The sequence below is a fragment of the Mycobacterium sp. 852002-50816_SCH5313054-b genome (assembly GCF_001667185.1).
GTDB lineage: Bacteria > Actinomycetota > Actinomycetes > Mycobacteriales > Mycobacteriaceae > Mycobacterium.
The window spans coordinates 57,408-110,511 of the sequence record NZ_LZIC01000038.1; the positions used below are offsets into that span (position 1 = coordinate 57,408).

General features: G+C 69.6%; 56 protein-coding genes and 1 riboswitch (1 of these 57 running past the window's edge). Of the genes, 32 read left to right on the forward strand and 24 right to left on the reverse strand.

What is annotated here, in order from left to right:
• The 4 genes from A5787_RS07365 to A5787_RS07380 all read right to left on the reverse strand — a co-directional run.
• Positions 1 to 219 carry the start of an alpha/beta fold hydrolase gene (locus A5787_RS07365; RefSeq protein ID WP_231993880.1) on the reverse strand. It extends 669 nt beyond the left edge of the window, so 219 of the gene's 888 nt are visible here — the first part of the coding sequence; the start codon lies at positions 217 to 219; the stop codon falls past the left edge of the window.
• Between the two features lie 135 nt (positions 220 to 354).
• Positions 355 to 1,164, reverse strand: a complete 810-nt coding sequence (locus A5787_RS07370) for an alpha/beta hydrolase (RefSeq protein WP_066963855.1) — start codon at positions 1,162 to 1,164, stop codon at positions 355 to 357.
• A 334-nt stretch (positions 1,165 to 1,498) separates the two neighbouring features.
• Positions 1,499 to 3,616 (reverse strand): molybdopterin cofactor-binding domain-containing protein, encoded by a 2,118-nt coding sequence (locus tag A5787_RS07375; RefSeq protein ID WP_066963858.1) that lies wholly within the window; start codon positions 3,614 to 3,616, stop codon positions 1,499 to 1,501.
• Complete coding sequence (locus A5787_RS07380; protein WP_066964031.1) at positions 3,609 to 4,082, reverse strand: (2Fe-2S)-binding protein; 474 nt, start codon at positions 4,080 to 4,082, stop codon at positions 3,609 to 3,611. Before A5787_RS07380 ends, A5787_RS07375 begins: the two co-directional genes overlap by 8 nt.
• A 151-nt stretch (positions 4,083 to 4,233) precedes the next feature.
• Here A5787_RS07380 and A5787_RS07385 point away from each other — a divergent pair, with 151 nt between their 5' ends.
• Both A5787_RS07385 and A5787_RS07390 read left to right on the forward strand, forming a co-directional pair.
• Entirely contained in the window at positions 4,234 to 5,355 is a 1,122-nt protein-coding gene (locus tag A5787_RS07385) for a glycoside hydrolase family 76 protein (RefSeq protein ID WP_066963861.1), read from the forward strand.
• On the forward strand, positions 5,352 to 7,304 hold the full coding sequence (locus A5787_RS07390) for an acetoacetate--CoA ligase (RefSeq protein WP_066963864.1): 1,953 nt from the start codon (positions 5,352 to 5,354) through the stop codon (positions 7,302 to 7,304). Before A5787_RS07385 ends, A5787_RS07390 begins: the two co-directional genes overlap by 4 nt.
• Here A5787_RS07390 and A5787_RS07395 read toward each other — a convergent pair.
• Complete coding sequence (locus A5787_RS07395; protein WP_066963867.1) at positions 7,263 to 7,967, reverse strand: DedA family protein; 705 nt, start codon at positions 7,965 to 7,967, stop codon at positions 7,263 to 7,265. The genes A5787_RS07390 and A5787_RS07395 overlap by 42 nt on opposite strands.
• Before the next feature lie 58 nt (positions 7,968 to 8,025).
• On the opposite strand from A5787_RS07395, the gene fbaA reads away from it, so the two are divergent.
• Positions 8,026 to 9,060, forward strand: coding sequence for a class II fructose-bisphosphate aldolase (fbaA, locus tag A5787_RS07400; protein WP_066963870.1), 1,035 nt, complete (start codon positions 8,026 to 8,028; stop codon positions 9,058 to 9,060).
• A gap of 20 nt (positions 9,061 to 9,080) precedes the next feature.
• Here fbaA and A5787_RS07405 read toward each other — a convergent pair whose 3' ends face one another.
• Entirely contained in the window at positions 9,081 to 9,902 is an 822-nt protein-coding gene (locus A5787_RS07405) for a hypothetical protein (RefSeq protein ID WP_066963873.1), read from the reverse strand.
• Between the two features lie 47 nt (positions 9,903 to 9,949).
• Between A5787_RS07405 and A5787_RS07410 the strand changes: the two genes are divergently transcribed.
• A complete protein-coding gene (locus A5787_RS07410; protein WP_066963876.1) occupies positions 9,950 to 10,366 on the forward strand; it encodes a DUF3151 domain-containing protein in 417 nt (138 codons plus the stop codon).
• Here A5787_RS07410 and A5787_RS07415 read toward each other — a convergent pair.
• The 3 genes from A5787_RS07415 to A5787_RS07425 are packed head-to-tail and all read right to left on the reverse strand — an operon-like array spanning position 10,360 to position 12,713.
• Complete coding sequence (locus A5787_RS07415) at positions 10,360 to 11,259, reverse strand: cation diffusion facilitator family transporter (protein WP_066963878.1); 900 nt, start codon at positions 11,257 to 11,259, stop codon at positions 10,360 to 10,362. The genes A5787_RS07410 and A5787_RS07415 overlap by 7 nt on opposite strands.
• Positions 11,260 to 11,300: 41 nt before the next feature.
• Positions 11,301 to 12,077 (reverse strand): site-2 protease family protein, encoded by a 777-nt coding sequence (locus A5787_RS07420; RefSeq protein ID WP_066963880.1) that lies wholly within the window; start codon positions 12,075 to 12,077, stop codon positions 11,301 to 11,303.
• Between the two features lie 9 nt (positions 12,078 to 12,086).
• Positions 12,087 to 12,713, reverse strand: a complete 627-nt coding sequence (locus A5787_RS07425) for a peptidase M50 (RefSeq protein ID WP_066963883.1) — start codon at positions 12,711 to 12,713, stop codon at positions 12,087 to 12,089.
• Between the two features lie 90 nt (positions 12,714 to 12,803).
• On the opposite strand from A5787_RS07425, the gene A5787_RS07430 reads away from it, so the two are divergent.
• From A5787_RS07430 to A5787_RS07450, 5 genes are read left to right on the forward strand one after another with little or no spacing between them, the layout of a single operon-like run.
• The gene (locus tag A5787_RS07430) at positions 12,804 to 14,102 is read left to right on the forward strand and encodes an adenylosuccinate synthase (protein WP_066963886.1); all 1,299 of its coding nucleotides are present in this window, start codon (positions 12,804 to 12,806) and stop codon (positions 14,100 to 14,102) included.
• Positions 14,099 to 14,770 carry a PaaI family thioesterase gene (locus A5787_RS07435; RefSeq protein ID WP_066963889.1) on the forward strand — a complete coding sequence of 224 codons (672 nt, stop codon included), beginning with the start codon at positions 14,099 to 14,101 and terminating at the stop codon, positions 14,768 to 14,770. The genes A5787_RS07430 and A5787_RS07435 overlap by 4 nt, the downstream gene beginning before the upstream one ends.
• Positions 14,767 to 15,942, forward strand: coding sequence for a formate-dependent phosphoribosylglycinamide formyltransferase (gene purT / locus A5787_RS07440; protein WP_066963891.1), 1,176 nt, complete (start codon positions 14,767 to 14,769; stop codon positions 15,940 to 15,942). The genes A5787_RS07435 and purT overlap by 4 nt, the downstream gene beginning before the upstream one ends.
• A complete protein-coding gene (locus A5787_RS07445; RefSeq protein WP_066963894.1) occupies positions 15,939 to 16,355 on the forward strand; it encodes a rhodanese-like domain-containing protein in 417 nt (138 codons plus the stop codon). Before purT ends, A5787_RS07445 begins: the two co-directional genes overlap by 4 nt.
• A gap of 5 nt (positions 16,356 to 16,360) precedes the next feature.
• A complete protein-coding gene (locus A5787_RS07450) occupies positions 16,361 to 17,581 on the forward strand; it encodes an O-succinylhomoserine sulfhydrylase (protein ID WP_066963897.1) in 1,221 nt (406 codons plus the stop codon).
• On the opposite strand, the gene A5787_RS07455 is transcribed toward A5787_RS07450, so the two are convergent.
• Both A5787_RS07455 and A5787_RS07460 read right to left on the reverse strand, forming a co-directional pair.
• Complete coding sequence (locus A5787_RS07455; RefSeq protein WP_066963899.1) at positions 17,578 to 18,957, reverse strand: NAD(P)/FAD-dependent oxidoreductase; 1,380 nt, start codon at positions 18,955 to 18,957, stop codon at positions 17,578 to 17,580. The genes A5787_RS07450 and A5787_RS07455 overlap by 4 nt on opposite strands.
• An 83-nt stretch (positions 18,958 to 19,040) precedes the next feature.
• Positions 19,041 to 19,289 carry a hypothetical protein gene (locus A5787_RS07460; protein ID WP_066963902.1) on the reverse strand — a complete coding sequence of 83 codons (249 nt, stop codon included), beginning with the start codon at positions 19,287 to 19,289 and terminating at the stop codon, positions 19,041 to 19,043.
• A gap of 110 nt (positions 19,290 to 19,399) precedes the next feature.
• Between A5787_RS07460 and A5787_RS07465 the strand changes: the two genes are divergently transcribed.
• Positions 19,400 to 19,690 carry a hypothetical protein gene (locus A5787_RS07465; protein WP_066963906.1) on the forward strand — a complete coding sequence of 97 codons (291 nt, stop codon included), beginning with the start codon at positions 19,400 to 19,402 and terminating at the stop codon, positions 19,688 to 19,690.
• Between the two features lie 94 nt (positions 19,691 to 19,784).
• Positions 19,785 to 20,189 (forward strand): DUF4190 domain-containing protein, encoded by a 405-nt coding sequence (locus A5787_RS07470; protein ID WP_066963909.1) that lies wholly within the window; start codon positions 19,785 to 19,787, stop codon positions 20,187 to 20,189.
• Here the strand turns inward: A5787_RS07470 and A5787_RS07475 are convergent.
• Positions 20,186 to 20,797, reverse strand: coding sequence for a hypothetical protein (locus A5787_RS07475; RefSeq protein ID WP_066963912.1), 612 nt, complete (start codon positions 20,795 to 20,797; stop codon positions 20,186 to 20,188). The genes A5787_RS07470 and A5787_RS07475 overlap by 4 nt on opposite strands.
• A 14-nt stretch (positions 20,798 to 20,811) precedes the next feature.
• Complete coding sequence (locus A5787_RS07480) at positions 20,812 to 21,996, reverse strand: acyl-CoA dehydrogenase (protein ID WP_066963915.1); 1,185 nt, start codon at positions 21,994 to 21,996, stop codon at positions 20,812 to 20,814.
• Between the two features lie 33 nt (positions 21,997 to 22,029).
• Here A5787_RS07480 and A5787_RS07485 point away from each other — a divergent pair, with 33 nt between their 5' ends.
• From A5787_RS07485 to A5787_RS07515, 7 genes are all read left to right on the forward strand, one after another.
• A complete protein-coding gene (locus A5787_RS07485; protein ID WP_066963918.1) occupies positions 22,030 to 22,401 on the forward strand; it encodes a DUF3054 domain-containing protein in 372 nt (123 codons plus the stop codon).
• A gap of 8 nt (positions 22,402 to 22,409) precedes the next feature.
• Positions 22,410 to 23,306, forward strand: a complete 897-nt coding sequence (locus tag A5787_RS07490; RefSeq protein ID WP_066963921.1) for an SAM-dependent methyltransferase — start codon at positions 22,410 to 22,412, stop codon at positions 23,304 to 23,306.
• Positions 23,307 to 23,453: 147 nt separating this feature from the next.
• Positions 23,454 to 24,047, forward strand: coding sequence for a fasciclin domain-containing protein (locus tag A5787_RS07495; protein ID WP_066963924.1), 594 nt, complete (start codon positions 23,454 to 23,456; stop codon positions 24,045 to 24,047).
• A 54-nt stretch (positions 24,048 to 24,101) separates the two neighbouring features.
• Entirely contained in the window at positions 24,102 to 24,593 is a 492-nt protein-coding gene (locus A5787_RS07500) for a GNAT family N-acetyltransferase (RefSeq protein ID WP_066963928.1), read from the forward strand.
• Complete coding sequence (locus A5787_RS07505) at positions 24,590 to 25,687, forward strand: LLM class flavin-dependent oxidoreductase (RefSeq protein ID WP_066963931.1); 1,098 nt, start codon at positions 24,590 to 24,592, stop codon at positions 25,685 to 25,687. The genes A5787_RS07500 and A5787_RS07505 overlap by 4 nt, the downstream gene beginning before the upstream one ends.
• Positions 25,684 to 26,805 (forward strand): LLM class flavin-dependent oxidoreductase, encoded by a 1,122-nt coding sequence (locus A5787_RS07510; protein WP_066963934.1) that lies wholly within the window; start codon positions 25,684 to 25,686, stop codon positions 26,803 to 26,805. Before A5787_RS07505 ends, A5787_RS07510 begins: the two co-directional genes overlap by 4 nt.
• Positions 26,802 to 28,166: an NtaA/DmoA family FMN-dependent monooxygenase gene (locus A5787_RS07515; RefSeq protein WP_066963937.1), complete on the forward strand. Its 1,365-nt coding sequence runs from the start codon at positions 26,802 to 26,804 to the stop codon at positions 28,164 to 28,166. The genes A5787_RS07510 and A5787_RS07515 overlap by 4 nt, the downstream gene beginning before the upstream one ends.
• On the opposite strand, the gene A5787_RS07520 is transcribed toward A5787_RS07515, so the two are convergent.
• Positions 28,163 to 28,624, reverse strand: a complete 462-nt coding sequence (locus tag A5787_RS07520; protein WP_066963940.1) for an STAS/SEC14 domain-containing protein — start codon at positions 28,622 to 28,624, stop codon at positions 28,163 to 28,165. The genes A5787_RS07515 and A5787_RS07520 overlap by 4 nt on opposite strands.
• Positions 28,625 to 28,713: 89 nt before the next feature.
• Between A5787_RS07520 and A5787_RS07525 the strand changes: the two genes are divergently transcribed.
• The gene (locus A5787_RS07525; protein WP_066963943.1) at positions 28,714 to 29,904 is read left to right on the forward strand and encodes an FAD-binding domain; all 1,191 of its coding nucleotides are present in this window, start codon (positions 28,714 to 28,716) and stop codon (positions 29,902 to 29,904) included.
• Here the strand turns inward: A5787_RS07525 and A5787_RS07530 are convergent.
• On the reverse strand, positions 29,901 to 30,374 hold the full coding sequence (locus tag A5787_RS07530; protein ID WP_066963945.1) for an SRPBCC domain-containing protein: 474 nt from the start codon (positions 30,372 to 30,374) through the stop codon (positions 29,901 to 29,903). The genes A5787_RS07525 and A5787_RS07530 overlap by 4 nt on opposite strands.
• Complete coding sequence (locus tag A5787_RS07535; protein ID WP_231993881.1) at positions 30,371 to 31,117, reverse strand: MBL fold metallo-hydrolase; 747 nt, start codon at positions 31,115 to 31,117, stop codon at positions 30,371 to 30,373. Before A5787_RS07535 ends, A5787_RS07530 begins: the two co-directional genes overlap by 4 nt.
• 29 nt (positions 31,118 to 31,146) lie before the next feature.
• On the opposite strand from A5787_RS07535, the gene fgd reads away from it, so the two are divergent.
• The 3 genes from fgd to A5787_RS07550 are packed head-to-tail and all read left to right on the forward strand — an operon-like array spanning position 31,147 to position 35,390.
• On the forward strand, positions 31,147 to 32,157 hold the full coding sequence (fgd, locus tag A5787_RS07540) for a glucose-6-phosphate dehydrogenase (coenzyme-F420) (RefSeq protein WP_066963949.1): 1,011 nt from the start codon (positions 31,147 to 31,149) through the stop codon (positions 32,155 to 32,157).
• Positions 32,150 to 34,246: a phosphate acetyltransferase gene (gene pta, locus A5787_RS07545; RefSeq protein ID WP_066963952.1), complete on the forward strand. Its 2,097-nt coding sequence runs from the start codon at positions 32,150 to 32,152 to the stop codon at positions 34,244 to 34,246. Before fgd ends, pta begins: the two co-directional genes overlap by 8 nt.
• Entirely contained in the window at positions 34,236 to 35,390 is a 1,155-nt protein-coding gene (locus A5787_RS07550) for an acetate kinase (RefSeq protein WP_066963955.1), read from the forward strand. The genes pta and A5787_RS07550 overlap by 11 nt, the downstream gene beginning before the upstream one ends.
• On the opposite strand, the gene A5787_RS07555 is transcribed toward A5787_RS07550, so the two are convergent.
• Together A5787_RS07555 and A5787_RS07560 are read right to left on the reverse strand one after the other, a co-directional pair.
• Positions 35,379 to 36,560: a DUF1501 domain-containing protein gene (locus A5787_RS07555; protein WP_066963957.1), complete on the reverse strand. Its 1,182-nt coding sequence runs from the start codon at positions 36,558 to 36,560 to the stop codon at positions 35,379 to 35,381. The two genes, A5787_RS07550 and A5787_RS07555, sit on opposite strands and share 12 nt — an antisense overlap.
• Before the next feature lie 11 nt (positions 36,561 to 36,571).
• The gene (locus tag A5787_RS07560) at positions 36,572 to 37,897 is read right to left on the reverse strand and encodes a DUF1800 domain-containing protein (RefSeq protein ID WP_066963960.1); all 1,326 of its coding nucleotides are present in this window, start codon (positions 37,895 to 37,897) and stop codon (positions 36,572 to 36,574) included.
• A gap of 186 nt (positions 37,898 to 38,083) precedes the next feature.
• On the opposite strand from A5787_RS07560, the gene A5787_RS07565 reads away from it, so the two are divergent.
• Positions 38,084 to 38,929: an endonuclease domain-containing protein gene (locus A5787_RS07565; protein ID WP_156763811.1), complete on the forward strand. Its 846-nt coding sequence runs from the start codon at positions 38,084 to 38,086 to the stop codon at positions 38,927 to 38,929.
• A 77-nt stretch (positions 38,930 to 39,006) separates the two neighbouring features.
• Here A5787_RS07565 and A5787_RS07570 read toward each other — a convergent pair whose 3' ends face one another.
• From A5787_RS07570 to glnX, 3 genes are read right to left on the reverse strand one after another with little or no spacing between them, the layout of a single operon-like run.
• On the reverse strand, positions 39,007 to 41,262 hold the full coding sequence (locus tag A5787_RS07570) for a serine/threonine-protein kinase PknG (RefSeq protein WP_066963966.1): 2,256 nt from the start codon (positions 41,260 to 41,262) through the stop codon (positions 39,007 to 39,009).
• Positions 41,262 to 42,221, reverse strand: coding sequence for a glutamate ABC transporter substrate-binding protein (locus A5787_RS07575; RefSeq protein WP_066963969.1), 960 nt, complete (start codon positions 42,219 to 42,221; stop codon positions 41,262 to 41,264). The genes A5787_RS07570 and A5787_RS07575 overlap by 1 nt, the downstream gene beginning before the upstream one ends.
• The gene (glnX, locus tag A5787_RS07580; RefSeq protein ID WP_066963973.1) at positions 42,221 to 43,540 is read right to left on the reverse strand and encodes a protein kinase G-activating protein GlnX; all 1,320 of its coding nucleotides are present in this window, start codon (positions 43,538 to 43,540) and stop codon (positions 42,221 to 42,223) included. The genes A5787_RS07575 and glnX overlap by 1 nt, the downstream gene beginning before the upstream one ends.
• A gap of 134 nt (positions 43,541 to 43,674) precedes the next feature.
• Here glnX and A5787_RS07585 point away from each other — a divergent pair, with 134 nt between their 5' ends.
• Positions 43,675 to 44,307 carry an NUDIX hydrolase gene (locus tag A5787_RS07585; RefSeq protein ID WP_066963976.1) on the forward strand — a complete coding sequence of 211 codons (633 nt, stop codon included), beginning with the start codon at positions 43,675 to 43,677 and terminating at the stop codon, positions 44,305 to 44,307.
• On the opposite strand, the gene thiE is transcribed toward A5787_RS07585, so the two are convergent.
• A complete protein-coding gene (thiE, locus tag A5787_RS07590) occupies positions 44,279 to 44,950 on the reverse strand; it encodes a thiamine phosphate synthase (protein ID WP_066963979.1) in 672 nt (223 codons plus the stop codon). The genes A5787_RS07585 and thiE overlap by 29 nt on opposite strands.
• Positions 44,951 to 44,978: 28 nt before the next feature.
• Positions 44,979 to 45,108, forward strand: a riboswitch (TPP riboswitch).
• Between thiE and thiO the strand changes: the two genes are divergently transcribed.
• The 4 genes from thiO (at position 45,099) to A5787_RS07610 (ending at position 47,815) form a co-directional block, all read left to right on the forward strand.
• Positions 45,099 to 46,106: a glycine oxidase ThiO gene (thiO, locus tag A5787_RS07595; protein WP_066964034.1), complete on the forward strand. Its 1,008-nt coding sequence runs from the start codon at positions 45,099 to 45,101 to the stop codon at positions 46,104 to 46,106. It overlaps the preceding riboswitch by 10 nt.
• Positions 46,103 to 46,300, forward strand: a complete 198-nt coding sequence (gene thiS, locus A5787_RS07600) for a sulfur carrier protein ThiS (RefSeq protein WP_066963982.1) — start codon at positions 46,103 to 46,105, stop codon at positions 46,298 to 46,300. The genes thiO and thiS overlap by 4 nt, the downstream gene beginning before the upstream one ends.
• Positions 46,293 to 47,051, forward strand: a complete 759-nt coding sequence (locus A5787_RS07605) for a thiazole synthase (protein WP_066963985.1) — start codon at positions 46,293 to 46,295, stop codon at positions 47,049 to 47,051. Before thiS ends, A5787_RS07605 begins: the two co-directional genes overlap by 8 nt.
• Complete coding sequence (locus tag A5787_RS07610) at positions 47,048 to 47,815, forward strand: SGNH/GDSL hydrolase family protein (RefSeq protein WP_066963988.1); 768 nt, start codon at positions 47,048 to 47,050, stop codon at positions 47,813 to 47,815. The genes A5787_RS07605 and A5787_RS07610 overlap by 4 nt, the downstream gene beginning before the upstream one ends.
• Before the next feature lie 4 nt (positions 47,816 to 47,819).
• Here A5787_RS07610 and A5787_RS07615 read toward each other — a convergent pair whose 3' ends face one another.
• On the reverse strand, positions 47,820 to 48,344 hold the full coding sequence (locus A5787_RS07615) for a serine/threonine protein kinase (RefSeq protein ID WP_066964037.1): 525 nt from the start codon (positions 48,342 to 48,344) through the stop codon (positions 47,820 to 47,822).
• A 90-nt stretch (positions 48,345 to 48,434) separates the two neighbouring features.
• Positions 48,435 to 48,962, reverse strand: coding sequence for a serine/threonine protein kinase (locus A5787_RS07620; RefSeq protein WP_066963991.1), 528 nt, complete (start codon positions 48,960 to 48,962; stop codon positions 48,435 to 48,437).
• A gap of 313 nt (positions 48,963 to 49,275) precedes the next feature.
• Here A5787_RS07620 and A5787_RS07625 point away from each other — a divergent pair, with 313 nt between their 5' ends.
• The 4 genes from A5787_RS07625 to A5787_RS07640 are packed head-to-tail and all read left to right on the forward strand — an operon-like array spanning position 49,276 to position 53,017.
• Complete coding sequence (locus tag A5787_RS07625; RefSeq protein WP_066963996.1) at positions 49,276 to 49,605, forward strand: CD225/dispanin family protein; 330 nt, start codon at positions 49,276 to 49,278, stop codon at positions 49,603 to 49,605.
• Positions 49,606 to 49,617: 12 nt separating this feature from the next.
• A complete protein-coding gene (locus A5787_RS07630) occupies positions 49,618 to 50,043 on the forward strand; it encodes a DUF2752 domain-containing protein (RefSeq protein ID WP_066963999.1) in 426 nt (141 codons plus the stop codon).
• Positions 50,044 to 50,054: 11 nt separating this feature from the next.
• Positions 50,055 to 51,554 carry a M28 family metallopeptidase gene (locus A5787_RS07635; RefSeq protein WP_066964040.1) on the forward strand — a complete coding sequence of 500 codons (1,500 nt, stop codon included), beginning with the start codon at positions 50,055 to 50,057 and terminating at the stop codon, positions 51,552 to 51,554.
• Positions 51,551 to 53,017: a M28 family peptidase gene (locus A5787_RS07640; RefSeq protein ID WP_156763812.1), complete on the forward strand. Its 1,467-nt coding sequence runs from the start codon at positions 51,551 to 51,553 to the stop codon at positions 53,015 to 53,017. Before A5787_RS07635 ends, A5787_RS07640 begins: the two co-directional genes overlap by 4 nt.
• Positions 53,018 to 53,104 lie beyond the last annotated feature (87 nt).

Here is a 53,104-nt window from a genome sequence, read left to right on the forward strand (position 1 = left end):
CGACGCGTCGGCGAAGGCACCGTGGACCAGAATGATGGTGGGCTTCGCACCACTCGGTGTAGGCGCGGCGGGTGCAGGAGCGCCGGATGGAGACGCGGCCGGTGGAGACGCGGCCGGTGCGCAGGCGGCGACGGCTAATGGGACTGTCACGGCACACGCCACCGCAGCGGTACTCGTGAGTGCACCCATGCGCACCATGCGCCAGGAACGTTGAAACATCTGTATTTCCAATCTGTTTTGGGCCGCGTTACAAAGCCGCGGCGGAGAAATATTTGTCGCCGAATTCTTCGGCATCATTGGCGGTTGCGGACGGTAGCCGGCGTGGGTCCTACCACCGTGCCGTGCCGCGTGCGATCAAAAGCCGTTGGCTGCCAACCACTCGAGCACCACGACGGCGACGTCCTTCCAGCCAGCGTCGATGGTGAGGGAGTGACCGCGTCCTTCGAACACATGGAAGTCGGTCTGCGCCGGGCCCTTTGAATACATGGCCACTACCTCCTTGGTGACCTTGAAGGGAACGACGTGGTCTTCGGTGCCTGACGTCAACAGCAGCGGGCCGCGGTCGGCCAGGTGGGTGTCGACTTTGGCCGCCGAGTGACGCGAGAAGTTTGCTCCCGCATCCTCGAACAGTGGCTTACCGGGTCCGGGGATGGTCAACTCCTCGTGGAGGGCGTCGGACTCCGATTCGGTGAGATTGTTGCCAAAGGCATAGTGGAACTCCTTGGCCGTCAGAGACACCGCCCGGTGCCGGTTGGCAGGGTTGCCGAGGACGGGGAATGCCGACTTGATCTGCGCAAACGGGAGTGCCTTGACTCCCTTGATCGGCGCGGGGTCGATGGCAACGGCGGCTGCGATCAGACCTTCGGCGAGCAACTCCTGGGCAAAGAGCCCACCGAAGGAGTGCCCCACCACGATGGGCTTGACGCCACCCTGCGCCTCGATCAGTTGCGCGTAATGGTCGACGACTTGCTGGATACCGACATCGTTCATACCGTCCGGGTTCGCGCGTGTCTCTGCGACCGTCGCGAGGTCCCCGGGCCAACCTGGCGCGGCAACCGCATAGCCGTTGTCCTCGAAGAGCTCGAGCCACGGTTGCCAAGCAGTCGAATGGATCCACAGGCCGTGAATGAAGATGACTGGGTGCGGTTTTGCTGGCGATGTCATAATTCGTGTCCTCGTGTGTGCTGGGAATGCTATTCAATCGGCGCGAGCCATCGGCAAAGCGCTTGGGACAGAACCTACGTCGGCTAGCGCACGCTGTAACTCTCCCCCGCCCGGTCGTGCACGCGGTGCACATGTGTTGGCACTCGGTGAGGCAAGTCGGCACAACATGCCCTGGTGATGCACGATCACGAGGTCTGCGCAGCCAGCGGATTCGCAGCTGGCGCTGGGCTATCCGGCAGACTTTGTGGCGGACGCATCTCGATACTGGGCGCACTGCTGCCCAACACCGCCACGATGTAGTGATTCAAAACGGGCATTCCCGCCGGGGCCACACCTAATGCCGGTCGATCGCCGCGATGAGCTGCTCGGCCGTCAGCGGCAGCGAGCGCACCCGCACGCCGAGCGCGTCGTAGACGGCGTTGGCGATCGCCGCGGCCGCCGGGCCCTGGGCGCACTCGCCGATGCCCAGCGGCGGGTTGCCCTGTCCGGCAAGGAATTCGACGTCGACCGCGGGCACCTCGGAGAACCGCAGGATCGGGTAGGTCTCCCAGGTGTCGCTGGTGACGTTGAAGCCGTCGAAGCGGACCCGCTCCTTGAGCGTCCAGCTGGTGGCCTGCACCGCGCCGCCCTCGATCTGGTTGGCCGCGCCGTCGGGATTGATGACCAGCCCGGCGTCCACCGCGATGACCAACCGGCGCACCCGGACCTGCTCGACCGCCTCGACCTCGGCGACCACCGCGCAGTAGGCGGCCGAATTCTTGTATCGGGCATACCCGATGCCGTGACCGACGGATTCCCGCCGCGCCCATTTCCCCCAGCCGGCCCGCTGCGCCGCCGCTTGCAACACCGCGCGCCCGCGCTCGTCCGACAGCTGCGCCAGCCGGAACTCGAGGGCATCACGGCCCGCGGCCACCGCCAGCTCGTCCATGAACGACTCCGCCGCAAAGACATTGATGAACGCGCCCAGCGAACGCAGCGCCGAGGTGCGCAGCGGCATCTCGGTCAGCAGGTGGTTGATCACCCGGTAGGACGGAAAGTCGTAGCCCGGTACCGAATTGCGCCCGGTGCCGCCGCCCCACTCGACCGGCGGCTCGCCGCCGGTGCGGATCGGCTCGCCGCCGGCGCGCTCGCTGGCGGCCAGGAACGCCGACGTCGGCGTCGTGCCGGGGCGGCCCATGTAGCTGCCGCTCCAGATCTCGTGGCGCCAGTCGACGACGGCGCCGTCGTCGCCGCAGTCGGCGGCGATCTCGACGACGGCCGCGGGACCGAAAGGTGCCCAGGCCAATTCGTCGGTGCGCGACCAGACCAGGTGCACCGGCCTACCGGGCACCGCCCGCGCCAGCACCGCGGCGTCCATGGCGGCGTCGTCGGCGCCGTTGTGCCCGTAGCACCCGGGCCCCTCGACGTGGCGCACCACCACCGCATCGACCGGCAGGCCCAGCGCGGCGGCCAGTTCGCGCCGCAGCACGTGGATGCCCTGGCTGTGCGACCAGACCTCCAGCCGACCGTCCTTGGACGCGAGCGCCGCCGCGGCCGACGGGCCGATCGACGCGTGCGCCAGGTACGGCCGGTGGTAGCGGGCCGAATGCGACCGCGCCGAATGAATCGGCGCCGCAGCTTCTTTGGACGCCAGCACCGACGTCTCGGCCGCGGCCGACACCAGGAACGCCGGCAGGCCGTCCTCGTCGGGCAGCGTCGGCCGCCGATCCCAGGTGGCGTCGCCGCGCAGCCGCTCGGCCGCGCGCACCGCGACCTCCTCGCGTTCGGCGATCACGCCGAGGAACTCGCCGTCACGCACGACGGTGACCACCCCCGGCAGCGCCAGGGTCGGGGCGGTGTCGAGGCCGCGCAGGTGAGACCCGCGCGACGGCGGGCGAACAATGCGGCCGTACAGCTGCCCGTCCACCACCAGGTCGTGCAGGTAGCGCGGCCGCCCGGTCAGCTTGTCGGGCAGGTCCACCCGCGCGACGTCGGTGCCGACGACTGCGTAGTCCGACTCGGGCTTGGGCGTCGCCGCCCCGGTCGCCGCGCGCTCCAGCAGCGAATCGTCCGCGAGTTCCCAATAACTGGTGGCCAAGCCGTGCGGACCGCTGAATTCCCCGTCGGCGACGTCCAACTCGTCGGGCGCCACGGCCAGCTTGGCCGCGGCCGCGTCCAGATAGATCGCCCGCACCTCGGCGCACGCCTGGCGCAGCGCCGCGCCGGACTGCTGGATCGACCGGCTGCCGGCCGTGAAGCCCTCGTCGGGGCTGCGATCGGTCGACGCGGCGATCATCCGCACCCGCGCGACGCCCACGTCCAGCTCCTCGGCGGCGATCTGCGCCAGCGCCGTCAACACGCCCTGGCCCAGCTCCACCTTGCCCGAGCGCACCTGCACGACGCCGTCCGATCCGATCCGAACCCATTCGCCCAGAACGGGATTGGCCGCCAGCGACTCGGGCAGGTCAGGCATCGGCGGACCCCCGCAGCTCGGCCCCTGCGCTCAGCACCGCCGCGACCACGCGATTGTGCGAGCCGCACCGGCACAGGTTGGAGTCCAGGGCGGCACGAACCTCCTCCTCCGTCGGGTCGGGGTTGTCGGCCAGCAGGGCCGCGGCGGCCACCACGATCCCCGACATGCAGTACCCGCATTGCGCCGCCTGCCCGGCGACCAGGGCGCGCACCACGGGGTGCGGCTGCCCGCCGCCGCCCAGGCCCTCGACGGTGCGGATCGACTTGTCGGACACCGACCACAGCGGGGTGTCGCAGGAGTACACCGGACGGCCGTCGGCGAGCACGAAACACGCACCGCACAGCCCCACCCCGCAGCCGAACCGCGTGCCCTTCAAACCCAGGTGGTTGCGCAGCACGTACAGCAGCGGTGTGTCGTCCTCGGCATCGACTACGTGACGCTGCCCGTTGACCGTCAATTCGCCCATGGGCTCCAGCATCCTCCGGCCGCGCAGTGTGCGCCTGCGGCGTCGCGTGTGCGACGACGGCGGGATTCCGGCGAATGTCCCGCCCTGGGCACACACGAGACGCCGAGACCGCACACCCGACGAGCACCGCGCTAGGGCAGGATCGACAGGTATGGATCAGCTATGGGCCAACCGGGCGGCCAGCTCCGAAGCCGCTGTCGCGCAGCGGCACCTGAAGCGGCTGTGGGCACTGCCGGGAACCCAGCTGGGGATGGTGGCCTGGCCGCCGACCCGCAAAGACCGGCTGTTCGGCACCTGGCACTACTGGTGGCAGGCGCACCTGCTGGATTGTCTGGTCGACGCGCAGCGGCGCGATCCGCAACCGCACCGGCACACGATGATCAACCGCCAGGTCCGCTCGCACCGGCTGCGTAACAACCTCCGGTGGGTCAACAGTTATTACGACGACATGGCGTGGCTGGCGCTGGCGCTGGAACGCGCGGCCCGGCTGGCCGGCGTCGAACGCCATCGCGCGCTGCCCAAGCTGGCCGACCAGTTCGTCGACGCGTGGGCGCCCGGGGACGGCGGGGGCATCCCGTGGCGCAAGCAGGACAAGTTTTTCAACGCCCCGGCCAACGGCCCGGCGGGAACCTTCCTCGCCCGCTACGGGGAGCACCTGCAGCGGGCCGACCAGATGAGCGACTGGATCGACCGCACCCTGATCGACCCGGAGACCCACCTGGTGTTCGACGGCATCAAGGCCGGCTCGCTGGTGCGCGCGCAGTACACCTACTGCCAGGGCGTCGTGCTGGGACTGGAGACCGAGCTCGCCGCGCGCACCGGCGCCGAGGCCAGGGCCCGGCATCAGGCCCGGGTGCATCGGCTGGTGGCGGCGGTCAGCGAGCAGATGGCGCCGTCGGGCGTGCTGCGGGGCGCCGGCGGCGGGGACGGCGGCCTGTTCGGCGGCATCACCGCCCGCTACCTCGCGCTGGTCGCCACCACCCTGCCGGGCGACTCCGCCGACGACGCCGTGGCCCGCGACACCGCGCGCACCATCGTGCTGTCGTCGGCGAAGTCGGCCTGGGACTGCCGGCAAACGGTGGACGGGCTGCCGCTGTTCGGCGCGTTCTGGGACCGCGACGCCGAACTGCCCCAGGCGGGTGGGGAAGAGGCCCAATTCGTCGAGGGCGCGGTCAACGCTTCCGAGATCGCCGAGCGGGATCTGTCGGTTCAGCTATCGGGCTGGATGCTGATGGAGGCCGCCTGTAACGTCACCGCCGTGAGCGACACATGAGCGACCTCAGCGGCGGCTGGATCCCCGACGAGGCAACGCTTGCCGGCGCCAACCTCACCCGCTTCATGGCCTGGCTGGCCGAGACAGGCCGCGGCGAGTACGGCGACTACCAAGGCCTGTGGGCAAAGTCGGTGGACGACATCGACTGGTTCTGGGACGCCGTGTGGACCTACTTCGACATCCAGGCGGACAGCCCGCCTCGCGCGGTGCTGGACGAGCGTTCCATGCCGGGCGCCGAGTGGTTCCCGGGCGCCACGCTCAACTACGCCACCGAGGTGTTCCGCCACGCCACCGACGAGCGCCCGGCGCTGATCGCCGTCGGCGAGGACGGGTCCACCGAGTGGTCCTGGGCGAGGCTGCAGCGCGAGACGGCGGCGTTCGCGGCCTACCTGCGCAACCTCGGCGTCAAGCCCGGCGACGCCGTCGCCGGGTACCTGCCCAACGTCGCCGAGGCCGTCGTCGCCGCCCTGGCCGCGGCCAGCGTGGGCGCGATTTGGGCCGTGTGCAACCAGGACGTGTCGGTCGACGGAGTGATCGCCCGGCTGGGTCAGGTGGAGCCGGCCGTGCTGGTGGCCACCGACGGCTCGGTGTACGCGGGCAAGCGCATCGATCGCCGGGCGGAGCTGGCCACGATCCAGGGTGCGATGCCGACGCTGAAGGCCACCGTGGTGGTGCCGCGGCTCGGGCTCGACGTCGACGGCGACACCGTGGCGTGGGCCACGGCCGTCGAGGGGTACGCCGCCCTCGACATCACACCGGTCCCGTTCGCGCACCCGTTGTGGGTGATGTTCTCGTCGGGAACCACCGGGAAGCCGAAGGGCATCGTGCACGGTCACGGCGGTGTGGTGCTGGAGCACCTGAAGTACCTGACGCTGCAATTCGAGTTGTACCCGGGGGACCGCTTCCTGTGGTACTCGTCGACCAGCTGGATGATGTGGAATCTGCTGGTGTCCGGCCTGCTGGTCGACGCCACGATCGTGTTGTATGACGGCAGCCCAACGCATCCGGGCACCGACGGCCTGTGGCGCGTCGCCGCCGACGCCGGCGTCACGGTGCTCGGCGCCGGAGCGGGCTACCTATTGGCTTGTGCCAAAAAGGAATTGACGCCGGGCGCGTCGTATCCGCTGGACGGGCTGCGCGCGGTCGGGTCCACCGGGTCGCCGCTGCCCGCGTCCGGATTCCGTTGGGTGCAAGAGGGACTCGGCCGCGCGGTTCCGGTGATCTCGATGAGCGGCGGCACCGACGTGTGCACGGCCTTCATCGGCGGTTGCTCGATCCTGCCCGTGGTCGCCGGCGAACTGTCCTGCCTGTGCCTCGGCTCGGCCATCGAGGCCTGGAAGGGCCGGGGCCACCCCGTCATCGGGGAAGAGGGCGAGCTGGTGGTCACCAAGCCGATGCCGTCCATGCCCGTGTCCTTCTGGAACGACGACGACGGCAGCCGCTACCGCGCCGCATACTTCGACAAGTACCCGGGCGTGTGGTGCCACGGGGACTGGATCACCATCAGCGACCGGGGATCGGTTGTGGTGCATGGCCGTTCGGACGCCACCCTGAACCGGATGGGCGTGCGGATGGGCAGCGCGGAGATCTACACGGCGGTCGAACGCATGCCGGAGGTGCAGGACTGCCTGGTGGTCGGCGTCGAGCAGGACGACGGCGGCTACTGGATGCCGCTGTTCGTGCACCTGGCGGACGGTGCGGAGTTCGACGACGCGCTGCGGTCCAGAATCGTCGGCGAGATCCGCCAGCACGCCTCGCCGCGACACGTGCCCGACGACATCCTGGACGTTCCGGGCATACCGCGGACGCTGACCGGCAAGCGGCTGGAGATCCCGATCAAGCGGATCCTGCTCGGGGCCGCGCCGGACGAGGCCGTGCAGCAGAGTTCGATCGACAGGCCCGACCTGCTAGACGCTTTCGTTGCGTACCGGAGAAGTCGGGTGTCCTGACTCGGGCTCCTGCCCGCCCGTGCGGCGACGCCCGCGATAGGCGCGCCAGGCGGCGATGAACGCCGGGATCATCGACACGAACAGGATGCCCAGGATGATCTTCTCCAGGTTCTGGTGCACGAACGGCACCGTGCCCAGGAAGTAGCCCGCCAGCGTCACACCGCCGCCCCACAGGATGCCGCCGACGATGTCAAAGCCGAGGAACACCGGGTAGCGCATGTACGACACCCCGGCCACCGGCGGGACGAACGTCCGCACGAACGGCGCGAACCGGGCCAGGATGATCGCCCAGGGCCCGTACTTCTCGAAGAACGCGTGTGACTCCGTCACATAGTGCTTCTTGAAGAAGCGGGAGTCTTCCTTCTTGAACAGCGCCGGACCGATCCGCCGCCCGATGAAATAGCCGCATTGGTCGCCCAGGATCGCGACCACCGCGACGGACGGGGCCAGCACCCAGATGCTCGCGGGCGGGTTGGGGTGCGCAGCCAGCAGGCCGCCGGTGAACAGCAGCGACTCGCCGGGGAGCAGCGGAAACAGCAGCCCGGTCTCGATGAAGACGATGACCAGGATGCCGGGCAGCACCGCCGAGCCGAAGACGCCATTGGCGCCCAGCCAGTACATCGGGTCGAGGATGTCCGGCAGGGCCGTCACGGTGGTGCTCACGATGCTTCAACATACCTTTGTTGCCATACTGGATGGGCCCAGCCGCCAGGAGGAGCCCATGCCCGTCGCAACCCCCGAGATTTACGCCGAGATGCTGGGCCGGGCCAAGGAGAACTCCTACGCCTTCCCGGCCATCAACTGCACCTCCTCTGAGTCGGTCAACGCCGCGCTCAAAGGATTCGCCGACGCCGGCAGCGACGGCATCATCCAATTCTCCACCGGCGGTGCGGAGTTCGCGTCCGGCCTGGGGGTCAAGGACATGGTGACCGGCGCCGTCGCACTGGCGGAGTTCACCCGCGTCGTCGCGGCCAAATACCCGGTCAACGTCGCGCTGCACACCGACCACTGCCCCAAGGACAAACTCGACAGCTACGTGCGCCCGCTGCTGGCGATTTCGGCGGAGCGCGTGCGCGCGGGCGACGATCCCCTGTTCGGATCCCACATGTGGGACGGCTCCGCGGTGCCGATCGACGAGAACCTGGTCATCGCGCAGGAGCTGCTCAAGGAGGCCGCGGCGGCCAAGATTGTGCTCGAGATCGAGATCGGCGTGGTGGGCGGCGAGGAGGACGGCGTCGCCAACGAGATCAACGACAAGCTCTACACCACGCCCGCCGACTTCGAGAAGACGATCGACGCGCTGGGCCACGGCGAGCATGGCAAGTACCTGCTGGCCGCGACGTTCGGCAACGTGCACGGCGTCTACAAGCCCGGCAACGTCAAGCTGCGCCCCGACATCCTCGCGCAGGGGCAGCAGGTGGCGTCGGCCAAGCTGGGGCTGCCCGACGGATCCAAGCCGTTCGACTTCGTGTTCCACGGCGGTTCGGGCTCGCTGAAATCGGAGATCGAGGAGGCGCTGCGCTACGGGGTGGTGAAGATGAACGTCGACACCGACACCCAGTACGCGTTCACCCGCCCGATCGCCGGTCACATGTTCACCAACTACGACGGTGTGCTCAAGGTCGACGGCGAGGTGGGCGTCAAGAAGGCCTACGACCCGCGCACCTATCTCAAGTTCGCCGAGGCCGGCATGACCGCGCGGGTCGTGGAGGCCTGCAACGACCTGCACTGCGCCGGCAAGTCCCTGGGTCATTGATGCCGAGCAGAGGCGGGTAGCTAGCCGCTGGGGGACTGGCAGATCTTCCACTGGTCGTCGCGGTATTGCAGGTCGAGGCTGCGCGTCGAACGCAGGGCCGGGTCGTAGGCCATGAACGTGGTGATGTTCGCCTCGGCGTGCTGGCCGTTGACGACGACCTGGTCGATGCTGGCGATCACCGGATACTGCTTGGCCGCCGACACCCGCTGGTAGGTCTCCTGCCAGGCGTGTTCGTCGTAATCGACATACCCGTCGCGGGCGTTCCCGCAGGTGATGGTGCGCAGCGCGGTCAGGTCGCCCCGCTGCACCGCGACGTCGTACTGGGAGATGGTGTGCCGAACCTGGTCTTCCTCGGAGACTTTCGAGTGCTTGCTGCGGGTCAGCAGGACGGTGCCCAGGATCGCGATCGCCGCCAACGCCAGCACGACCACCACCAGCGCCAGCACCCAGCCCCAGTTGATTTGCCGCGTCGTCCGCAGCTTCGCCCCCAATCGGGGTGGAATGGATTGCGGCACAGCGGCTTTCGGGGGGATGCCCGCCTGCGGCGGCGGGCCTTCGGGTGCCGGCGGCGATGCGAAAACCTCCGTGGCGGGCTCCGCGGAAGTCGCGATCACCTGAGTTTCCTTCGCGTCGAATCCCGGTGCGGTGAAACGACGTTCGCGTTGCGCCCCGTCCGGATCCGCGACGGGATCGTTGCCCTGATCGGGCTTGTTGATCACCACCGTCTCGGTCTCGGGATCGTTGGGCACCATCGGCTGGCCCTCGGCTCCCTCGCCGCCGGGCGCTTCGCCGCCCGGCCGCCTCGGCGCACCGCCGCGGTCGGGTTCGGGTGGATTGGGCATGCAAGGAGCTTAGCGACCCGGACCGGGGGGACGGCAAAATAGACACCATGACGTCGATGGGAGATCTTCTCGGACCCGATCCGATCCTGCTACCCGGCGATAGCGATGCCGAGGCGGAGCTGCTCGCCAACGAAAACCCGAGCTCCGTCGCCGCCGCGCACCCCTCGGCGTCGGTGGCCTGGGCCGCTCTCGCCGAGGAGGCGCTGGCGGAAGACAAGGCCGTCACCGCCTACGCCTACGCCCGCACCGGTTACCACCGCGGCCTGGATCAGCTGCGGCGCAACGGGTGGAAGGGCTTCGGGCCGGTGCCGTATGCGCACGCGCCTAACCGGGGCTTCCTGCGTTGCGTCGCGGCGCTGGCGAAGGCCGCCGACGCCATCGGCGAGACCGACGAGTACCAGCGCTGCCTGGACCTGCTCGACGACTGCGACCCCGCGGCCCGCGCGCCGCTGGGGCTTCAGTAGCCCTCAGAGCACTCGGCGCCGCCCGGGCACTCGATCTGGACGGTCGCGTGCTCCAGCCCGCGCTCCGACAGCACCGCGCGCGCGTCCCGCAGCACCCGGGCCGAGTCGCCGTCGCTGGTCAGGTGCGCGGTGCACATGTCCTTGCCGGGCGAGAGCGTCCACACGTGCAGGTCGTGCACCTCGGTCACGCCGTCGACCGCACCGAGCGCGCCGCGCAGCTCCTCCACGTCGATGTGGGTCGGCGAGGCCTCGGACAGGATGCGCAGCGCGTCGCGGGCCAGCGCGATGGCCCGGGGCAGCACCCACAGCGCGACCAGCACCGCGACCACCACGTCGGCGTACGGCCAGCGCGTCGTCACGGTGACCACGCCGGCGATCAGCACGCCCAGGCTGCCGACGCTGTCGGCGACCACCTCCATGTAGGCGCCCTTGACCGCCAGGCTCTGCGTCGAATGCGAGCGCAGCAGCAGCGCGACCACCAGGTTGGCCAGCAGTCCGGCCAGCGCAACCACGATCATCGGCACGCCGGGGATCGACGGGGTTTCCCGGAGCCGCTGGATCGCCTCCCAGAGGATGAACAGGGAGACCCCGAGCAGCAGCCCGGCGTTAGCGACCGCGGTGAACACCTCCGCCCGATGCCACCCGTAGGTGCGCGCGGGCGACGAGCTGCCGCGGCGGGCCAGGGTCACCGCTGCCAGCCCCATGAACACGGCGACGACGTCGGTCAGCATGTGCCCGGCGTCGGCCAGCAGTGCGATCGAGTTGATCAGCAGCGAGGTGGCCAACTCGATGACGAAGAACGCCGCCAGGATCGCCGCGGCTGCGATCATGCGCGGGATCATCCGGGACGACTCGTCGCCCTCGGCGGGGGTGTGATTGTGGCCGGCGCCCATAGCCCAGCAATATATGCGCAAAAGCGCATATATTGCAACCGTTAGACCCAGCGGCTCCAGAACCGGGTCAGCTGGTTGCCGGCGGACACCAGCCAGTGCGGCACGCCGGAGAAATCGAACAGCCAGAGCACCAGGGCGAAGAACCAGGAGCTGGCCGCCAGCAGCAGAAACAGCAGGACGAAAAAGCCCCACTGCTTGGCCGGGGCCAGCGCGCGCTGCGTCTCCGGGCTCAGGTGCGGTTCCAGCGCGTCGTACCCGTCCAGGCCGGGAACGGGCAGCAGGTTCAGCAACAGCGCGGTCAGCTGGAGGAATCCCAGGAACGCCACCCCCGCCCACAGCACCGCGTGGGCCGGGTCGTAAAACAGCCGGGTCAGCGCCAGCAGCAGCACCGCCAGCACCAGGTTGGCCGCCGGGCCCGCCAGGCTGACCAGGCTGCGTCGCGTGGGGGTCATGAACCAGGTCCGCACGTACACCGCGGCGCCCGGCAGCCCGATGCCGCCCAGCAGGATGACCACCATCGGCAGCACCAGCGAGAGCGCGGGGTGGCTGTACCGCCGCGGATCCAGCGTCAGATAGCCGCGGACCGCGACGTCGTGATCGCCGAAGCGCCAGGCGGTCACCGCGTGGCCGAATTCGTGCAGGCACAGCGACACCAACCAGCCCGCGATCACGAAGATGAAGACCCCGGCGTAGGAGAGCGGCCGCACGCTCGATCCGGCCAGCCAGGCCAGCACGCCGCCGGCCGCCGTCAACGCGACCAGGCCCAGGAAGATCGGACTGGGCCGCACGGATTCGTGTTGCCGCGCGGGAAAGCTCACGCTGAAAAATTACCGGACCAGCAGCCAGCCCTCGACGTTGCGGTAGAACGTCGACCTGCGCGCCGCGCGCGGCGCCGCGACGCCGTCGCGCACGACGATGACGCCGGTGCTGCCCAGCTGGGCCGCCCGGCCGGCGACCCACCGGCGCCAGAGCCCGCCCGGTATCGAGGCCCGCAGGCCCGGCATGGCCAGCGTCGGCTCGATGCGCACGGCGGCGACCTCGCCGTCGAACAGCGTGGTGTCGTCGACGACCGCCTCGCCGCGCAGCGGCTGCCCGGCGTCGGCGGGCAGCCAGTCGGCCCGGCCGACGACCACCGATCCGGTGTCGTCGCGGATCAGGGTCACCCGGTGCGCGGAGCCGGCCCGGGCGCGCCGCGCCGCGCGCCGTCCGGCGGGCAGGCGGTAGATCCGGGTGGCCCGGGTGCGGCGGGGCGGGACGTAGGCCACCTCGACGTCGAGCCGGTCGGCGCGCAGCAACCGGGTCAGCACCCCGGCCAGGTCGGCATCGGCGCCGACGACGGCCAGCCGCCCGTACGGCCCGATCGCGGCGTCGATATCGGCCGGGTGGATCGGCAGGCCGGTCAGCGGCCCGGGCACCCGCCGATCGCCGAACACCAACACCCCCACGTTATTCATGCGTTCCTCGCAACCTCCTGGGATAGGGTGGGTCACCGGCTGGACCACAATAAGCAGGCTGAAACGCGTGGGATTAGGCGGGAGCAAGGCATGCCGGCAATCGTCATCATCGGCGCCCAGTGGGGTGACGAGGGCAAAGGTAAGGCCACCGACCTGCTCGGCGGGCGCGTGCAGTGGGTGGTGCGCTATCAGGGCGGCAACAACGCCGGACACACCGTCGTCCTGCCCAGCGGCGAGAATTTCGCGCTGCACCTGATTCCCTCGGGGGTGCTGACGCCCGGCGTCACCAACGTGATCGGCAACGGCGTCGTGGTGGATCCCGGGGTGCTGCTCGACGAGCTCAAGGGCCTCGAGGACCGCGGCGTGGACACCACCAAGCTGCTGATCTCCGCCGACGCGCACCTGCTGTTGCCGTACCACGTGGCCATCGACAAGGTCACCGAGCGCTACATGGGCAACAGGAAGATCGGCACCACCGGCCGCGGCATCGGTCCGTGCTACCAGGACAAGATCGCCCGCCAGGGCATCCGGGTCGCCGACGTCCTCGACCCGGAGCTGCTGGCCCACAAGGTCGAAGGCGCTCTGGAGCTCAAGAACCAAATCCTGGTCAAGATCTACAACCGCAAGGCGCTGGACCCGCACCAGATCGTCGAGGCCCTCCTGCAACAAACGGAGGGCTTTCGCCACCGCATCCGCGACACCCGGCGGCTGCTCAACGCGGCGCTGGAGACGGGGGAGACGGTGTTGCTGGAGGGCTCGCAGGGCACGCTGCTCGACGTCGACCACGGCACCTATCCCTACGTGACGTCATCGAATCCGACGGCGGGCGGCGCGTGCGTGGGGTCGGGGATCGGCCCGACCCGTATCACCGCCGTGCTGGGAATCCTCAAGGCCTACACCACCCGCGTGGGCTCGGGACCGTTCCCCACCGAGCTGTTCGACGAGAACGGCGAATACCTGTCCAAGATCGGCGGCGAAGTCGGCGTCACCACCGGGCGGCGCCGGCGCTGCGGCTGGTTCGACGCGGTCGTCGCCCGCTACGCCACCCGGGTCAACGGCATCACCGACTTCTTCCTGACCAAGCTCGACGTGCTGTCCAGCCTGGAAACGGTGCCGGTGTGCGTGGGCTACCAGATCGACGGGGAGCGCATCGGTGACATGCCGATGACCCAGAGCGACCTGCACCGCGCCGAGCCGATCTACGAGGAGCTGCCCGGCTGGTGGGAGGACATCTCGGACGCCCGGGAGTTCGACGACCTGCCCGCCAAGGCGCGGGACTACGTGTTGCGGCTGGAAGAGCTTGCCGGAGCCCATATTTCGTGCATCGGCGTCGGTCCCGGCCGCGATCAGACGATCGTGCGCCGCGACGTCCTGGCGGCTCGCCCGTGAGCGAGCCGGACCCCAAAGAACTCGACCCCGAATACGAACACCACGGCGGCTTTCCCGAATACGGGCCGGCCAGCCCCGGCCCGGGTTTCGGCCGGTTCGTCACGGCGATGCGGGCGCTGCAGGACCTGGCCGTGTCCGCGAATCCCGCCGAAGACGTCTGGGACGACGCGGCCGAACGCGCGGCGGCCCTGGTGGAGGTCCTGCGCCCGTTCCAGGCCGAGGAGGGCCAGGCGCCGGCCGGGCGGACGCCCGGCCTGCCCGGCATGGGCAGCCTGCTGCTGCCGCCCTGGACGTTGACGCGCTACGCCCCCGACGGCGTCGAAATGACCGGGTACTTCAGCCGGTTTCACGTGGGCGGCAATCACGCCGTGCACGGCGGCGTGCTGCCGCTGCTGTTTGACCACATGTTCGGCATGATTTCCCACGCCGCGGGGCGGCCGATCAGCCGCACGGCTTTCCTGCATGTCGACTACCGCAAGGTCACGCCGATCGACGCGCCGCTGGCGGTGCGCGGGCGCGTCACCACGACCGAGGGCCGCAAGGCGTTCGTCGCGGCGGAATTGGTCGACGGCGACGACACCGTGTTGGCCGAGGCCAACGGCCTGATGGTGCGGCTGCTTCCCGGCCAGCCCCAGCCCCCGCGCAACCGACCTATCCTTGAGCGGTGACTGACGGCTTCACCGAAGGACAGGACGACAAGACGACGGCCCTTGCGGTGCCTCCGCAGCCCCAAGCCGACGGCGGGCCGAGGGTGGTGCTGCTCGGTTCCGGTGAGCTCAGCCGCGAACTGGCGATCGCGCTGCGGCACCTCGGCGCGCGGGTGATCGCGGTCGAAGAGCACCTGACCGACGCCGACGAGCTGGCGAGGGCGATTCAACAGCACAGGCCGGACTTCGTGGTGACGGCCACCGACGCGGTTGCCCTCGAGGCGCCGGCCGACGGCCACGACCACGAGCGCACCGAACTGGTGCCGAACGCCCGCACCGTGCGGCTCACCGCCGATCGCGAGGCGCTGCGCCGGCTGGCGGCCGACGAGTTGGGGCTGCCCACCGCGCCGTTCTGGTTCGTCGGATCGGTCGGCGAACTGCAGGCGGTGGCCGCGCACGCCGGATATCCGTTGTTGGTGAAGCCGGTGTCCGGGCGGGGGCACTCGGTGGTCTCCGGGCCCGACGACATCGAGCCGGCCTGGCAACGCGCGGTCGGGAGCTCGGCGGGGCGGGTGATGGCCGAGACGGTCGTCGACGTCGACTTCGACGTGACCCTGCTGGCGGTGCGCAGGGAGGGCCCGAGCGGTCCCGTGCTGGAGTTCTGCTCACCGATCGGCCATCGGGACGCCGACGGCGCGGTCCTGGAATCGTGGCAACCCCAGCAGATGAGCGACGCCGCGGTGGATGCGGCCAAGTCGATCGCCGCGCGAATCATCAAGGCGCTGGGCGGGCGCGGCGTCTTCGGCGTCGAACTGATGATCAAGGGCGACGAGGTGTACTTCGCCGACGTCACGCCGCATCCGCACCCGAGCGTCTGGGTGACCCTGCGCAGCCAGCGGCTTTCGGCGTTCGAGCTGCATGCCCGGGCCATCCTGGGCCTGCCGGTGGACACCATGATGATGTCGCCGGCGGCGGCCCACCTGATCGATGCCGGCCACGACGGCGGGTCCCTGACCGTCGACGCACTGAACGGCGCGCTGCGGGTTCCGGAAAGCGATCTCCGCATCTTCGCGCCGCAGCGGCGGCCCGCCCCGCTCGGCGTCGCACTGGCCACCGCGCCGGACGTGGCGGCCGCGCGCGAACGTGCCCGACAGGTGGCGAACGCGCTGAATATGCGAGACTCACGCGGATGAGCTACGCAGGAGACATCACGCCCCTTCAGGCGTGGAAACTACTCAGCGACAACCCCAACGCCGTGTTGGTCGATGTGCGCACCGACGCCGAATGGCGCTTCGTCGGGGTGCCCGACCTCTCGAGCCTGGGCCGCGACGTGGTGTACATCGAGTGGGTGACGGGCAACGGGATGCCCAACGCGAACTTCGCCGACGAGCTGAACCAACAGGTCCCGCCCGCCGATCAAGAGCGGCCCGTGATCTTCTTGTGCCGCTCGGGCAATCGATCCATCGGCGCGGCCGAGGTGTCCACGCAGCTGGGCATCACGCCGGCCTACAACGTGCTGGACGGTTTCGAAGGTCAACTCGACGCCAGCGGTCATCGCGGTGAAACCGGTTGGCGCGCAGTGGGATTGCCCTGGAAGCAGGGGTAACAGGGATGACCGACGAGCCCTCGGTCCGCACGTCCAAGGCGTTGCCCGACGGCGTCAGCCAGGCCACCATCGGCGTGCGCGGTGGCCTAGTGCGATCCGGTTTCGAAGAGACCGCCGAGGCGATGTTCCTGACGTCCGGCTACGTCTACGAGTCGGCGGCCATCGCGGAGAAGTCGTTCACCGGCGAGGTGGACCATTTCGTGTACTCCCGCTACGGCAATCCGACCGTGACGATGTTCGAGGAGCGGTTGCGCCTGATCGAGGGGGCGCCCGCGGCGTTCGCCACCGCGAGCGGCATGGCCGCCGTGTTCACCTCGCTGGGCGCGCTGCTGGCCGCCGGTGACCGGCTGGTCGCGGCGCGCAGCCTCTTCGGGTCGTGCTTCGTGGTGTGCAACGAGATCCTGCCGCGGTGGGGCGTGGAAACGGTCTTCGTCGACGGCGACGACCTCGCGCAGTGGGAGGAGGCGCTCTCGGTGCCCACGGCGGCAGTGTTCTTCGAGACACCCTCGAACCCCATGCAGTCCCTGGTCGACATCGCCGCGGTGACCGAGCTCGCCCATGCCGCGGGCGCAAAGGTGGTACTGGACAACGTCTTTGCCACTCCGCTGCTGCAGCAGGGCTTTCCGCTCGGGGTTGACGTGGTGGTGTACTCGGCCACCAAGCACATCGACGGTCAGGGGCGCGTGCTGGGCGGCGCCATCCTCGGCGACCAGGAATACATCGACGGACCGGTGCAGAAGCTGATGCGGCACACCGGCCCGGCGATGAGCGCGTTCAACGCCTGGGTATTACTGAAAGGCCTTGAGACGCTGGCCGTTCGGGTGGAGCATGGCAACTCGTCGGCGCACCGGATCGCCGAATTCCTCGAGACCCACCCGGCGGTGAGCTGGGTGCGCTACCCCTATCTGTCGTCGCACCCGCAGTACGACCTGGCCAAGCGGCAGATGTCGGGCGGCGGGACGGTGATCACCTTCGCGCTCGACTGCGCCGAAAGCGCCGCCAAACAACGGGCTTTCGAGGTGCTGGACAAGCTGCGGCTGATCGACATCTCCAACAACCTGGGCGATGCCAAATCGCTGGTGACCCACCCGGCGACCACGACCCACCGCGCGATGGGGCCCGAGGGCCGCGCCGCGATCGGGCTGGGCGACAACGTGGTTCGCGTCTCCGTCGGGCTGGAGGGCGCCGACGACCTGATCGCCGATATCGATCAGGCGCTGAGCTAACCCGCTTGCCGCTCGGCCGAATCGATGCGTTCGGCCGCCGCCAGCGACCCCTCTTGCGCCTGGCGCTCCACCCAGTCCACCACCGGGCGGGCGTACATCATCTGGCTGGTGATGGCCATCTGGCCGCGGGTGCGGCCCAGGAAGGAGATCCCCCAGGAAAACATGGCGGCAATGCGGTTGCGGAAGCCAACCAGGTACAACAGGTGCAACAGCAGCCACGCCAGCCAGGCGATGAAGCCACCGAACTCCAGCTTGCCGACCTTGGCGACGGCGCTGTACCGCGAGATGAGGGCCATGCTGCCCTTGTCGAAGTACGCGAACGGCTTGCGGTTGGCCGGGTCGTCGTGGCCCTTCACCGCCTGCTTGATCAGCGCGGTGGCGTAGTGCGCCCCCTGAATCGCGCCCTGGGCCATCCCCGGCACCCCGGGCACCGACATCAGGTCGCCAACGACGAACACGTACGGGTGGCCCTTGACGGTGAGGTCCGGCTCGACGATCACCCGGCCGGCGCGGTCGGTTTCGGTGCCGTCGGACTGCTCGGCGATCATCTCGCCCAGCGAGCTGGCCTGCACGCCGGCCGCCCACACCTTGCAGGCGCATTCGATGCGACGCTCGCTGCCGTCCTTCTCCTTGACCGTGATGCCCATGTAGTCGACGGCGGTCACCATCGCGTTGAGCTGGACCTCGACGCCCATCTTCTCGAGCCGGCGCTGGGCCTTCAGGCCCAGCTTTTCACCCATGGGTGGCAGCACCGCCGGCGCCGCGTCGAGCAGGATGACCCGGCATTCGCTGGGTGTGATGGTCCGAAACGCCCCGGCCAGGGTGCGCTCGGCCAGCTGAACGATCTCGCCGGCCAGCTCGACGCCCGTCGGCCCCGCGCCCACCACCACGAAGGTCAGCCGGCGTTTCCGCTCGGCCGGGTCGGTGGCGACCTCGGCGGCCTCGAACGCGCCGAGGATGCGAGCCCGCAGCTCGAGGGCATCGTCGATGCTCTTCATGCCGGGCGCGAAGGCGGCGTACTCGTCGTGGCCGAAATAGGACTGCTGGGCGCCGGCGGCCACGATGAGGCTGTCGTAGGGCGTCACCGTCTGCATGCCCATCAGGTGCGACGTGACCGTCTTCGCCGTGAGGTCGATCGCGCTGACCTCGCCCCACAGCACCCGGACGTTCTTCTGCTTGCGCAGGACGAGGCGGGTGGTCGGGGCGACGTCGCCCTCGGACAGGATGCCCGTGGCCACCTGATACAGCAGCGGCTGGAACAGGTGGCTGGTCGTCTTCGAGACCACCGTGACGTCCACGTCCGCCCGTTTGAGCGACCGGGCCGCATTCAGACCCCCGAACCCGCTCCCGATGATGACGACGCGATGGCGCGACATACTTACCCCTTTGTGTTCGTAGTCTTCGCAGCGCCCATCCAGCCTATGTCGTCAGGGGCGGCAAGCCTCGAGCAGCAAGCGCATCACTGTTCGGTCGGGCACATGTACTTGTCCGCAAACGTCGCACACGCCGGTGGCAATGGTTGATCTGGGCCGTAACCGCCGCCCTTCGGGATGACAAGCAACCACCCGCGGTCCTGGCACAGGAGGACGGCGGCGCCCGGGCCGGGCCGGACGGTGCCGTTGACGCACGGGTCCGCGTGCGCCACCGCCGGGACGCTGAGAAACACCGACACGATCGCGGAGCAGACCGCGATGACGACCGCCCTCATAACAGCTCCATGCTAGCCGCAAGCCGGCGTCGAGGGTGACCTGGATCACAGGGCCGCCCAGGCGGTAGCGTCGTTGCGAGGCCCCAGCGGCGATGTGACGGGAGGCAACCATGAAGCGCTGCATCGTCGGAGGGTTGGCGGCTCTGCTGGTGGCTTCGGGGCTGGTCGCCGGAGCGCCGCCGGCCGGCGCTGGCTGCCTGTACGGGGGTCCGGTGCTCAGCAAGTGCGATGGACCCGTGCAGCTCGACGGGACCTGGCAACGCTGCGTCGCGGCTCCCCAATTGGTTCCGCACGGCGCCAGTTCCTACCTGGTGCCCGAAAGGCGCTGCGACGTGATGGGTCCCGACCAGCGCCCGCCGGATCTCTCCTTCTCCGATCCGCCGACGCACATCGACGGCTGAGCCGGGACGCGTCAAACCCGTGCGGGCCGATTTAGCGCCCCTCTACCAGGCGAAACGCGGAGTAGAGTGTTGCCTCTCGATGTAGGAGGCCGCCGTGACGGAACAACCGCCTAGCTATCCACCGCCGCCGGGCGGTTATGGCTATCCGCCGCCTCCCGCGGGCGGTTACGGTTACCCGCCGCCGCCCGGCTACCCGCCGCCGCAGCTGGTCGGCACCAACGGTTTCGCCGTCGCGTCGTTGGTGTGCTCGCTGTTCGGCTGGGTCTGCATGTTCATCGGGGCTTTCCTGGGCATCATCTTCGGCTTCGTCGCGCTGTCCCAGATCAAGAGAACCGGCCAGAAGGGCCGTGGCATGGCGATCGCCGGCATAGTGATCGGCGCCGTCGTGCTCGTCGGAGGCATCGCGCTATGGACCGTTGCGGCCCTGTTGCCGCACTCCCCGAGCACGGATTCGGGCGCGCCGGCCGTGGTGAAAACCGCTCACGTGCAAGCGGTTTAGAACGGCCACGCGGCCGCGTTGGTCTTGTACTTCGCGTTGAGCCCGGTGCAGAAGTCGTCGGCCGTGCCGGCGAGAAAGATGTAATAGGCCTCCGCACCGCTGCGGCGGCTGTCGAAGGAATTGGGCGTCGTCCAGCCGCTGTTGCACATCGCGGTGTCGCTGCCGAGGGTGGGCTTCCGCCAATTGGTCTTGGCGCACGCGGTCAGGGCGTCGACATTCGGGATGGCGCTCTTGGCGGCGACCAGCATCGCTCCTCCCCATTGCCCGTCGTTACGCCGGTAGGCGCGCGCCCCGAACCCCGCGTTGTTGGTCTGGCATGCCAACGCCCGTTTGAGCAGTCCGAAGGGGGCCGCGAGCGCAGGGTTGGTCACCGCCGCCGCGGCGTTGATGAACTGGGCGGCGTCCGGGCCGTCGACCTCCTGGACGTTCGGATTGCCGAGGCCGATCAGCTGCTGCGCGATCCCGGCGTTGTTGCCGCCGCCGATGATCGGCCCGCCACCGCCCGACGTCATCGCGGGCAACGCGACTGGGTCGGCGCTCGCCGCGGGCGCACACAGGAGTCCGCACGCGGCGACCAGGACGCCGACCCGATAGACAACAGATTTCATGAGCGGTACTCCTATCAACGGAAGGCGTCGCTGCCGGTGAATGCCTGGCCGAGAACGAGCTGGTGCATCTCCGGCGTGCCCTCGTAGGTCAGCACCGATTCCAGGTTGACCATGTGCCTGATGACGGGGTACTCCAGCGATATCCCGTTGCCGCCCAAGATGGTTCGGGCGGTCCGGCAGATCTTGATCGCCTCGCGGGTGTTGTTGAGCTTGCCGAAGCTGACCTGCTCGGGGCGCAGGCCGACGCCGTCCTTGAGGCGACCGAGATGCAGCGACAGCAGCTGCCCCTTGTGCAGCTCGACGGCCATGTCGACGAGTTTGGCCTGCGTCAGCTGGAATCCGGCGATCGGCCGACCGAATTGGGTGCGCTGCGTGGCGTAGTCGAGCGCGGCCTGCCAGGCCGAGCGCGCCGCGCCCATCGACCCCCAGATGATTCCGTAGCGCGCCTCCGACAGGCACGACAGCGGCCCGCGCAACCCCCTCGCCTCGGGCAGCATCGCGTCGGCGGGCACCCGCACGTCGTCGAGCACCAGCTCGCTGGTGATCGAGGCCCGCAGCGACAGCTTGTGGTGGATGGTGTTGGCGGTGAACCCGGGAGTCTTGGTGGGCACGACGAAGCCGCGAATCCCGTCGTCGGTGGCGGCCCACACGATCGCCACGTCGGCGACCGATCCGTTGGTGATCCACAACTTGCGGCCGTTGATCACCCAGTCCGAACCGTCCTGCCGCGCACGGGTTTTCATCGCGGCCGGGTCGCTCCCGACATCGGGTTCGGTCAGCCCGAAGCAGCCGAGCAGTTCGCCGGCGGCCATGCCCGGCAGCCACTGCTCCTTCTGTTGCTCCGATCCGAACTTCCAGATGGCGAACATCGCCAGTGACCCCTGCACGGACACCATCGAGCGAATGCCGGAGTCGGCGGCCTCCAGCTCGGTGCAGGCCAGGCCGTAGTGCACCGCGGAGGCCCCGCCGCAGCCGTAGCCGTGCAGGTGCATGCCGAGCAGGCCGAGTTCGCCGAACTGCTTGGCGAGCTGGCGCACCGGGAGGTCGCCGATCTCGAACCACTCCCCGACGTGGGGGATGACGTGTTCGGCGCAGAACTTTCGCACGGTGTCGCGCACGGCGAGCTCGTCGCCGGACAGCGAGGCGTCCAGGCCCAGTGGGTCGTCCCGGTCGAACGCGGGGGGTGCATCAGTGCTCATGGTTGCCAGCCTGCCACCCGGTAGTCTCGCGGCATGCGGAGGCTCCAGTGGATGGCGTACCTGCTCGTGGACGTCGTCGCTGTGCTGGTGTTCTGCGCGGTCGGCCGCCGCAGCCACGACGAGGGGCTCAACCTCGGCGGCGTCGCGACGACGGCCTGGCCGTTCCTTTCCGGAACCGTCGTCGGGTGGCTGGTGTCGCGCGCCTGGCGGCGGCCCACCGCGGTGGCCCCCACCGGGGTGATCGTCTGGCTGTGCACCGTCGTGGTCGGCATGCTGTTGCGCAAAGCCGGTTCGGCGGGCGTGGCGGCGAGTTTCGTGGTGGTCGCCGCGTCGGTCACCGCGGTTCTGTTGCTGGGGTGGCGGGCGGCGGTGGGCCTGGCCCTGCGGCGTCGCTCCGACGCCTGAGAACACCGATGGCACCCGCCAGCTGGAATCCGGCCACCGGCGACGGCTTGGCCACCACTTTCGACGCGGTCGTCCGGGCCGTGGCCACCAACAAGGGGCTTTTCGACGACCCCTTCGCGGAGCGATTGGTGCGCGCCGCCGGGGTGGACTATTTCACCCGGGCGATCGAGGACGAGCGATATGCCGCGGACGGCGGCGGCAACCCGATCACGACCGGGCTGATGGACGTTCAGGCGGCCTACGGCAAATTCTCGGACGAATTTCTCGCCGACGCGGGCCGGGCGGGCATCCGCCAGGTGGTGATCCTGGGGTCGGGCCTGGACACCCGGCCGTACCGGCTGTGGTGGCCGCGGGGGACCACGGTGTACGAGATCGATCGGCCCGAGGTCCTCGATTTCAAATCCGAAGTGCTGCGCGGGCTGGACGCCCGGCCGACGACGCACCGCCGCGCGATCGGCGTCGACCTCCGCCACGATTGGCCGGTCGCGCTGCGCCGGGCCGGCTTCGACGCCGCCGCGCCCACAGTGTGGATCGCCGAGCAGCTGCTCGTCGGCTACCTGCCGCCCGACGCCCAGCACCGGTTGCTGCAGGACGTCACCCGCGCAAGCGCGCCCGGCAGCCGCTTCACCGCGGACCACATGGCCACCTGGACCCCGGCGCGGCAGGCGGCGGGGCAGGCATTCGTCGACTCGTGGCGTCGACACGGCCTGGACGTCGACCTGGCCAGCCTGATGTACCCGGGCGAATACCGTTATGTCCCCGAGTATCTGGCGGCGCACGGTTGGGAGACGGCCGAGCGCAACATCGTCGAGTTGTGCACCACCCTGGGACTGGCCGAATTGTGGCGTGGCGGCCCGGAGCACGTGGACCTGCTCCCCGGGTATGTCACGGCAACGCGCGTTTAACCGTTGCCGCGCGCCCCGGGTGGCTCATTAAGCAAATTAAAGGTTCAGTTACTTAAATTCCATCCATGCCCGCCGCCGCTCCGAATGACTGGTGTTCAAGCCGAAGACGGCGCCCACGGGCGTCTGTGACAAAGGAGTGGAAACGCAATGATGAGCACTCGTGCAAAAACAATTGCCGCGGCGGGCCTCGCGACGATCGCCGTCGTAACGTGCCCCGCGGCCGGTCCCGCGCTCGCCGATAACGCGGGTGACCTGATCGGCACGGGCTGCGCGGACTACGCCAAGCAGAATCCGAGCGGTCCCGGGTCGGTGCTGGGGATGTCGCGCGACCCGGTGGCGACCGCGGCGTCGAACAACCCGATGCTGACCACGCTGAACTCGGCGCTGTCGGGGAAGCTGAATCCGAACGTGAACCTGGTCTCGACCCTCAACAACGGCCAGTACACGGTCTTCGCGCCCACCAACTCCGCGTTCGACAAGCTGCCGGCGGGGACCATCGACAAGCTGAAGACGGACTCGCAGCTGCTGACCAGCATCTTGACGTATCACGTCGTGCAGGGGCAGCTCAGTCCGGGAACGGTTGGCGGCATCCACGCCACCGTGCAGGGTGCGTCCCTCACCGTGGCCGGTCAGGGCAACGACCTGAGGGTGAACAACGCGGGCCTGGTGTGCGGCGGCGTGCACACGTCCAACGCGACGGTGTACATGATCGACACGGTGCTGATGCCCCCCGCCCGATAGGGCGGAACCTCCGCCGGGTGGAATGGGGGCGCGTCGGAAACGTTAGATGAAGACGTGACGCCCACCACCCGGCTTCGGTTCGTCGCGGCCACCCACGAGGACCCGCTGGCGCGGCCGCTGCTGGCCGAGCTGGCCGTCGAGTACGCGGAGCGCTACGGCGGCACGCCGGACAGGCACCTGGCCTGGCTGCCGGTGCCGGCGGCCGAGCTGGCGCCGCCCGACGGCGGCTTGCTCATCGGCGTGGTGGGCGGGGTGGCGGTCACCGGCGGGGCGTTCCGGCGCTTCGACGCCGAGACCGCCGAGCTGAAGCGGATCTGGACCGACAGCGCGCACCGGCGCCGCGGTTACGCGCGGGCGCTGCTGGCGGCGCTGGAGGCCGAAACCGCCGCGCGGGGTTACCGGCGGCTGTATTTGATCACCGGCAATCGCCAGCCCGAGGCCGAGGCGCTATACGACGCGACGGGTTACTCCCGCATCCCCCCCGCCGAGCCGCTGCCGGATTGGGGACCGTTCCGGCCGATCGCCTTCGAAAAGCGGCTGCCATGACCGGTCAATTCCACCTGGGGGTCGCGCTCGACGGATACGGCTGGCACCCGCAGGCGTGGCGGACGACCCTGGGCTCGGAGCCCGCCACGCCGTCGGTGCTCAGCGGGCGTTACTGGGCCGAATTGGCGGCCACCGCCGAGCGCGGGCTGCTGGATTTCCTGACCATCGACGACTCCTTGATGCCGCAGATCGGGCGAAGCTCCCGGATTCATCGGGATCGGCTGACCGGCCGCGCCGACGCGGTCCTGGTCGCGGCGCGAATCGCCCCCGCGACGCGGCACATCGGGTTGATCCCCGTGGCCACGGTCACCCACACCGAGCCCTTTCACGTCTCCAAATCCATTGCGACGCTTGACTTCGTGTCGCACGGCCGGGCGGGGTGGCAGCCGCGGGTGAGCGCCACCACGCATGAGGCGGCCCTGTTCGGCCGCCGCGACGTCTCCGGCGTTCCACTCTTCGACGAGGCGGTCGAGTACGTCGAGGTGGTGCGCCGGTTGTGGGACAGCTGGGAGGACGACGCGATCGTCCGCGACGTGACCACCGGGCGCTACGTCGACGTCGACAAACTGCACTACATCGACTTCGCCGGAAAGTTCTTCTCCCTCAAGGGTCCGTCGATCACGCCGCGCCCGCCGCAGGGCCAGCCGGTGGTGGCCGCGCTGGCGCATGTCGGGCCCGCCTACGAGTTCGCCGCGGCCGGCGCCGATGTCGTGTTCATCACGCCCACGGACGAGACCTCACTGCAAAGCATCCTCGACGAGGTGCGCGCCGCCGGCGGAGCTCACCTGAAAGTCCTTGCCGACGTGGTCGTTTCGTTCCATGGCGAGGGCGACTTCCGATCGGATGCCCTCGTCTTCGCGGGCAGCGCAATGGAATTGGTGGACATGGCTGTGGGCTGGCAACGGCTTGGCGTCGACGGGGTGCGGCTGCGGCCGGCCGTCAATGCCACCGACCTGCCGGTGATCGTCGACGAGGTGGTGCCGCTGCTGCAGCGAGCCGGCCGCTTCCGCACCGCCTATCGGCGCGGCGAAACCCTGCGGGCCCGCCTGGGCCTGCCCGTGGCGCCCAACCGCTACTCGGCGGTGCACCGATGACACCCGTGCCGCTGTCGATCCTGGACCTGGTGCCGATCCTTTCCGGCGGGGACGCGGCGACGGCGTTGCACAACACGATCGCGCTCGCCCAGCACGCCGAGCGGTGGGGTTATCGCCGGTACTGGATCGCCGAGCATCACTTCGTCGCCGTCGCCAGCGCGGCACCGGCGGTGCTGATCGGCCAAATCGCGGCCGCTACCAACACGATTCGAGTGGGCTCGGCGGCCGTGCAGCTCAGTCACACCACCGCCGCCGCGGTGGTGGAAAGCTTCGGCATGCTCGACGCGTTCTATCCGGGCCGCATCGACCTCGGCCTGGGCCGCTCGGCGCAGCGGCGGATGACCAAGCCGCGATCCCCGAGACCCCCCAGGCCCGAACCTGCCCGCGAATGGCGCGAGGTCGACGGCGTGGTCATCCCGCCGCCGTACGATCTGCGCAAGCTGCTGGGCAGCGGCCGGGTGCAGGCGACCCAGGCGATCCTGCAGCAGCCCGAGGCCGTCGCGCCCGACTTCGCCGAACAGCTCGCGGACATCATGGCGATGCTGGCGGGAACCTACGAGGTCGACGGGTTCGACGTGCACGCCGTGCCCGGGGAGGGCGCCGCCCTGACGCCGTGGATATTCGGCAGCAGCAAGGGCCGCAGCGCCCAGGTCGCGGGCGCACGGGGGCTGCCGTTCGTGGCCAGCTACCACCTCACCCCGGCTACGGCGCTGGACGCCATCGACGCCTACCGGGACGCGTTCGTCCCGTCGGCGGCGCTGCCGCGGCCCTACGTGGTGGTGTCGGCCGACATCGTGGTCGCCGACGACTCCGACACCGCGAAGCACCTGGCGTCCAGCTACGGCCACTGGGTGTACTCGATCCGGGCCGGCGGCGGCGCCGTCCCCTATCCCGACCCCGACGAGTGCGGCCCGCTGACCGACGAGCAGCTGGAGGTCGTGATCGACCGGCTGGCAACGCAATTCGTCGGCAACCCCGACGAGGTCGCCGAGCGGCTGGAGACGCTGCAGCGCGCGACCGGCGCCGACGAGCTCGTGATCACCTCGGTCACCCACGGGCATGCCGACCGGTTGCGCTCGCACGAACTGATCGCCAAGCGGTGGGGGCTGGAGGGTTGAGCTTTCGAGAGGGCAAGCGCCGCAAACCGATTCACCTGGCCGCGCACTTCCCGGGCGTCAACAACACGACGGTGTGGACCGACCCCGCCGCCGGCAGCCAGATCGAGTTCGAGTCGTTCGTGCACCTGGCCCGCAGCGCCGAACGGGGATTGTTCGACTTCTTCTTCCTGGCCGAGGGTCTGCGACTGCGGGAGCACCGCGGCCGCATCTACGACCTCGACGTGGTGGGCCGTCCGGACACCTTCACCGTGCTGGCCGCGTTGGCCGGCGTCACCGACCGCATCGGGCTGACCGGCACCATCAACACCACCTTCAACGAACCCTTCGAAGTGGCAAGGCAATTCGCGACGCTCGACCACCTGTCCGGCGGCCGCGCCGGCTGGAACATGGTGACCTCCTCGGACGCCTTCACCGGCGCCAACTTCCGCCGCGGCGGCTTTCTGGATCACGCCGATCGGTATTCGCGCGCCGAGGAGTTCCTCGCGGTGGCCCGCCAATTCTGGGACAGCTGGGCGGCCGACGCCGTGCTGGCCGATGTCGATGCCGGGGTCTACGTCCATCCCGACCGGATCCGCGGCGTCGCACACCGCGGTCCGCAGTTCGACGTGCGCGGGTTTGCGACGGTGCCCGCCGGCCCGCAGGGCCATCCGATATTGCTGCAGGCCGGCGACTCCGCCGACGGCCGCGCGTTCGGCGCGCGCAACGCCGACGCCTTGTTCACCCTGCACTCGTCGCTTCAGGACGGCCGGCGCTACTACGCCGACGTCAAGGGCCGCGCCGCGTCCTACGGCCGGGACCCCAACCGGCTCAAGGTTTTTCCGGCGGCGACGTTCGTCATCGGCGACACCGATTCCGAAGCGCAGGACAGGGCGCGCCACATCCGCTATCAGCAGGTCACCGGTGCGACGGCGATCGCGATGCTCGAACAAGTGTGGGGCCGCGACCTGTCGGGTTACGACCCGGACGGCCCGCTACCCGACGTCGATCCGATCATCGACAGCGACATCACGCAGGGCCGGGTCCGGCATGGCGACCCGATCGCGGTCGCCCGCCGCTTCCGCGAGCGCGCTTCGGCCGAGAACCTGTCCATCCGCGAGCTGATCATCGCGGTCACCAGCCGCGAGCAGTTCGTGGGCACCCCGGCGCACATCGCCGACGGGATCGACACCTACGTCCAGGCCGACGCCTGCGACGGGTTTATCCTGGTGCCGCACCTGACGCCGCACGGCCTGGACGAGTTCGTCGACCGAGTGGTGCCAATGCTGCAGGAGCGGGGCGCATTCCGCACGGAGTACGCCGGCGAGACGCTGCGGGATCACCTGGGGCTCAACGAGGTTGCGCCGGCGGCTCAGGGCCGCTAGGGGGCGACAAGCTTGACGAGGCTGCTGACCGCGGCGCCCACTCCACCGATGAATGCCCTGGCCATGTCACGAGTGGACGCGCCGGCGCCGTCCTGCAGCGAGGTCAGCCACGCGATCGCGTCATCGCGTTCGTTGTCGTGATACACCCGCACCGGGCATGGCATCCACGCGCCGATGCTGCGCGATGGCGCCCGGATCCAGTCGAGGTCGCTCACGACCGCGCAGCCATCAAGCAGCCGCACGTAGCTCACCCCGAGCCGGGTATCGGCCCACAGCGCGCCCGGCGTGATGCGCCGGAAGCCCGGGCCGAACTGGTAGAGCAGCCGCATCCGACCGCCCGTTCGTCGCGCTTGATCGACCAGCGGCGCAAAGACCCGGTCGTAATCGGCTGCCGTGACCGTGCCTGCCGCTTCCAGGCCCTGAATGCCGGGGGGCATGCCCGTAAGTTCTTTCAGCACACCGCTCTCCCTTCATCCTGCAATTTATTTCCCATAGCAACTATTGCACTATGATATAGTAAGTGGGCCCGAGCAGAAAGGGTGTGCGCATGAAGATCGCCATCGTCGGAGCCGGCATCGCCGGCCCCACGCTCGCGTACTGGCTTTGGCGCTACGGCCACGAGCCGACCCTGATAGAAAAATCGCCGCGGCTCCGCACCGGCGGTTATGTCGTGGACTTTTGGGGTGGCGGGTACACCGTCGCCGAACGCATGGGACTTGCCCCCGAATTGCACGCCGCCGGATACGAGGTGCAGGAGCTGCGACTCGTGGACCGGAATTCGCGGAAGGTGGGCGGCTTTTCGACGGAGTTGTTCCGGCGCAACCTCGATGGACGCTTCGCCACCCTGCCGCGCGGTGATCTGGCGGCCATGATCTACCGCTCGATCGACGACCACGTCGAAACCCTGTTCGGTGAGAGCGTTTCGGCCATCGCGCAAGACAACGCGGGGGTCCGGGTCACGTTCGAGCACGGCCAGTCACGCCCGTTCGATCTGGTCGTCGGCGCCGGTGGCATCCATTCGCCCGTGCGCGGCTTGGTGTTCGGCCCGGAATCGAATTTTGAGGTCGACCTAGGCTACCGAGTGGCCGCCTTCGGAGTCGAGGGCTATCAGCCGCGCGACGAGCTCGTCTACCTCGCCTACACGACACCCGGGCGTATGCTCGCGCGGTTTGCGATGCGCGGCGAAAAGACCTTGTTCCTGTCCGTTTTCACCGCCGACCACATGAGCGGCCCCGACCCGCAGGACTTGTCGGAGGTCAGGACCACCCTGTCGCAAGTCTTCGGCGACGCCGGGTGGGAATGCCCCGAGATCCTCCGCGAACTGGACGGCGCCCCCGAGGTGTACTTCGACCGCGTGAGCCAAATCGTCATGGACCGCTGGTCGCAGGGGCGGGTAGCACTCATCGGCGATGCCGCGGCCGCCGTCTCGTTATTGGCGGGGGAGGGGACGGGTCTGGCCATGGTGCAGGCCTACGTGCTGGCCGGCGAACTCGGCCGCGCGGGTGCCGATCACCGCGAGGCGTTTCGTCGCTACGAACGCCGACTGCGTCCGATCGTCGAGGCCAGGCAGCGGTCGGCGCGGGCGTTCGCCTCGATGTTCGCGCCCAAGACGACGCTCGGGTTGTGGACCCGGAATCAGGCATCCAAGTTGATGGACATCCCGTGGCTGGCCGGCCCGGTCATCAGGCGTGAATTCCGCGACGACATTGCTTTGCCCGAGTACGTCGCGCAGCGCTAGCTCGTGGCTGCCGAGCGGGACTCGACCAGGGCGGCGAGCTTGTCCAGGGCCATCCGGGTGCCCAGCTCGTTGTCGTGCGGGGAAATTCCGGCGGGGACGCCCTGGTGCAGCATCACCACCTCCGCGCCGCCGTCGGCGTCGGACAGCGTCGTGACGATCCGCATCGCGCCACCGAACGCCGGATCGGCCGTCTCGAATTCGAGTTCCTCGACCACCCGCTCGCCCGGCACCAGCTCGACGAACCGGCCGTGGTAGGTGTCGGTGGCTGCGGCCGTCTTGCCCCGCCGTTGCGGCGACGCGTATGTCAGCGACACCCGAAACCGGCCGCCGACGCGGGCGTCGAATTCGCGCACGAGTGCGCTCATGCCGTCGGGGACCCGCCATGCGGCAACCGCATCGGCGTCGATGAGCGCGCGGTACACCGCCTCCGGTGACGCGCGGATGCGCCGGACGACGCGGGTCTGCGTCATTGCGCGCGCTGGAGCGCCGCGTCCGTCGCCTCGCGGATCGGCCCGCGCCACACGTCGCCGTGGCCGGGTAGCAGCACCTCGGTGTCCAGCGAGGCCAGCGCGCCCAGGCTGTGCAGGCAGTTCCGCTGGTCGTGGCTGAACATCGCCGGCAGCAGCTGCGGCCCGCCGCGACGCAGCAGCGGGTGGCCGGTGATCAGGGCGTCGCCGCTGGCCAGCACGCCGTCGACGACGTACGAGCAGTGCCCGCCGGTGTGGCCCGGCGTGGCGATGGCCGTGGGGTTGCCGGGCAGGCCCGCGGCCACCTCGGCGGTCAGCGGCCGGGTCGACGGGATGCCGTCGCGGATCAGCCCGCCGTTGCGCACCACGTGCGCGCCCCACACCGCCCACCGTGGCCGCCAAATGCGCAGTGCCACATCGAAAATGGATACCTGCTCCAGGTACTCCCGCTTCGCGTGACCCACCTCGTCGGCGTGGCAATACACCGGGGTGCCGTGCTCGCGGGCGAACCAGATCGCCGAGCCCAGGTGGTCGATGTGCGCGTGCGTCAGCAGGATCGCGCGCACGTCGCCCGCGCCGTAGCCCAGCTTGGCCAGCGAGGCCAGCACGTCCTCGCGATCCCCGGGGTAACCGGCGTCGATCAGCAGCACGCCGGTGCCGTCGACGACCAGGGTCCAGTTAACGGCGTGGCCCTGGGCGAGGTACACGGTGTCGGTGACCTGAACAAGAGTCGGTGCTGGTCCCACGCCAGTGAGCATAGGAGTAGAAATAACCCGTGGCTGAACTGAAACTCGGATACAAAGCGTCCGCTGAACAATTCGCACCGCGCGAGCTCGTCGAACTGGCTGTCGCCGCCGAAGGTCACGGCATGGACAGCGCAACCGTCAGTGACCATTTCCAGCCGTGGCGGCACGAGGGCGGGCACGCCCCGTTCTCGCTGGCCTGGATGACCGCCGTCGGCGAACGCACCAAGCGGATCGTGCTGGGCACCTCGGTGCTGACCCCGACCTTCCGCTACAACCCCGCCGTCATCGCGCAGGCCTTCGCCACCATGGCCTGCCTGTACCCGAACCGGATCTTCCTCGGCGTCGGAACCGGCGAGGCGCTGAACGAGATCGCCACCGGGTACGAGGGCGACTGGCCGGAGTTCAAGGAGCGGTTCGCCCGGCTGCGCGAGTCGGTGCGGTTGATGCGGGAGCTGTGGCGCGGCGACCGCGTCGACTTCGACGGCGAGTACTACCGCCTCAAGGGCGCCTCGATCTACGACGTGCCCGAGGGCGGCGTCCCCATCTACATCGCGGCCGGCGGCCCGGCGGTGGCCAAGTACGCCGGGCGGGCCGGTGACGGGTTCATCTGCACCTCCGGCAAGGGCGAGGAGCTGTACAAGGACAAGCTGCTGCCGGCGGTGGCCGACGGCGCGGCGGCCGCCGAGCGCAATGTCGACGATGTCGACAAGATGATCGAGATCAAGATCTCCTACGACCCGGACCCCGCCCTGGCGCTGGAGAACACCCGGTTCTGGGCGCCGCTGTCGCTGACCGCCGAGCAGAAGCACAGCATCGACGACCCGATCGAGATGGAGAAGGCCGCCGACGCGCTGCCGATCGAGCAGGTCGCCAAGCGCTGGATCGTGGCCTCCGATCCCGACGAGGCCGTGGCGAAGGTCAAGGACTACGTCGACTGGGGCCTGAACCACCTGGTGTTCCACGCGCCCGGCCACGACCAGCGCCGGTTCCTGGAGCTCTTCGAAAAGGACCTGGCGCCCAGGCTGCGGCGACTTGCCTGAACCACCCTCAGCGATCTACGTTGCCGCTCCCGAGCCGGAGACCGGCAAGTCGACGATCGCGCTGGGTCTGCTGCACCGGCTGACCGCCACGGTCGCCAGGGTCGGTGTGTTCCGCCCGATCACCCGGGCTCCGGACGGCAAAGGCCGCGACTACATCCTGGAACTGCTGCTGGAGCACACCAGCGCGGGTCTTTCCTACGAGCAGTGCGTGGGCGTGACGTACCAGCAGCTGCACGCCGACACCGACGCCGCGATCGCCGGCATCGTCGACTCGTATCACGCGATGGCGCAGGGCTGCGACGCGGTGGTGATCGTCGGCAGCGACTACACCGACGTCGCCCGGCCCGCCGAGCTCTCGGTCAACGCGCGCATCGCGGCCAACCTCGGCGCGCCGGTGCTGCTGACCGTGAGCGGCAAAGGCCGTACCCCGGTGGAGGTGGCCGCCGTCGTCGAGGTGTGCCTGGCCGAGTTGATCGCTCGGCACGCCCACACCGCCGCGGTGGTGGCCAACCGCTGCGATCCGGCGGAGCTGGCCGACGTCCAAAAAAAGGTGGGGGAGGCGTTGCGGCCGTCCTCGCTGCGCAGCTACGTGCTGCCCGAGGAGCCGCTGCTGTCGGCGCCGACGGTCGCCGAACTGGAGGCGGCCGTGGGCGGGACGCCGGTCAGCGGCGAGGCGTCGCTGCGGGAACGTGAGGTGCTGGCCGTGCTGGTCGCCGGGATGACCGCCGATCACGTGCTGGAACGGCTGAGCGACGGCATGGCGGTCATCACCCCCGGCGACCGCTCCGACGTGGTGCTCGCCGTCGCCAGCGCCCACGCCGCGGAAGGGTTTCCATCGCTGTCGTGCCTGGTGCTCAATGGCGGGTTCGAGCTGCATCCCTCGATCGCGGCGCTGGTGAGCGGTCTGCGGCTGCGCCTGCCCATCATCGCGACCGCGCTGGGCACCTACGACACCGCCAGCGCGGCGGCCTCGGCGCGCGGCCGGGTCACCGCGATGTCGCAGCGCAAGATCGACACCGCGCTCGAGCTGATGGACCGCCACGTCGATATCGCGGATCTCCTGACGCAGCTTGCCATTTCGATCCCGACCGTGGTCACCCCGCAGATGTTCACCTACCAGCTGCGGCTGCGCGCCCGCGCGGATCGCAGGCACATCGTTCTTCCCGAGGGCGACGACGACCGCATCCTCAGATCGGCCGGCCGCCTGCTGCAGCGCGGCGTCGCCGACCTGACCATCCTGGGCGACGAAGCCCAGATCCGGCTCCGCTCGTCAGAGCTCGGCGTGAACCTGGACGGCGCAACGGTGATCGATCCGCTGACCAGCGAGCTGCGTGAGAAGTTCGCCGAACAGTACGCCGAGCTTCGCAAGGCGAAGGGGATCACCGTCGAGCACGCGCGCGAGATCATGCGCGACGGCACATATTTCGGCACCATGCTGGTCCACAACGGCGCGGTCGACGGCATGGTCTCGGGTGCCGCCCACACCACCGCGCACACCGTCCGGCCCGCCTTCGAGGTCATCAAGACCGTTCCGGATGTGTCCACCGTCTCCAGCGTCTTCTTCATGTGCCTGCCCGACCGGGTGCTGGTCTACGGCGACTGCGCGATCATCCCGAATCCGACGTCCGAGCAGCTCGCCGACATCGCGATCAGCTCCGCGCGCACCGCCGCACACTTCGGCATCGAGCCGCGAGTGGCCATGCTGTCCTACTCGACCGGGGATTCCGGTGCGGGAGCCGATGTGGAAAAGGTCAGGACGGCAACGGATTTGGTGCGACGCCGCGACCCGAAGCTGCTGGTCGAAGGTCCCATTCAGTACGACGCCGCCATCGAGCCGTCCGTCGCGGCCACCAAGCTGCGTGATTCGCCGGTGGGCGGGCGCGCCACGGTGCTGATCTTCCCCGACCTCAACACCGGCAACAACACCTACAAGGCGGTGCAGCGCAGCGCCGGTGCGATCGCTATCGGCCCGGTGTTGCAAGGCTTGCGCAAACCGGTCAACGACCTGTCCCGCGGCGCGACGGTCGAGGACATCGTGAACACCGTTGCCATCACCGCGATCCAGGCGCAGGGCAGCCATGGCCGGTAACCGCCTCGTGCTGGTGATCAACTCCGGCTCGTCGTCGCTGAAATTTCAACTGGTCGAGCCCGATTCGGGCGAGGCGCGGGCGTCCGGCCACATCGAGCGGATCGGGGAGGACGCCTCCTCCGTGCCCGACCACGACGCGGCGCTGCACCGCGCGTTCGACGAGTTGGCGCAGGACGGCATCGACCTACGGACGTGCGGTCTTGTGGCGGTCGGGCACCGGGTGGTGCACGGCGGCAACGAATTCTATCGGCCGACGCTGATGGACGACGCGCGCATCGCCGCCCTCGAGAAGCTGTCCGAATTGGCGCCGCTGCACAATCCGCCCGCGCTCAAGGGAATCGAGGTGGCGCGCAAGCTGCTGCCCGACGTGCCCCACGTGGCGGTGTTCGACACGGCGTTCTTCCACGACATGCCGCCCGCGGCGGCGACCTACGCGATCGACCGTCAGGTGGCCGAGCGGTGGCAGATCCGGCGCTACGGATTTCACGGCACCTCGCACCGTTACGTCAGCGAGCAGGCCGCCGCCTTTCTGGACCGGCCGATCGGCGGCCTGAAACAGATTGTGCTGCACCTGGGTAACGGTTCCTCGGCGTCCGCGGTCGCCGGCACCCGGCCGATCGACACGTCCATGGGCCTGACGCCGCTGGAGGGCCTGGTGATGGGCACCCGCAGCGGTGACATCGACCCCAGCATCGTCAGCTACCTGTGGCACCGGGCGAACATGGGCGTCGACGACGTCGAGGCCATGCTGAACGAACGGTCCGGGATGCTGGGCCTGTCCGGCGAGCGCGACTTCCGAAGGCTGCGCGAGATGATCGAATCGGGCGACGGCGCGGCGCAATTGGCCTACAGCGTGTTCATTCACCGGCTGCGCAAGTACATCGGCGCCTACCTGGCGGTCCTGGGGCACACCGATGTCATCACCTTCACCGCCGGAATCGGCGAGAACGATCCGGCCGTGCGCCGCGACGCGGTGGCCGGCCTGGAGGAGCTGGGCATCGTGCTCGACCAGCGCCGCAACCTCAGCGGGGGCCGGGGCGCGCGACAGATATCCGCCGACGGGTCGCCGATCGTGGTGCTGGTGATACCGACCAACGAGGAACTGGCCATCGCCCGCGACTGTGTCGGCGCGTTAAGCGGTTAGGAATCCCAGGCTGTTTCGCCCCGGCCCGACCGCCGGGGTGGGGTCGGCCCCCACGGTTCGCGTCAGCAGCTCGTGGTAGACGTCGCGAAAGTCGGTGGTGTACTTCAGGTCCCCGTTGTCCAGATCGGTGAGGCTGGGCTCCTCGCCGTAAAAGCCGCCTTTCACCGGCGTGCCCGCGACGAGGACGGGGCCGGCGGTGCCGTGGTCGGTGCCCTGAGAGGCGTTGGCGTGCACCCGGCGGCCGAACTCCGAGTACGCCATCACGACCACGTTCGAACCGGCCACCTGTTGTAGGAAGCCGGTGACCGCCTGGTCGAACGTCTGCAGCAGACGTTGCTGCGTGTTGCGTTCGCCGGCGTGGGTGTCGAATCCGCCCAGTTGCACCGTGTATACCCGCGTCGGCACCCGCGCCTTCACTGCCCCGGCCACCGCGCTCAGCTGTGCTGACAGCGAATTGTCCTGGTGACCTTTGGGTTTCACCGGATCGAATGTCTTGCTGACGGTCTGCGCGGCGCGATACGCCTTGCACACCGCGGCCATCGCCGGGGTGTCGTCGGGGTCGTCGGCGCCAAGCGCTCCCATGATCGCGTCGAGGCCGTCCCCGGCCGGGGCGTGGGTGGGGGAAAGCGCCGCCGCGGTGCGGTTTTCACCGACGGCCAGTGGCGGCAGCACGGGCCCGATGTTCACCGCGCGCAACGGGTCGTCGCCGGTGGCGTCGAGCCAGCGGCCGATCCAGCCGGTCGAGACCGGCTCGGCCGGCGACGCCGTCTGCCAGATGTCCATGGACCGGAAGTGGCTGTGGTCGGGCTTGGGATAGCCGACGCCTCGGACGATCGCGAGTTGGCGCTGGTTCCACAGTTGGGCCAGACCCTTCATCGCGGGGTTGAGCCCGAGCCGCTCGTCGAGGTGGATCACCTCGCCAGGCGCGTAGGCCAGGTCGGGCCGCGCGTCGTGGTACGTGTTGTCGCCGTAGGGGATCAGCGTGTTGATGCCGTCGTTGCCGCCGTAGAGCGTGGCGATCACCAGCACGCCGGCGCCCGCGGGCAGGGGGCGGTCCCGCGCGGCGCGAATGAGGTCGGGCCGTTCGACCGCCACCGCCGTCGACAGCAGGCCGGCCGCGCCGACGCCCGCGCTGGCGATCAGGAATCTGCGGCGGTTGATCTCGGGCATCGGCTATCCACTCAGGAGGTCAGGTATTCGGGAGTGTTGACGGCGGCGGCGACCAACTGCGGCGGCCTGCCCACCAGGGGTTGCAGCGCGTCGGCGGTCCGGTCCGACCACGCCCCGACCCCGATCAGGTAGCCGACCGCGTCGATGCGGTCGCCCGGGGCGGCGCTTTCGACGCCCGACAGATCGCCGACCTGCGCCAGCCGGCTCGCGGCGCGCAGCCTGGTCTGTGCGCTCGCGGTGGACAGCCACACCTGGCCGCGCGGCCAGCCGCCGACGCTCGGAGGGTAGAACGGCCGCTGCCCCAGCCCGCGCAACGTCGCGTCGGCGAGCTTGCGGTGCGCCGGGTCCGCCGCCGGCACGCGCAGCGCACGCATCACGCCGACGAGCCATTCGACCGGGGTGTTTACTCTGCTGTTTCGGGCGCCTCGGCCCGAGGTGAATTCGTCGTCGGTGAGGATCGCTCGGGTCAGTGCCCGCAGGTCGCGTCGCGGGCCGTACGCGGCGACCAGGCGGCCGAGCGTCTGCGGTGAGGGCGGGTCGTCCGAAGCCAATCGCTGCCACAGGCGTCCCGCGACGTACTCCGCCGACTTGGGCTGGCTCAGCACGGCGTCGCAAAATCCGGCGGCGTCGAAGTTCTGGGTCCGGCCGAACAGCGTCTTGGCGCTCGGGTCATGGCGTTTCGGAAGCAGGGCCGTTTGGCCGTTGGCGCCGATCTCCCATCCCGTCAGGGCCCGCGCGCCGGCGCGCACGTCGTCCTCGGTGTAGCCGTTGCCGTGACCCAGCGCGAACAGCTCCATGAACTCGCGCGCGAGGTTCTCGTTGGGGGCCTTGGCCGTATTGGTCTGGCCGTCCAGCCAGCGCAACATCGCGGCGTCGGTCAGCATCGCGTAGGCCAGCGCGCGGAAGTCGCCCAGCGATCCGGCGCGCAGCTTCTGGTTTTGCGCGGCCATGTGCGCCGCCACCCGCACCTTTTGGGCGGAAGTGGCAAAGTGGTTGTGCCACAACAGGGTCAACTTCTCGTGGATCGGCTGGCCGACGGTGACCATGCGGCTCAGCCACCAGTCGGACAGCACGCGCTGCTGCTCGGAAAGCTGGCCGTTGTATTGCTTGCGGGCCGCCGGGGTCGCGCCCTTGCCGGGGGCGCGCGGCGCCTGCAGGGAGGGCATCGGGGTGGCGATCGCGCCCGGGTCCGCGTCGGGGTTGGTGCTCAGCATGGTGTCGACGTGGCCCGGCCAGTCCCGGGTCAGGGCCGCGTCGACCTCGGGCCCGGTCACCCCGAACCCGGCCCGACGCAGCCCGCTGGCGGTGCTGATCCACCGCGTCGACTCCCCCGACATGGGATAACTGTGCGGCACGAACCTAGGTTTTCGCTGTGTGTGCGGTCGCTGCCTCGAGTGTGCGTCGACGGCGGGAAAATCGCCCGATTTCCACCCCTGGCGCACACGCAAAGCCATGGATGCGCACTCGATTGCCCTGTGTATAGAGGGAGCCGCGAACTGTGGTCGATGTGCGACCGTTCCGGCATGGAACCGGGGGAACCGTTTATCGGCAGCGAGGCATTGGCGAGCGGGGCGTTGAGCCGCAATGAGCTGCGGACCGGCTATCGCGCGGTGTTTCCGAACGTCTACCTGACCAAGGAGGTCGAGCTCTCGCTTGAGCTGCGCGTCTTCGCCGCCTGGGTGTGGTCGCGGCGGAAGGCGACGATCGTGGGCGCGGCCGCCGCGGCCTTACACGGCTCCAAGTGGATTCCCGACAATGTTCCGATCGAGCTGAATCACGCCAACACGCGCCCGCCTCGCGGCGTGCTGACGCGGCGCGACGCGCTGCTCGAGGGCGAGACGCAGGTGATGGACGGGCGCACCGTGACCACGCCCGAGCGAACCGCCTTCGACATCGGGCGGCGCGGGGCCGTTCATTCGGCCGTGGTCCGGCTCGACGCGCTCGCGCGGGCAACGGGTTTCAAGGTCGAGGACGTGCTGCGCCTCGCGAAGTGCCGTCCCCACTCGCCGGGGCTGCGGCGGCTGGAGGCTGCGCTGGCACTCGTCGACCCAGGCTCGCAGTCGCCGCGCGAGAGTTACCTGCGGCTGCTGCTCATCGACGGGGGCCTGCCTCGGCCCCAGACACAGATACCGGTGCTCGCCGACGACGGCATTCCCTTCGCTTACCTCGATATGGGCTGGGAGGAGCACATGGTTGCGGTCGAATACGACGGCGATCAACATCGGACCGACCGACGGCAATACGTCAAAGACATTCGGCGCAGTGAGATGCTCGAGCGGATGGGCTGGATCGTCGTCCGGGTCGTTGCGGAGGACCGCCCCGCCAGCATCTTGCACCGCGTCCGCGAGGCGCTGGTGGATCGAGTGTGAACGCGAGGCTTTTCAGTGTGAGCTCAGGGTGATGTTCATCGGCGTGTCGCCGCCCAGGATTCACACTCGACGCCCACCTAGAACGTGCTCGTCGGTCGCACACTGTTCGCCATGTCCACCAGCGTGTAGCGATGCCGTTGCGTGGGCGCGACGCGGGCCAGGCTGCGCAGCGACGCCTCGACGCCCAGTCGCAGGCCGTGTTCGGTGAACGGAAAGCCGAGGATGTGGTTGGTGCTGGCCTCGTTGCTCCCCAGCCAGTCCATCGCGCCGCCGAGCACCAGGGCGCGGATCTGCAGCACGCGCGGTTCGGTCGGCGGCAGCGCCTCCACGCGGCGGGCCGCGTCGCGGATCTGCTCCTCGGTGATTTCGCCCGCCGACCGGCCGGACATCAGGGTCACCGCGCTGGTCAGCCGCGCGGTGGTGAAATGCCTTGAGGTGGGCGGCACTTCGTCCAGGGTGCTCACCGCGGTCTCTCGATCACCCTCGGCCGAAAGGGATCTGGCGAGCCCGAACGCCGCCGAGATCACGCCGTCGTTGGTCTTCCACACGGTTTGGTAGAACTTGTGGTCGTCGGTGTTGCCGGCGAGCTCGGCCGTGGCGGCCAGCGCGAGCTTGGGGCCGAGCTCGCCGGGGAACGTGTCCAGCACCTCGGTGAAATGCTTTGTGGCGGAGTCGTAGTCGCCCGTGAGCAGCTCGGCCACGGCCCGGTACCAGACCAACCGCCACCGCCAGCCGACCCGCTCGGCCAGGTCGTCGAGCTTGCGGGTGGCCTTGGCCACGTCGCCGAGGTCCAGCAGCGCGCGGACCTCCATCAGCGGCAGCTCGATCGACTCGGCCACCTCGATGCCGTCGGCGTCCAGCGAGCCGTGGCGGGCCGCGCGCAACGAGTCCAGCGTCTGCACCGGCTGGGACAGCACCGTCGCCTGCAGCACGGGCGCGGCGACGTCGGCCGGGTCGACCAGCGGCACCGGCAGCGCCGTCACGATCTCCCGGGCGGTCAGCTTCTCCGAGTGCACCTGCCCGTCCAGGTACACGTCGGTGTGCGCGACGAGCAGGTCCACCCCGAACGTCGATCGGCTCGGCGAAAAGACCGTCGACAGGCCGGGTCTCGGTATCCCGGTGTCCTGGGCGACCACCTCGCGCAGCACGCCCATCAACTGGGCGGACATCTCGTCGGCGGTGGAGAACCGGCGCCGCGGGTCCGGGTCGGTGGCGCGCCGCAGCAGCCGGCCGAACGAGTCGTAGTTCTTCAGCACCGGATCGTCGTCCGGCAGGCCGTCGACGTAGCGGCCGTTGCGGGTGCGCAGGTTCAGGGTCAGCGCCGCCAGGGTGCGGCCCACCGTGTAGATGTCGGTGGCGATCGTCGGGCCGGTGCGCACAATCTCCGGCGCCTGGAAACCCGGTGTGCCATACAGGTATCCGAACGAATTGATCCGCGACACCGCGCCCAGGTCGATGAGCTTGAGTTGCTCCTCGGTGAGCATGATGTTCTCCGGCTTCAGGTCGTTGTAGACCAGGCCGATCGAGTGCAGGTAGGTCAGCGCGGGCAGGATCTCCAGCAGGTAGGCGATCGCCTCGGCGACGGGCAGCTTCTCGGACTTGCCGTCCTTGATGGCCCGCTTGAGCGACTGCCCGCCGATGTACTCCATGACGATGTAGCCGACGGGGGCCCCGTGGGCGTCCGTGTGCTCGACGAAGTTGAAGATCTGCACGATCTGCGGGTGAACCACCTCGGCGAGGAACTGGCGCTCGGCCATCGCGATGGCCTGCGCCTCGGCGTCGCCGGAATGCACCAGGCCCTTGAGCACCACCGGGCGGTCGTTGACGTTGTGGTCGAGCGCCAGGTAAACCCAGCCCAGTCCGCCGTGCGCGATGCAGCCCTTGACCTCGTACTGCCCGGCGACGGTGTCACCCGGATTAAGTTGCGGCAGGAAGGAATACGGGCTGCCGCACGACGGGCACCAGCCCTCCGACTCGCCCTTGCCCTCCGCCCCCGACCGGCCGACCGGCTTGCCGCAGTTCCAGCAGAAGCGCTTGGACTCCGGCACCACCGGGTTGGTCATCAGGGCCTCGAGCGGATCGATGTCCCGCACCCGCGGGATCTCGACCAGGCCACCGCCGAGCTGCCGCGTCGGCGGCAGCACCCGCGTGGCCACCGTCATCCGTTCCGGCGCGTCGGTGTCGAGCCCGGGGATGAGGAAGTCGTCGTCATCGTCGTCGAAATCGGGACGGAACAGCGCCTGGGTGGCCTGCGGGCGCGACTCCGCCGCCGCGCCGGTCTGCACCTCGGGCGGCTGGTCTTCGGAATCCTCGAAGTGGGTGGCCTCGGCCATCAGTCCACATACCTCGGCGTCGGGGGGGCGGGCGCGGGACCCAGAACCGTCAACCACTTGCGGTACAACGTGTTCCACGTGCCGTCCCGGCGGATGCGTTCCAGCGTGCCGTTGACGAACCGGACCAGGCCGGTGTTGTTCAGGTTGACGCCGATGCCGTAGGGCTGGGTGGCCATGTTCGGCCCCACGATGTGCAGGTAGGGGTCTTCCTCCACCAGCCCGGCCAGGATCGAGTCGTCGGTGCTGACGGCGTCGATCTCCCGTTGCTGCATGGCGACCAGGCAGTCGGCCCAATTCACCACCGACACGACGACCGGCGGCGGGTCGATCTGCTGGATCCGGTGCAGCGACGTGGTTCCCTTGGCCACGCAGACGCGCCTGCCCGACAGGTCGGCCACCTTGGCGATCGGCGAGTCCCGCGGGGCCAGGATGCGCTGGTTGGCGTCGAGGTAGACGGTGGAGAAGTTGACCAGCTTGCGCCGCTCGCAGGTGATGGTCATGGTCTTGACCACGACGTCGACCTCCGAGCGCTGCAGCGCGGTGACGCGCTCGTCGGCGGAGAGGATCCGGTACTCGACGTGCGACGGGGCGCCGAAGATGTCGCGCGCGATCTCGCCGGCGATGTCGACGTCGAAGCCGGTGATCTCGCCGGTGATCGGGTCGCGGAAGCTGAACAGGTTGCTGCCGATGTCGAGCCCGACGATCAGCCTGCCGCGCGCGCGGATGTCGGCCACGGCGGCGTCGGCCTCGGCCTTGTTGGGGAAGGGCCGCAGGCTGGCGGTCGCGTTGCAGCCCTGGCTGGGGTCGTCGGGCGGCACCGGCGGCTGCGGAGGCAGCTGCTCCATGCCGACCGGCGTGGGCGGCGGCAGCGTCGGCACGGTGGCCACCGTCAGCGTCTCGGTGTGGCCGCAGCCGGCCAGCACGACCGCGGTGGCCAGTGCGCCCAGACAGCGCCTCATCACCGGTATTCCTTCAGCCGTGGCCACAGGCCCAGCGCGACGGCGATCGCGGCTCCGAGGGACAGCACGACGCCGCCCACCTGGGCGCCGGACAGCCCGCTGCGCGCGTTGAGCACGTCGTTGCGCAGGTGGGTCCGGCTCTGGTCCATGGCCTTGCCCAACTCGTCCTCGAGCTTGTCGAAGGCGGGGGTCGAGTCGTCCTCGCCGCTGCCCAGCGCGACCTGCGTGGCCGCCCGGTAGTTGCCCACCGAGATGTAGGAGTTGATCCGGTCGTTGGCCTGCCGCCAGCGCAGCAGCAGCTGATCGGCGCCCTCCAGGTCGGGCTTGTCGACGGCGTCGCTGCGCGACAGGTACTGCTCGAGCTGGGAGTGCATGGAGTCGATGCGGTCGTAGAACGACTGCTTGCGCATCTCTTCGTCGCCGCGGCGAATCAGCGACAGCGTCTCGTCGGCCCGCGCCTGTTGCGCGGTGATGGCGACGTTGGTGACGGTCCTGAGTGACTCCGCGGCGGTGTCCTTGGCGCTACGACTCGCGGTCGTGGAGATGGTTAGCGCGGTCCCGACCCATACCACCATGACGAGGATACCGAGCGCGCCGACGACCAGCCCGGGGTTGATCCGGCGCCGGGTGCGCCGGGCCAGCCAGCGATGGGAGAACGCGCCGAACACCACCGTGCTGGCGACGACGAGGATCACCGGGGCCGGGAAGTGCGTGGACGCCGTGGTTTCGCTGTCCACCCGCTCCGACGTCGCCTGATACAGCTGCGCGGCGTCCGGCAGGATCCTCGACTGCATCAGCCCCGAGGCCTCCGACAGGTACGACGACCCGACCGGGTTGCCCTCCCGGTTGTTGGTCCGCGCGATTTCGATCAGCCCCGTGTACACCGCCAATTCGGCATTGAGCCGGCCCAGCAACTGCACCAGCGGTTCGTCGGTCAGCCCGCTCGACGCGCGGGTCACGGCCACCGAGGCGTCCGTGATGGCCTGCTCGTAGCGCAGCCGGACCGGGCGCGGCTCGGCCTGGGCGATGAACGCGGTGGCCGCCGCCGCGTCGGCCACCGACAGCGTCGTGTAGAGCCGCCCGGCGGCGAACGACAGCGGCTCGGTGTGGTTGAGCACCGTGGAGAGCACCTGCTGGCGGTGGTTGATCGTCGTCGACGTGGCGAAGGCGCTGGAGACGCCGAGGGCGGCCAGCACGATCCCGATGGTCAGGATCCGCCCCGGCGTGGTGGAGACAAACCACCAGCGGGGGTGGGCCGGTTCGGCCGGCGACCGCGACCCCTTCGGCTCGGTCGACGGGTGCGCCAGCTCAACCGTCACGTCTGCTCAGCCCTCATCTTTCGGCCCCAAATTTCGCCGCACCAACCCGAATAAGCGAATTCTAAGAGAATGTTGGGCCGGATGGGGGGAGGCGACCCGATTGACCGGGCGGATCGCCTGCATATCCTGATCTCGTGCACGGCGACGGTGACGGATGGGTGGTATCCGACAGCGGCGCTCATTACTGGGGCCGCTACGGCGCGGCCGGCCTGTTGTTGCGCGCCCCCCGGCCCGACGGCACGCCCGCGGTGCTGCTGCAGCACCGGGCGGTGTGGAGCCACCAAGGCGGCACGTGGGGTCTGCCCGGCGGTGCCCGGGACAGCCACGAGACCCCGGAGCAGACCGCGGTCCGCGAGGCGCATGAGGAGGCCGGCCTGCTGGCCGACCTGGTCTCCGTCCGGGCCACGGTCGTCACCGCCGACGTTTCCGGCATCGGCGGCACCCGCTGGAGTTACACCACCGTCGTCGCCGACGCGGCCGAGTTGCTGCCGACCGTGCCCAACCGGGAGAGCGCCGAGATGCGCTGGGTCGCCGAGAGCGAGGTGGCCGACCTGCCGCTGCATCCCGGTTTCGCGGCCAGCTGGCAGCGGCTGCGCACCGCGCCGGCGTTGGTGCACCTGGACCGCGACGACGAACGGCGCCGGTACCTGCCGCGCACGCTCGAGATCGAGGCCGGCGTGTTCGTGTGGTGCATGCCGGGTGCGGCCGGCGAAGAGCCGTCGCAGCTCAGCCGCCGGATCAGCTCGCTGCTGCAAGCGCCGACCTGAGCCGTTCGGCGGCCGCCCGCGGGTCGGCGGCCGCGGTGATGGCCCGCACCACCACGATTCGCCGCGCGCCGGCGGCGAGCGCGTCGGGCAGCCGCTCGGGGTCGATGCCGCCGATCGCGAACCACGGCTTGTCCGTGGCGAGTGCGGCGGCCGCCCGCACCAGTTCCAGGCCTGGCGCGGGGCGACCCGGCTTCGTCGGGGTGGGCCAGCACGGCCCGACGCAGAAGTAGTCGGCCTCCGCTGCGGCGGCCGCCGCCGCCTGGTCGGGGTCGTGGCTGGACAGCCCGATCACCGTGTCCGGCCCGACGATCTCGCGCGCCACGCCCAGCGGCAGGTCGCGTTGGCCCAGGTGCAGCACGTCGGCGCCGGACGCGCGGGCGATGTCCGCGCGGTCGTTGACCGCGAACAGGGCGCCGTGCCGGCGGGCCGCCTCGGCGAGAATCTCGCAGGCGGCCAGCTCGTCGCGCGCCTCGAGCGGCCCGAACTGCAGCTCCCCGGCAGACCCCTTGTCGCGGAGCTGGACGATGTCGACCCCGCCGGCCAGGGCGGCGTCGGCGAACTCGGCCAGGTCGCCCAGCTCGCGGCGGGCGTCGGTACACAGGTACAGCCTCGCCGCGGCGAGACGGGAAGCCGGTTGGTGCACAGCGCGACGGTATCGCGCTAGCGTGGACTCCGAAGAGCACGGGAGCCCCGGGTTACCGGCGGGGCTGAGAGTGGGCATCGCCAGAAACAACTGGACCTGCCCTTACCGTCACACCTGATCCGGGTCATGCCGGCGAAGGGAGCAGCAGATGCCACATTCACTCGCCGTGGTAGGCGGCGGGGTCATCGGGCTGTCGGTGGCGCGCCGCGCCGCGCAGGCCGGCTGGGCGGTGCGGGTGCATCGCACCGGCGACGCCGGCGCGTCGTGGGTCGCGGGCGGCATGCTGGCCCCGCACAGCGAGGGCTGGCCCGGCGAGGAGCGGTTGCTGCGGCTGGGCCTGGAATCGCTGCGGCTGTGGCGCGAGGGCGGTTATCTGGACGGCCTGCCGCCGGGGGTGGTCACCGCCCGCGAGTCGCTGGTGGTGGCCGTCGACCGGGCCGACGCCGCGGACCTGCGCACCGTCGCCGACTGGCTGTCCGAGCAGGGGCACCCGGTGGTCTGGGAGTCCGCCGCACGCGACGTGGAACCCCTGCTGGCCCAGGGCATCCGGCATGGTTTCCGGGCGCCCACCGAGCTGGCAGTGGACAATCGCGCGGTGCTCGACGCGCTGAGCGTGGCCTGCGAGCGCCTGGGGGTGCGCTGGGCCGGGCCGGTGAGCGACCTCGCCCTGGTGCAGGCCGACGCGGTGGTGATCGCCAACGGCATCGACGCGCCCACGCTGTGGCCCGGCCTGCCGGTGCGCCCGGTGAAGGGCGAGGTGCTGCGGCTGCGCTGGCGAAAAGGGTGTATGCCGTTACTGCAGAGGGTGATTCGTGCCCGCGTGCACGGACGCCAGGTGTACCTGGTGCCGCGCCCGGACGGGGTGGTCGTCGGCGCCACCCAATACGAGCACGGACGCGACACCGCGCCGGCGGTGTCCGGGGTGCGTGACCTGCTCGAGGACGCGTGCGCGGTGCTGCCGGCGCTGGGGGAGTACGAGCTGGCCGAGTGCGCCGCCGGGCTGCGGCCGATGACACCCGACAATCTGCCCATCGTGCAACGTCTGGACGCGCGCACCCTGGTCGCCGCAGGCCACGGACGATCCGGGTTCCTGCTGGCGCCGTGGACCGCCGAACAGATTGTCTCCGAACTCCTCCCGGTCGGAGCCGCCTCATGATCGTCACGGTCAACGAACAACAGGTCGAGGTCGACGAGCGGACCACCGTCGCCGCGTTGCTGGAGTCGCTGGGCTTCCCCGACCGGGGCATCGCGGTGGCGATGGGCTTGGCGGTGCTGCCGCGTTCGCGGTGGGCCACAACGCTATTCGACGGTGCCCGACTCGAGGTGCTGACGGCGGTGCAAGGTGGCTGAGTCCAAACTGACGATCGCCGATCGCAGCTTCGCCTCGCGGCTCATCATGGGCACCGGGGGAGCGACGAACCTGGCGGTGCTCGAGGAGGCGCTGATCGCGTCGGGGACCGAGCTGACGACCGTCGCGATCCGGCGGGTGGACGCCGAGGGCGGGACCGGACTGCTGGACCTGCTCAACCGGCTGGGCATCACGCCGCTGCCCAACACCGCGGGGTGCCGCGGCGCCGCCGAGGCGGTGCTGACCGCGCAGCTGGCCAGGGAGGCGCTGAACACCGATTGGGTCAAGCTCGAGGTGATCGCCGACGAACGCACGCTGCTGCCCGACGCGATCGAATTAGTCCGGGCGGCAGAGCAATTGGTCGACGACGGGTTCGTCGTCCTGCCCTACACCAACGACGACCCGGCGCTCGCCCGTCGCCTTGAGGACGCCGGCTGCGCGGCGGTGATGCCGCTGGGCGCCCCGATCGGCACCGGCCTGGGCATCACCAACCCGCACAACATCGAGATGATCGTCGCGCGGGCGGGCGTGCCGGTGGTGCTCGACGCGGGCATCGGCACCGCCAGCGATGCCGCGCTGGCGATGGAATTGGGTTGCGACGCAGTACTTTTGGCGACCGCGGTGACCCGCGCTGCCGACCCGCCGGCCATGGCAGCGGCGATGGCCGCCGCCGTCACCGCCGGCCACCTGGCGCGGCGCGCCGGGCGGATCCCGAAGCGGTTCTGGGCGCAGGCGTCCAGCCCCGACCGATGAAGCGCTATGTCGCGCTGGGCAGTTCGATGGCCGCCGGGCCCGGCATCAGGCCCCGCGCTACCGGCGCGCCGCGGTGGTCGGGCCGATCGGCCCGCAACTATCCGCACCTGGTCGCCGAACGGCTGCACCTCGACCTGGTGGACGTCACCTTTTCCGGCGCCACCACGGCCCACGTGCTGGCCGAACACCAGCACGGCCGGCCGCCGCAGATCGCCGCGCTGGACGGCTCGGAGGGCCTGGTCACGGTGACCGTTGGCGGCAACGACGTCGGCTACGTGCCGCTGTTGATGGCCGCCGCGCTGCCGCGCGCGGTCCGCGGGCTGCCGCTGCTGGGCGGGCTCATTTCCGAACTGCTGGACCGCGACACGCGCGATCGGGCGCTGGCCGACGTGTTCGATTCGTTGTGCGCGGTCGGCACCGCGCTGCGCCAGGGCGCCCCGCGCGCCCGGGTGTTGTTTGTCGACTACCTGACGATCCTGCCGCCCGCGGGTGCGCCGGCTCCGCCGCTGCCGCAAGCGGATGCGGACCTGGGCCGCCACGTCGCCGCGACGCTCGAGCGCGTCACCGCCGACGCGGCTGCCGCGACCGGATGCGAGATCGTGCGCGCCGCCGACGCCAGCCGGCAACACCACGCGTGGTCGGCCGAGCCGTGGACCACCAGGCCCGCGCGATACGGTGTGCCGCTACCGGGCCGGCCGGCCCCGCTGCACCCCAACGGCGCGGGGATGCGCGCTGTCGCGGATTTGGTTGCCGCGCAACTGTAGAGCCTTAGCCGTTGGTGCGCCACCACTGGTAGAGCGCGTTGACGTCGGTGTTGGAGGCCCGGATGTGGCTCAGCACGTTCTTGGCGTCGGTGGTCCAGGTGATGACCGCGGCGTTCTTGTAAGTTCCGCACGCCACCTGCCCCGCCGTCGCGCCCGAACTGCCCTGGTGCCAGGTGCCCGGCGATTGACCGTTGTCACCGCACGCGCTCAGCGACACACCGTTGATGCCGGAGGTGAACGCGGCGGCCAGGTCGCTGCCGTTGTTGAAGAGTTGGTAGACGCCGGCGGCCGGTCCGCTGGAATCGGGGTTTTGCCCGCAATCGAGTTCGGCCAGAACGGGACCCGACAATGGCGCCGCCTGACAATTGTTGAGGCCGTAGCCCTTGGACAGCGAACCGGCCAGGTTGTTGATGTCGGCCGAGCTACCGGTGCCGGGGTCCGCGGTCGCCGTGACCGCCCCGACGAGGGCGGAACCGCCCATGAGCGCCACAGCCGTCGCGGCGCGCAGCGCGTTGGTGAGAGGGGACATTCTGAACTCCTTCATGGTGGGGGAAAATCAAGGAACCCGAGCTGCTTTCGGACCGCGCCATCGGAATGTATTGCGGGCCAATGGTTAATGTCAGCCGTTCGCGCGCCACCACTGGTAGAGCGCCGCGACGTCGGAGTTGGATCCGCGGATGAGGCTCAGCACGTTTTTGGAGTCCGTGGTCCAGATGACCTCGGCGGCATTCTGGTAGGTGCCGCACGCCACGGATCCCGAGTTGGCGTTGTTACTGCCTTGGTGCCAGGTCGTGGGCGATTGGCCGGCGTCCCCGCATGCGGTCAACACGTCGTCCTTGATGCTGGTCTTGAACGAGCCGTTCAGGCTGTCGGCGTTGTTCAGGAGGATGTACCTCGCCTGGATCGGGCCGCTGGGATCGGGGTTTTGTCCGCAGGTGAGCACGGCCAGCTCGCCGGCGTCGATGTTCCCGGCCGTGCAGTTGTTGAGGCCGTAGCCCTTGGACAGCGAGGCGGCCAGCGTGTTGACGTCCGCCGAGTTACCGGTATTGGTGGGGTCGGCTACCGCCGCGGCGGCACCGGCCAACGCGAAAACGCCCGCGAGCGCAGCCGCCGTCGCGGCTCGCAGCGCCTGGCTCAGATGAGGCATCCTTGGCTCCTAACGGTTGCGTCGCGCACCGGAAACAATGCTTCCGCTAAATGGATCGTAGGGCTATGTCCTGTCTATGCAACACATTCCGCTAGAAATTATCTGTTTGGGCATCTATTTAACCGCGGCCGGGCGGCCCCGTCCGCGCGGCAAAGCGGTTCACGGCCAGGCTATTTCGGGCCCGTCCGCCACATTCGCGCCGCTCAGCCGTGCACGCAAATAGCGAATTTCGCAGAGATAGTGCCGTCCCCGCGCCGCTCGGGTATGGTAAGCACCGCTTCACGCCGGTTAACTCCTCGCGACTGGAGAATCCATGACACAGCCACCACCGCCACCGGGATACCCGCCGCAGCAGCCTGTTGGGCAAGCGCCGAATAACTACTTGGTGTGGGCGATTTTGGCGACGATATTCTGCTTTCCCATCACCGGGATCGTCGCGATCGTGAAAGCGGCCCAGGTCAATGGAATGTGGGCGCAGGGTTTGCACGCAGAGGCACAGGCGGCGGCCGCCAGCGCCCGCAAGTGGGTCATCTGGTCGGTCATCATCTGGGCCGTCTGGGTTGTCGTCGCCATCATCTACACGGTGGCGGTCGGTATGAACGCGGACAACACCAGCGCGGCCATGATTTCCGCGATGTTCTAAGCGCGGACGCTCGTGGTAACGCGCCAACGACCGGCGCGGTTCGCCCTCGGCGCGCCGCTCCTGGTGGCCGCGTCCACGACGCTGGTGTGCGCCGCCACCTGGGTGGGTGATCCCACCACGGCGGGCGGACCGCTGCCGGTGTGTCCCACCAAGGCGCTGCTGGGCATCGACTGCCCGGGGTGCGGCAGCGCGCGAATGTTGTATTCGCTGATGCACGGCAACGTGGCGGCGGCGGCCCGGTTCAACGCGCTCGGCTTGGTGGCGCTGGTGCTGTTGGTGTGGGCCTATGGGGCGTGGACCTACGGCCGGGTGACGGGCCGGCGGGTCAACGGCTGGCAGCACCAGCGCTGGACGGCGATGGTGACTCTGGTGCTGGTGGCGGTTTGGTTTGTGGTGCGCAACATTCCTTTCGCGCCATTCACCGCGCTGTATGTCTAACCTTGGGCGCGATGGTTAAAAAATGGCGGACGATCCCGGCGGTGCTCGGCGTTGTCGCGCTGACCGCAGCCCTGGCCGGTTGCTCGCAGCGCTGCGCCACCTCGGAGCAGGCGAGCGCTGACCCGGCCGCGGCGGCGTTCGCGACCTCCCTGCACGACAAGGTCACGGCCGACGCGATGATGGCGCACCTGTCGAAACTCCAGGACATCGCCAACGCCAACAACGGCACCCGCGCCGTGGGCACCCCCGGCTACGAGGCCAGCGTCGATTACGTGGTTAACACGTTGCGCAACAGCGGTTTCGACGTGCAGACCCCGGAGTTCTCGGCGCGGGTGTTCCACGGCGACAAACCGGCGGTGACGGTCGGCGGCGCGGCCGTGGAGGCGCGGCCGTTGGAGTTCAGCCTCGGCACTCCGCCCGACGGGGTGAGCGGGCCGCTGGTTCCGGTGCCGCCGGGGGACGACCCAGGCTGTAAGCCCTCCGACTTCGACGGGCTGCGGGTGCAGGGCGCGGTGGTGCTGGTGGACCGAGGCACCTGCCCGTTCGCCCAGAAGGAGGGCGCCGCCGCGCAGCGGGGTGCCGTCGCGATGATCGTCGCCGACAACGTCGACGAGCAGCAGATGGGCGGCACCCTCGGGCCCGACACCGACGTGAAGATCCCGGTGCTGAGCGTGACCAAGTCCATCGGGATTCAGCTGCGCGCGCAGCCGGGGCCGACCACGATCAAGCTCAACGCGAGCGTGCAAAACGTCAAGGCCCGCAACGTGATCGCCCAGACCAAGACCGGGTCGCCCACCGACGTGGTGATGGCGGGCGCGCACCTGGACAGTGTTCCCGAGGGACCGGGCATCAACGACAACGGGTCGGGCGTGGCCGCCGTCCTGGAAACCGCGGTGCAGCTGGGGAATTCGCCGCAGGTGCACAACGCGGTGCGGTTCGGCTTCTGGGGTGCCGAGGAGCTCGGACTGATCGGCTCGCGTAACTACGTGGAGTCGCTGAACGTCGACGGGCTCAAAGACATCGCGCTGTACCTGAACTTCGACATGCTCGCGTCGCCCAACCCCGGTTACTTCACCTATGACGGCGACCAGTCGCTGCCGATGGACGCGCGCGGCCAGCCGGTGGTGCCGGAGGGCTCGGCCGGCATTGAGCGCACGCTGGTCGCCTACCTGAAGTCGGCCGGCAAGACGGCGCAGGACACCTCGTTCGACGGCCGTTCGGACTACGACGGATTCACGCTGGCGGGTATCCCGGCGGGCGGCCTGTTCTCGGGTGCGGAGGTGAAGAAGTCGGCCGAGCAGGCCAAGCTGTGGGGCGGGGCCGCCGACCAGCCGTTCGACCCCAACTATCACCAGAAAACCGACACCCTCGACCACATCGACCGCACGTCGCTGGGCATCAACGGCGCCGGTGTGGCCTATGCGGTGGCCTTCTACGCGCAGGACATCGGCGGCCGCAACGGGGTTGCGGTGCTGGCGGATCGCACGCGCCACGTGCTCGCCAAGCCATGATGCGCCCGCTGGCCTCGGCGCTGATCGTGATCGGGCTGGTGGCGGGATGCTCGTCGCCGCGCCCTGGGCCGGCGGCGGCGCCGGACCTCGGTCGGGGGCTGGCCCAGAAGGTCACCGCGGACCGGCTGGTCACCCACCTGCGCGCGCTGCAGAACGTTGCCAACGCCAACCGCGGAAACCGCGCGGACGGCACGCCCGGCTATGACGCCAGCGTCGAGTATGTGGCGAAGATGTTGCGGGACAGGGGTTTCAACGTATCCACACCGCAGTTCGACCGGCTCTACAACGTCTCGCCCGGTAAGCCCGCGCTCACCGTGGCCGGCCGCACCTATCAGGTCGACCAGGCGTCGCTGCTGGTCCGAACACCTCCCGGCGGACTCACCGGGCCGCCGGTCCATCCGACGCGACCGTCGGGCTGCGCCGTCGGCGATTACCCGGCCGCGGTGCCCAAGGGGGCGATCGCCGTCGTCGACGACTCGGGTTGCTCGGTGGTCGACAAGCAGCACAGCGCAGTGGCCAAGGGCGCGGCGGCGCTGATCGTCCTCAGTGCGCCCAGCGGCCAGGGGGCTCCGCCCGGCCTCTTCGTGCCCGGTTATTTCAAGCAACTGACCGTGCCGGTCGCCGTCGTCGGTGCCTACGGCGCCCCCGCGCTCGGGGGTGAGACCGCGCCGATACGCCTGGTGCTGGACGCCGAGAACATCAAGATCAGCTCGCGAAACGTGCTGGCGCAGACCGAAACCGGCTCGCCGCACGAGGCGATCGTGGTCGGCGCGCATCTCGACGGCCCGCGCGATGGCCCGGGCATCAACGACAACGCGACCGGCGTGGCCGCCGTACTGGAGACGGCGCTGCAGCTGGGCCCGTTGGCTCCGGTGAACAACGCGGTGCGGTTCGTGTTCTGGGGAGCCGACGAGGACGGGCTCAACGGCGTCACCGACTACGTGTTCGGCATGGATGCCAACCAACTCAACGACATCGCGATGTACCTGGACTTCACCGTGCTCGGCTCACCGAACGCCGGCTTCTTCACCGACGACGGCGACCAGTCCGGTCCGCCCACGCCCGGGATCGCCTTCGGTGATGTGCCAGACGGGTCCGCCGGCATCGAGCGCACCCTGGGCGGCTACCTGAACCTGGCCGGGAAGCGGCCCGCCGATATGCCGTTGGGCACCAGGACCGACTACCACCCCTTCATGGTCGCGGGCGTGCCGATCGGGGGCATGACCGCCGGGGCTTCGCAGCCGAAGACCACGGTGCAGGCGCGGCTGTGGGGCGGCCAGGCCGGTCTCCCGTTCGATCCCAACTTCCAGGGTCCCCGCGACACGGCCGATGCCGTCAACCGGGAAGCGTTGGCGATCATGGGTTCTGGCGCGGCGTTCGCGGTGGGCACGTACGCGCAGTCGATCGGCGGGGTCAACGGCGTGCCGCCGCACGACAAGCGCCACCGCACGCGGGTGCCTTAGCGCGGCTGTCGCAAGTTGCCTCATGTCAAGATGCGCGCGAAGGGTGCTTCGTTGCCTCACGTGAGCGTGCGCGCTTGGTGATTGGAG

Excerpts from the sequence above, each read along its gene's own strand:
- A5787_RS07370 (WP_066963855.1), bottom strand. The coding sequence starts at position 1,164 with ATGACATCGCCAGCAAAACCGCACCCAGTCATCTTCATTCACGGCCTG.
- A5787_RS07375 (WP_066963858.1), bottom strand. The coding sequence starts at position 3,616 with ATGCCTGACCTGCCCGAGTCGCTGGCGGCCAATCCCGTTCTGGGCGAA.
- A5787_RS07380 (WP_066964031.1), bottom strand. The coding sequence starts at position 4,082 with ATGGGCGAATTGACGGTCAACGGGCAGCGTCACGTAGTCGATGCCGAG.
- A5787_RS07385 (WP_066963861.1), top strand. The coding sequence starts at position 4,234 with ATGGATCAGCTATGGGCCAACCGGGCGGCCAGCTCCGAAGCCGCTGTC.
- A5787_RS07390 (WP_066963864.1), top strand. The coding sequence starts at position 5,352 with ATGAGCGACCTCAGCGGCGGCTGGATCCCCGACGAGGCAACGCTTGCC.
- fbaA (WP_066963870.1), top strand. The coding sequence starts at position 8,026 with ATGCCCGTCGCAACCCCCGAGATTTACGCCGAGATGCTGGGCCGGGCC.
- A5787_RS07405 (WP_066963873.1), bottom strand. The coding sequence starts at position 9,902 with ATGCCCAATCCACCCGAACCCGACCGCGGCGGTGCGCCGAGGCGGCCG.
- A5787_RS07410 (WP_066963876.1), top strand. The coding sequence starts at position 9,950 with ATGACGTCGATGGGAGATCTTCTCGGACCCGATCCGATCCTGCTACCC.
- A5787_RS07415 (WP_066963878.1), bottom strand. The coding sequence starts at position 11,259 with ATGGGCGCCGGCCACAATCACACCCCCGCCGAGGGCGACGAGTCGTCC.
- A5787_RS07425 (WP_066963883.1), bottom strand. The coding sequence starts at position 12,713 with ATGAATAACGTGGGGGTGTTGGTGTTCGGCGATCGGCGGGTGCCCGGG.
- A5787_RS07430 (WP_066963886.1), top strand. The coding sequence starts at position 12,804 with ATGCCGGCAATCGTCATCATCGGCGCCCAGTGGGGTGACGAGGGCAAA.
- A5787_RS07445 (WP_066963894.1), top strand. The coding sequence starts at position 15,939 with ATGAGCTACGCAGGAGACATCACGCCCCTTCAGGCGTGGAAACTACTC.
- A5787_RS07450 (WP_066963897.1), top strand. The coding sequence starts at position 16,361 with ATGACCGACGAGCCCTCGGTCCGCACGTCCAAGGCGTTGCCCGACGGC.
- A5787_RS07455 (WP_066963899.1), bottom strand. The coding sequence starts at position 18,957 with ATGTCGCGCCATCGCGTCGTCATCATCGGGAGCGGGTTCGGGGGTCTG.
- A5787_RS07460 (WP_066963902.1), bottom strand. The coding sequence starts at position 19,289 with ATGAGGGCGGTCGTCATCGCGGTCTGCTCCGCGATCGTGTCGGTGTTT.
- A5787_RS07465 (WP_066963906.1), top strand. The coding sequence starts at position 19,400 with ATGAAGCGCTGCATCGTCGGAGGGTTGGCGGCTCTGCTGGTGGCTTCG.
- A5787_RS07475 (WP_066963912.1), bottom strand. The coding sequence starts at position 20,797 with ATGAAATCTGTTGTCTATCGGGTCGGCGTCCTGGTCGCCGCGTGCGGA.
- A5787_RS07480 (WP_066963915.1), bottom strand. The coding sequence starts at position 21,996 with ATGAGCACTGATGCACCCCCCGCGTTCGACCGGGACGACCCACTGGGC.
- A5787_RS07485 (WP_066963918.1), top strand. The coding sequence starts at position 22,030 with ATGCGGAGGCTCCAGTGGATGGCGTACCTGCTCGTGGACGTCGTCGCT.
- A5787_RS07490 (WP_066963921.1), top strand. The coding sequence starts at position 22,410 with ATGGCACCCGCCAGCTGGAATCCGGCCACCGGCGACGGCTTGGCCACC.
- A5787_RS07495 (WP_066963924.1), top strand. The coding sequence starts at position 23,454 with ATGATGAGCACTCGTGCAAAAACAATTGCCGCGGCGGGCCTCGCGACG.
- A5787_RS07505 (WP_066963931.1), top strand. The coding sequence starts at position 24,590 with ATGACCGGTCAATTCCACCTGGGGGTCGCGCTCGACGGATACGGCTGG.
- A5787_RS07510 (WP_066963934.1), top strand. The coding sequence starts at position 25,684 with ATGACACCCGTGCCGCTGTCGATCCTGGACCTGGTGCCGATCCTTTCC.
- A5787_RS07525 (WP_066963943.1), top strand. The coding sequence starts at position 28,714 with ATGAAGATCGCCATCGTCGGAGCCGGCATCGCCGGCCCCACGCTCGCG.
- A5787_RS07530 (WP_066963945.1), bottom strand. The coding sequence starts at position 30,374 with ATGACGCAGACCCGCGTCGTCCGGCGCATCCGCGCGTCACCGGAGGCG.
- A5787_RS07550 (WP_066963955.1), top strand. The coding sequence starts at position 34,236 with ATGGCCGGTAACCGCCTCGTGCTGGTGATCAACTCCGGCTCGTCGTCG.
- A5787_RS07555 (WP_066963957.1), bottom strand. The coding sequence starts at position 36,560 with ATGCCCGAGATCAACCGCCGCAGATTCCTGATCGCCAGCGCGGGCGTC.
- A5787_RS07560 (WP_066963960.1), bottom strand. The coding sequence starts at position 37,897 with ATGTCGGGGGAGTCGACGCGGTGGATCAGCACCGCCAGCGGGCTGCGT.
- A5787_RS07565 (WP_156763811.1), top strand. The coding sequence starts at position 38,084 with ATGGAACCGGGGGAACCGTTTATCGGCAGCGAGGCATTGGCGAGCGGG.
- A5787_RS07570 (WP_066963966.1), bottom strand. The coding sequence starts at position 41,262 with ATGGCCGAGGCCACCCACTTCGAGGATTCCGAAGACCAGCCGCCCGAG.
- A5787_RS07575 (WP_066963969.1), bottom strand. The coding sequence starts at position 42,221 with ATGAGGCGCTGTCTGGGCGCACTGGCCACCGCGGTCGTGCTGGCCGGC.
- thiO (WP_066964034.1), top strand. The coding sequence starts at position 45,099 with ATGCCACATTCACTCGCCGTGGTAGGCGGCGGGGTCATCGGGCTGTCG.
- thiS (WP_066963982.1), top strand. The coding sequence starts at position 46,103 with ATGATCGTCACGGTCAACGAACAACAGGTCGAGGTCGACGAGCGGACC.
- A5787_RS07610 (WP_066963988.1), top strand. The coding sequence starts at position 47,048 with ATGAAGCGCTATGTCGCGCTGGGCAGTTCGATGGCCGCCGGGCCCGGC.
- A5787_RS07615 (WP_066964037.1), bottom strand. The coding sequence starts at position 48,344 with ATGTCCCCTCTCACCAACGCGCTGCGCGCCGCGACGGCTGTGGCGCTC.
- A5787_RS07620 (WP_066963991.1), bottom strand. The coding sequence starts at position 48,962 with ATGCCTCATCTGAGCCAGGCGCTGCGAGCCGCGACGGCGGCTGCGCTC.
- A5787_RS07625 (WP_066963996.1), top strand. The coding sequence starts at position 49,276 with ATGACACAGCCACCACCGCCACCGGGATACCCGCCGCAGCAGCCTGTT.
- A5787_RS07635 (WP_066964040.1), top strand. The coding sequence starts at position 50,055 with ATGGTTAAAAAATGGCGGACGATCCCGGCGGTGCTCGGCGTTGTCGCG.
- A5787_RS07640 (WP_156763812.1), top strand. The coding sequence starts at position 51,551 with ATGATGCGCCCGCTGGCCTCGGCGCTGATCGTGATCGGGCTGGTGGCG.